The following is a 54,836-nucleotide window of genomic DNA, read 5'->3' as shown; positions in this document are numbered from 1 at the left end:
GACGAGCTGATCGCGGCCGGGCGACTGGCCGAGGGCCGCCACCCCGACACGGTCGTGCGGCTGTGGCTGCTGGACGCGCGGGCCCGGCTGCGCCTCGCCCAGGGCGCGGACGAGGCCGCGCTTGCCGACGCGCTCGCCTGCGGTCACGCCTACGAGCGTTGGGGCACAACGGGTCTGTGGGACGTCCAGTGGCGGTTGACCGCGGCGGCGGCCCACCTGCGCCTCGGTGACCGGGAGAGCGCGGCGGCCTTGGTCGACGACCAGCTGCGGCTCGCCCGCGATCTGGCCGTGCCGCGCCACATCGCCGTCGCGCTGCGGTCCGCGGCCGACCTCGCCGACGGCGACGAGGCCCGGCGGATGCTCGCCGAGGCCGTCGACCTGCTGCGCGGCGGACCGGGCAGGCTGGAACTGGCCCTTGCGCTGGCGGCGTCGGGGGAGCGGGCCCTGCTCGCCGGGGACCGCCGCACCGGGCGGGACCTCCTTCGCGAGGCGGCCGAACTGGCGCTGGAGTGCCACGCCCCGGCGGTGGCCGAACGCGCGGGCGCGCGGCTGTCCGCGGGCGGTGGGCGACCGCCCAAGCTGCGCGTCACGGGCGTGTCCGCGCTGACCCCGGCCGAGCGGCAGGTGGCGCGGCTGGCCGCGACGGCGTTGACGAACCGCGAGATCGCCGAGCAGCTGTTCGTCACCGAGAAGACCGTCGAGGCGCACCTCAGCCGCGTCTACCGCAAGCTCGACGTGCGGTCCCGCACCCAGCTCGCGCTGCACGCGGACTCCCTGTCCCGCTGACCCCCGCACGGGCCTGACCGGCGAAGTCCGGGGTTTCCTGTGGGGTTTCCCCCAACGACCGCGGGGGCCGTTCTCCCTACCGTTGTCCCTACCGGAGTCGCAGGGGAATTCCACCGACTCCGTGTCAGCGAATCGCGCAATTCACCAAGGGGAGAACCATGTCCGCGGAGAAGATCACCTTCCACAACGTCGACCGCCCGACCTTCGAGGCCGTCGAGGAACGGCTCCTGGAGGAGTTGGGCGGCCTCCGGCCCGACGACGCCAAGGGCGAGCTGCACGTCCTCGGCGTGCGGGGCTCGCTCGACCACGACGAGAAGGACTCGTCGGCCACCGTCTCGCTCGCCTTCGTGCCGCCGGTGTTCAGCAAGGGCGCCGTCGTCGGCTGGCTCCAGGACGCGTTCGCCGGTGGCCTGCACTGGGACAAGGTCACGGTCACCCTCGCCAACAACGCCTCGCTCGACCTGTCCGTCGGCAACGTGCCCAACCTGACCCACGGCGAGTGGAGCACGTACCCCGTGTCCGTCCCGGCCGGCAAGGAGATCGAGACGTTCTCGGCCGAGAGCATGCCGGGCGCCTACGTCGCTCCCGTCGGGACCGTGGCCTACGGCCTGCCCGACGGCACCGTGCTGACGGTGAACTTCGACATGCAGTTCGCCGTGGACCAGGTGTCGACGATGACCGCGTCCCTCAGCGGGGCCCGCGCGAGTTCCTACAACCTCGCGATCGACGGCAAGCACAAGTCCTACGGCGGCCAGGGCACCCGGTGGACGGTGACGATCACGCTGAACGAGGGCGCGGGCTCCACGTCCGTCGAGACCTCCTACACCCGCTAGACGGTCGTGATCACCACCCGGAACGGAGCCAGCACGATGATCAGCACGAACAGCCGGGAGACCTGGCCGTCGACCGACTGCAACGGGATCCCCCTGGAGGACCCGGTGACCGTCGCCGTGAGCGGCAGCGTGGTGCTGTTCGCCCGCCGCGCGGACACCGCCGTCACCGACCTCTACTACGACGTCCGCCCCACCGGGGTCGAGATGGGCGCGGCGGGGGAGTGGGCGGGGTGGCGGAAGCTGCCCCTCGCGGAGCCGACCACCGGCGCGGACACCGCGCCGCAGTTGCGCGTGGGAGGCGGGTCGCTGATCACGGTGGGACCGAAGGCGGCCACGCCCTCGCCCGCCGACGCCCCGTTCCGGGTGGTCGCCGACGACACCCACGTGTCGGTGTTCCGGTCCTCCACCACGGGATCGCTCTACGTCGACCGGTTCGTGCTCGTGGAGAACCCGCTCGACGAGCGGGAGGCGCGCACCGGCGGCGCCCCGGCGCAGGTGCTCGAACGGGCCTGGGAGACCCGCTACCGCCGCAGCGGCGTCCGGGACCTGCCGTCCGGGCCGGGGGACGCGCTCGGGTCGACGAACATGATGAACCTGCCGTTCCACGAGCCCACCACGGAACTGCCGGTGCTGTCCGGTGTCGTGCCCGGCGGTTTCGACGTCGCCCTGGTCCCCACCGGCAGCGGCAAGCGGTGGTACGTGGTCGCCACGACCACCGGCTCGGCGGAGGTCACCTGCCTGTCCTACCCGCGGGACGACACCGGCCGGATCGACGTGTCCCCGTGGTCGGCCGAGTCGTTCACGCTCACGCCGCGCGTGGCCGTCCAGGACGGTCCGATCGTCGACCTCGCGCCGTACCTCGGTGTCGCGGTCTCCTGCTACGAGGAGCAGGAGACCGCCACCATGCCCGACGGCACCGGCGGCAGCCTGCGCCGCGGTGTGCGGTTGGCCATCGCGGTCCCCGTCCGGAACGCGGCGGCCGCGCTGCCGGGGGCGCTGGCCGTCTACGACTTCCCCGTCCTGGCGGGCGGCACCGTCCCGGAACTGCCCGCGGGCACGCCGTGCGCGCTGCTCGACGGCGTGCTGAGGAACGGCGCGTTCTCGCCGACCGCCGCCTCTGACGGCTACCCCGTCCCAGCCGAGGCCGTGCACGTGTCCGGCGACGCCGCCGTGACGGCCGTCCTGCTGGGCCAGCCCCAGCCGAGCGGCGTGCCCGTGCTGCTCAACGGCTCGGACGGCCTGCTGCACTGCTACTTCTCCGGCGGCACGCTCGCCGACCGGTCCACCGATCCCGACCGGGCCACGCGGTTCCTGGTGGCGCAGCTCGACCCCACCGTCACCAGGGCCACCGTGCGGCCGACCTGGTCGGCGCCGTCCACCGACGGCGGGACGCTGCCGCTGGTGGCCCGCCGCACCGGCACCACCCTGAACGGGCTGGAGGTGACGATCGCCGACTGCGCGGGCCAGCCCGACCTGTGCACGCTCACGGTCGACTACGGCGACGACGCCGGACTGCCGACGGAGACCTGGAAGGGCGTTCCCCGTGACGTCGAGCTGATGGCGGCCGTCGTGAACGGCTCGTCGTCCGGCGACCCGTCGGACCCCGCCGTCCGCTCGGGGAAGACCCCGTTCTACGACCTGACCGGCACCCTCACCACGGCCCGCCTGCCGCTCGTGGGCGCCGGGCGCCTGACCGTCGCCTCGCACCGGCCCGACGTGCTGCTGACCGAGGTGGTCGTGACCGCCTCGGCCGCCCCGGCGCGGATGGACCTGGCGCTGACCTACACCTTCGCCGACGGCGCGACCGCGACGCAGACGTGGGCGTCGGTCCCCGCCGACCTGGCCGGGCTGGCCCCGGTGCTCGACGGCGTGGCGAGCCCGTCGACCTACCGGTACCTCGCCGGGGCGAACGACACCCGGATCCACGCCCTCGCGACCGACGCGGGCAGCGTCCTGCTGTTCGCCGCGACCGGCGCGGCGATCACGGTGACCGTGTCGCCTCCCGTCGACGGCGACCCGACGCGCTGCGACATCACCGTGGCCCAGGGGACCTCCACCTCGACCACCCTGCCGAACGTCGGCCGCGACCAAGCCAGCGTCGTCGCGGCGCTGAGGGCGAACGCGACCGTCAAAGCCCTGTTCCCGCACGTCTCCCCGGACCCGTGCCCCGGTGCTGTCCTGGACCAGTCCACGTCCCTGCCCGCGGACCTGCGCGCGGGCTCCACGCTCTTCGACGTGGTCCGCCCCGTGCCCGCGGGCCTGGTCATCGCGGGCTCGACCGCCGCCACGACCCTCCAGGGCCGCACCCTGTCCGCGCCCCCTCCCGCAGGATCGGATCCGGGCCGGGGGATGCTCGCGCTGTCCGCCGGTGGGGTCGGCGTCCCGCTGATGGGCGAGCGGGCCCTGCTGGTCAACGGCGTGAGCACGGTGTCCACGCCCGGCTCGAACGGGCGGTGGCTCTCCGCGCACATCCCCAGTGCCTTGACGGTCGGCGCGCAGGGCGGGATGGCGGTCGCCCCCGGCGGTCCACAGCTCGCGCCCACCGCGGGCACGACGATCGAGGCGTGGGTGAACCCGTCGATCGGCGATCCGTCGCCCGCCCTCTGCTACCGCCGCGACGTCGGGACCCTCGGCCTCGGCGAGGTCGACCCGTCCTACTACCTCGGCACGGTCGCCATGGCCGCGCTGCGGTACGGCTCGTTCGTCCCCAAGCGGCCCTACGCGGGCTCGTACGTGAACGTGCCCGCGCAGACCTACCTCGCCCCGGCGGTGACCCCCGCCTTCACCTGGGAATCCTGGGTGCGGCCCGACGCCGTGCCCGCCCCCAAGAGCGCGTCCGGGTGCCTCCTCCAGGTGCAGGACACCACCTACCCCGACCTCGCGCAGTGCGCGCTGTCCCTCAGCGCCGCGCGCGTCCTCTCGTTCGGCTACCGCACGGGTCCGCCGGGCAAGCCCAAGCTCGCGACCCTGTCCGCGCCGACCCCGCTGCCCGCCACGGCGTGGACCCACGTCGCCATCACCGGCGCGGTCGACCCCGCCGTCCCAGGCCGCTACACCCTGACCCTCTACGTCGACGGCGTGCAGGCGGCGACGGTCGTCGACCAGCTCTACACGGCGGCGACCGACGCGCCGTTCCTGTGCATCGGCGCGAACGACATCCGCGACGTCAGCGTGTTCGGCGGCCTCGCCGAGGTGCGCTTCTGGTCGTCCGCCCGCACGTCGGTGGAACTGCTGCGCACCATGGACACCTCGTTGTACGGCACCGAACCCGGCCTGGTCGGGTACTGGCCGCTGACCCCCGAGGCCGTGGACGGGCACTACTCCAACGCCGCCGTGCGCACCGGCCACGTGCTCGACGGCGTCCTGCGCCTCAGCCCCGACCAGAGCGCCAAGCCCACCAAGGACGGCGAGTTCGTCAACATCGTCGCCGCCGTCGCGGGCACCGACCCCGTGGTCGCCAGGGCGTTCATGCGAGCCGGGCGCTGGCACCACCTGGCGGTCGCGCACCAGGTCGCGTCGGGTCTGCTGATGAACCCGAAGGGCATCGGGGGCACCCGGCTCGACTTCGGCACCTGCGTCGACGACGGGATCGACCTCGGCGCGCAGGCGACCGTCGAGGCGTGGGTCCAGATGAACCAGCCGAGCGCCATCGACCGCACGATCGTCGCGCGCTGGGGGGTGAAAGCGTCCGACCAGGCGTTCCGCGTCGCGGTCACCTCGGACGGCACGCCCGTCGCCACGTTCGTCCTGGACGACCCGAACAGCGACTCGACGCCGACCGTGACCGCCGTGCACCCGACGAAGGTCGTCGACGGGCGACCGCACCACCTCGCGGTGACCTACGCCGTGACCGAGGACGGCACGGGGTGCACCTGCTCCGCGACGATCTACGTCGACGGCGTCGCGGGACAGCCGGCGAAGGTCGCCGTCGACGGCACCGCCACCGTGTTCGTCCAGTCCTCCAGCCAGCCGCTGCTGCTGGGCATCAGCGCGTTGGAGAAGGGCGACCCGATCGCGCAGGAGTCGAGGGCCCCGTTCCAGGGGCTCCTCACCGGCGTGCGGTTCTCCTCCTCGGCGTTCACCTCCGCGCAGGTGCGGGCGGCGATGGCGGCGGCGGCCGACTACGACGCCGCCGACGGCGTCATGGCCGCGTGGTGGTTCGCCGACCAGAGCGGCGTGACGGCGACGGACTCGGTGGGCGACAACGACTTCACCCTCAGCGACACGGACGCGTGGTCGACGTTCGCGGCCATCTCCCGCACCGCCTGCTACAGCGACGGCGTGCCGATCGCGCTGCTCGCGCCCGCCGGCGCGGCCAGCGCGCCCGGCTACCGCGGCGCGCCCCAGTGCACCGTGGGCGCGGCGCTGGTCGACGGCGCGTACACCGGGTTCACCGGCCAAGTGGCCGAGGTCCGGCTGTGGCGCACGGCGCGCACCCACGACCAGGTCCTCGACACCGCCCACCGCCCGTTGACCGGGGCCGAGGTGGACCTGAGCGCGTACTGGCCGCTGGACGGCGACGCGCTCGACCTGACCGGCAACGGAGCCGACGGCACGCTGATCGGCTCCCCGCCGCCCGCGTTCGCCGTGTCGCGCGTGCCCGTCGGCAACGAGGGCCCCCAGGTGCGCAACGCCTACGCCGCCACCGGCACCGACTACCAGGAGGAGATCACCGGCAGGCCCGCGGTCGTCGAGTACACCGACAGCGACACGCACTCCGACGGCACCCCGGCCGCCGTGATGCGCCGCGCCTACGCCGCGTGCGGCCCGACGCTGGCGGTGTTCACCGGCTACGGCCTGGGCGAGATGATCCTGACCTACCTCGGCCAGGTGCAGACGTCGCCGAGCCTGATCGGCTACATCGAGGGCGCGCCGCCGGTGCCCAGCGAGAACCTGTCCCGCCCGCTGTACCTCAGCCCGTTCGGCTACAACTCCTACCTCGACGCGACCTCGGTGCAGGTGCAGCAGACCGAGGCGGCGTCGTTCAGCTTCACCAGCTCCGACTACCGCACCAAGGTCAAGATGGACCTGGAGGTCAAGGCGGGGTGGGTCGGCGAACCGGAGTTCTCGTCCGGCACGGGCCTGCTGTCGGTGGTGACCTTCAAGGGCAAGGTCAAGGTCGGCCTCCACCACAAGACCAACCTGTCGCAGGCGGACCAGACCACCGACGCCTACGCGTCGGGGTGGACGAGGCTGGCCACCGACGCGCTGGGGTTGCGCGGCGCGTGGGAGCCGGAGGCCGACCCCCTCAACACCGACGTGGGCAGGCGGTACCAGCCGCACAACACCGGCTACGCCCTGGTCCAGTCGATGACCGCCGACCTGTACGCCATGCGCCTGAAGTCCACCGGGGCCATGGTGGGGAAGATCGTGCTGCCGAACCTGGACATCCCGCCGGACCGCAACGTGCTGATGTTCCGGATCCGGCCCGACTACGTGAAGAACGGGACCCTGGACGGGAAGGTCGGCCTGGTCAACGACCCGGACTACCCGCTGGCGGACCTGGAGCGCGGCAGCTACTTCAAGCCGAAGGAGGCCTACCGGCTGGCCGACCGGATCGAGAAGGCCGACCAGCGGGCCCGCACGTACTACGACCAGTTCGACGCCGTGGGCCTCGGCGAGACCGGACCGGGCGCGCCGTCGCTCGCGGACGCGTCCGACCGGCAGTTCTACGGTGGCGACGGCGTTCCCACGCGGGGCATCGCCAACCGGTACGTGTGGACGGCGGCAGGCGGCCTGCACACCGAGACGGAGAACTTCTCGACCACGCACGAGGTGTCGAGCACCGGCCTCTACAACCTCACGTGGGCGCTCGGCCCCACCGTGGACGCCGAGATGTCGGTGCCGTTCGGCGCGTACGGCAACGTGGACCTGATGTTCGGCCAGGAGATCAAGGTCCAGGTGGCGAAGAAGGAGACCGACAGCTACCTGCTGAACCTGGCCGTCACCAACAACTGCGACCCGATGCTCCAGAGCTACGACGCGCGGGCCAACGGGGGAGCGGGCGCGTACACGGACGAACCGTGCCCCGGCAAGGTCGACGCGTACCGGTTCATGTCGTTCTACCTGCCGCCGTCGGCGGACCACGGCGCCGCGTTCCTCACCGACGTGGTCGACCAGGAGTGGCTGCGGTTCAGCAGCGAGCCCAACGCTGTCGCCCTGCGGAACCTGCGTGGCGGCAGCGTTCCGTGGCGGGTGCTGCACCGGGTCACCTACGTCAGCCGGGTGCCCCCGACGTTCGACACGAACCCCGCCCAGACCGTCGCCCCGACCCCGGAGCTGACCATCGACGTCGAGGACAACGCGCTCCTGGTCGCGCTGGTGGCGCAGGCGCTCGGGTCGGCTCCGGTGACCGGGGCGACGATCGGGGCCGCCGTCGCCGAGGTGCTGGCGCCGACGGACCCGTCGGTCGACCCGGTGCTCGGCCGGTACGTGCCCTGGTGGACGGAGCTGGTGCGCCGCGCCCGCAAGGACCCGCCGGACCCCGATGCCGCGGCCGTCGTGGACGACCTGCTGATCGCCACCGTGCAGTACTTCCAGTCTGGCTACGCGGCGGGCTCACTCCCGGTCGAGGCCTGACGCCGGACGGGTGGCGCGGTTCCCCCGCGCCACCCGTCCGCTCACACCACCGTCTTGCGCGGGATGAACGCGGCCACCGCGGCGGACACGAGAGCAGCGCCCGCACCGATCGCGATGATCACCCGGAAACCGGTCAGCGACGGCACGACGGCGGGCCCGAACGGCACGGTCAACTGCGACAGCACCACCCCCGCGACCGCGCTGGACACCGACGTGCCGATCGACCGCATCAGCGTGTTGAGGCTGTTGGCCGCGGCGGTCTCGGTCACCGGCACGTTGGCCATGATCAGCGACGGCATCGACCCGTACGCGAGCCCGATCCCGGCCCCGATGACGCTGGACACCAGCACCAGTTGCCAGAGCTGGCTCATCAACACCAGGTTCAAGGCGTAGCCGAACGCGACCACCAGCGTGCCGATGATCAGCGTGGTGCGCGGCCCACTGGTCCGGGTGATGCGCGCGGAGATCGGGGCCATCGCCATCATCACCAGCCCGGACGGCGCCAGCACCAGACCGACGACGAACATCTGCTGCCCCAACCCGTACCCCGTGGCAGCGGGGAGCAGCAGCAACTGCGGCAGCACCAACGACATCGCGAACATCGAGAACCCGAAGATCGCCGACGCCAGGTTCGTCAACGCGACGGGCCGCCGCCCGCTCGTGCGCAGGTCGACCAGCGGTTCGCGGTTCCGCAGCTCCCACCGCCCCCACCCGACCAGGACGACCACCGCGACCACGATCAGCGAGAGCGTCAGCGGACTGGTCCAGCCCCACTCGGTCCCCTTGGACACGGCCAGCAGGAAGCACACCAGCACGATCGTCAAGCCAATGGCCCCGACGAAGTCGAAGCGCCCACCAGACCGCACCGCCGACTCCGGCACCAACACCACGACCAGCGCGGTGGCCACGACACCAACAGCGGCAGCACCCCAGAACAGCACGTGCCAGTCGAAGCTGTCAGCGAGCAACGTGGCCGCGGGCAACCCCAACGCCCCGCCAACACCGAGCGACGCGCTCATCAACGCCGTGGCGGACCCGAGCCGCTCCTTGGGCAGCTCGTCCCGCATGATGCTGATCCCCAACGGAATCACGCCGGACGCAAGCCCCTGGAGCGCCCGCGCCACCACCAGCGGCGCCAAGCTCGTGCTCAACGCGGCCAACACCGATCCCGCCACCAGCAGCCCGAGGCTGATCAGCAGCATCCGGCGCTTGCCGAACATGTCACCCAGCCGCCCCACGGTCGGCGTGGCGACAGCGGCGGCCAACAACGTGGCCGTGATCGCCCAAGCGGTGTCGGCAGCGGTTGCGTTCAGCAGACTGGGCAGACGGGGCACCAACGGGATCACGATCGTCTGCATCAACGCCACGGTGACACCCGCGAACGCGAGGACGGCCACGACGACGTTCGGCCGCCGCGTCTCGACAGCAGGCACCTCGGCCGACTCGACGTACGCGGTGGATGGCGTAGATGGCACGTGCGTCCTCCGATGCGGGGTGCGAGCGAGCAGATCATGATTAAAGCAGTCAGTTGACTTAGATGACTCGAACGGCCTCCCTGATCGTCAGGTATGTCACTCCCCGCCGATCACGAAAAGCCGCCGTTCGGTTACGCACCGCAGCAGTGGCAGTCGCCATCGCTCTGGTGTCGCCTGAGGGCTGAGCACGTTTCGGGGTGATCCTTCGGGGATGCCTGTTCCGTCCGATTCCCCATGGATGTGGGCGGAAAGGGAGGCCACCCGTCGCCCGCTCGGGGCAACGGAACGAGCGCCGCCGGGGGCGCGGCCGCAGACTGGCGGCGTGCCGCCGCTGCCCGTTCCTCCCGCCGACCTGCCCGGAGCCGTCGACTGGGTGCGCGAGCACCTGGGTGACCTGACCCGCGAACCGCGGGAAGCCGTTGCCGCGTCGGCGTTCGCCGGAGGACAGCGGGCGGCGGACGCGGCGCTCGCCGGGCTCGACGTGACCGGGTACGCGAGCACCCGGAGCACGGTGCTGCCGCGGTCCGCGCGAGGAGCGAGCCGGGTGTCGCCCTACCTCCGCCACGGTCTGCTCACGCTGTCCGAGGTGTGGTCGGCGGTGGACGGCGCGCCGGAGCGGGACCGGACGAAGTACCGCGACGAGTTGCTGTGGCAGGAGTTCGCCCGCCACCTGTACTCCCGGCTCGGCGGCCGGACCGCTCGACCGTTGCGCCACGAGCAGCCGCGCGCCGCAGCGGAGTGGGTGGGGGAGCCGTGGCGGTCGGACATGGCGTGCATGGCGGCGGTGGTCGGCGAACTGCGCGAGGACGGGTGGCTGGTCAACCAGACGCGGATGTGGTTGGCCTCGCAGTGGGCCGTGCGCGCCGGGCGGGACTGGGCCGCGGGGGAGGACGAGATGTTCGCGCACCTGGTCGACGGGTCCCGCGCGGCGAACCGGCTCGGCTGGCAGTGGACGGTCGGCACGGGCAGCGGCAAGCCCTACGGCTTCAGCCGGTGGCAGGTGACGCGGCGCGCGCCGTCGTTGTGCGAGTCCTGCGCGCTGGCCGACGACTGCCCGGTGGAGTCGTGGCCGGACGCGGAACCCGGCCCGCCGGTGGACGGCCCGGACCTCGGCAAGGCACCCATCCCGGCCGGGCCCGCGGACGTCGAGGGCGGCGGCGGTGACGTCGTGTGGGTGACCGCGGAGTCGTTGGGCGATCGGGATCCGGCACTGGCCGCCGTGTCGGGCCGACCCGCGGTGTTCGTGTTCGACGAACCGCTGCTGGCCCGGCTCCGGTTGTCCGGGACGAGGCTGGTGTTCCTCGCGCAGACCCTGGGTGAGCTGGCGACGACCCGACCCGTGCGGGTGCGCCGGGGCCGACCCGCGGTGGAGTTGGCCGGCCTCCGGTTGGCGGCGACGTGGACCCCGGTCCCCGGCTGGCAGCGCCTCTCCCGCTCGGTGCGGCCGGTCGAGGTGCACCCGTGGCCGTGGCTGGTCCGGCCGGGGTCGTTCGCCCTGCGGTCCTACAGCGCTTGGAGGCGTCACGCCCTGCCGCGGTGAAGCCCGACCCTCACACGCTGCGCAACACCGACACCACAACGCCGAGCACCACGGCCCGTTCCCCGTCGATCACGTCGTAAGCGTCGTTCCGGGGCTCCAGGAAAACCCGCCCGTTCCTCCGCGAGTAGACCTTCACCGTGGCCTCGTCGTCGATGGAAGCGGCCACGATCTGCCCGGAATGCGCTTCACTCTGCTGCCGCACCACCACGATGTCCCCGTCGCAGATCGAGGCGTCCACCATGGAATCGCCTCGAACCCGCAACCCGAACACCGTCCCGCGCCCGGTGAGCCCACGCGGCAACGTCAACACGTCGTCCACGTGCTCCTCGACCGTGATGGGACTGCCGGCCGCGATGTGCCCCACCACCGGCACCGCGACGGAATCCCCATCGCTCACGCCACCCCGAGGAAGGAACACCCGTACGTCCATCGGCCGGGACAACGACTCGCTGCGCCGCAGGAACCCCCGCTCCTCCAGGCTCGCGAGGTGCTTCGACACCGAGGACGAGGACCGCAACCCGACGGCGTCCCCGATCTCCCGAGTGCTGGGCGAGTACCCGTGCTCCCCGATCCACTCCTGGATCGTCAGCAGGATCCGCTGCTGCCGTTCGGGCAGGGTCGAGGCGTCCAGGTCAAGATCGTCGTAGGCGGTCACCCGCCGAATGGTAGATGCCCCCGAACAGCCCCAAACCCCCGGTGCTCAGGCACGACCGCCCCGTCACCCGACCGGGTTACGAAAATCTGCAACACCTCCACCCCACCCGGCACCTGACCGACGTGACCAGTGAAACGGGAGTGCGGGCCACCATGGCGGACGGAACCGACCCACCCGACGCCGTCCTGTGGGCGAAGGGCGACCGCGACGCCTTCGGCCTCCTCTTCGAACGCCACGTCGAGGCCGTCTGGAACCACGCCTACCGCTTGACGGCGTCGTGGGACCAGGCGCACGACGTCACCTCGGCCACGTTCCTCACCGCGTGGCGCACCCGTCGTGACATCACCCTCCTCCGCGACAGCGCCCTCCCGCTGCTCTACACGATGGCCGCCAACATCGCCCGCACCGCGCACCGCGGCTCGTCCCGCCGCACCCGCCTGCTGCGCCGCGTCCCCGACCCGTCCCCGGTGGACGACCACGCCGACGCCGTGATCCACCGCATCGACACCGAGTCCCGCCTCCGCCGCGTGGTCGACGCCGTCCGCCACCTCCCCCCGGCCCAACGCGAGGTGGCCGAACTCTGCCTGCTGGGCGACCTCCCGATCGCCGACGCCGCACGACACCTGGGTCTCGCGGAGGTCTCCGTGCGCTCCCACCTCTCCCGCGCCCGCGCCCGGCTGCGCACCTTGACGGAGGACACGCAGTGACCGACGAACCCCGCGGCATCACCCCCCGCCGCCCCCTTCCGCCGGAGCTGCGCGCCCAGCTCCGCGCCGAGTTCGACGAGGCGACCACCCGGAAGCGCAAGCTCTCCACCCCCGCCTTGGCGGCCGCCGCGGCCGTGGCCCTGTTGGCGGGCACCGTCTTCGTCCTCCGCCAGACCCCGGACCCCAGCACCGCGACCACCGCGGCCTACGACCCCGCGGTCGCCAAGGTCGCCCTCGACCGCTGCTGGTCGGCCGTCCGGACGCGGAACGCGACCGCCAGGTTCCCCGACCGCTCCCTCTGGACCCCCGTGTTCACCGTCGGCGACTCCCAGTTGGGCGTGGTCGCGGCCCGAGCGGACGGCAAGCCCCTCTTCTGCCAGACCACCCCGACCACCGCCACCGTCTCCGACCCGGCCACCGCCGCCCTGTTCAGCCGGGAAGGCGTGGTCGCGGGCGAGGCGGACGACCAAGTGGCCCTCACGGTCGCCACCCCGGTCGGCTCCACCACCGTCCACCCCGAACTCCGCGACCACCTCTTCGTCGCCCTCACGAGCACCAACCTCACCGGAGCCCGGATCACCGCGGGACCACCCGACGGTCCCCAGCGCACCCTGACCCCCGCCTCTCCCGCCATCGCGTTCCGCGACCACCCCGACGGCCCGTTCGCCGACCGCACGTCGCCGGAGGGCATCGCCCTGGGCGACTGCCTGTCCCGGGCCGCGAAACCGGTGGTGGACCCCGACTCCTACGAGCCGGGAGCGTTCGTGACCTACCCCGGCGGCCGGTTCTCGATCGGCCGCGGCCCGTTCACGGTGGTCTTCTGCCGCTGGGGCGAGCAACGCGGCGACGCCTCCGTCGAGACCCTGGTCCTCGGCGGCGTCCCGGCCCTCTTCAACCGCTCCACCGACCTGGGCAACGGTCTCCGCGTCCTCACCGGCCAGCTCACCGAGGCCGTCGCCACCCTCGACGTCGGCTTCGGTGACGGCCCGCTGCTGCCCGCCTCGGTGGCCCGCCGCACGTTCGCGATCCTCGTCCCCGCGGACGTCGACGGATCCACGCTCGTCCGCACGGTCGCCCGCGGCCCCGGCGGCGAGGTGGTCTTCGAGAACGAGTGGCCGTTCGACAGCTGACGCCACGGGGTGGGCCCGCTGCCGGGCGGCCCACCCCGCCGCGACCTCACGTCGTGACGCGCTCGCGGGCCTTGAGCCCCAGTTCGGCGGTGGGCGTCCGGAAGGTTTCCCGACCCGTCGCCACGGCCACCACGTTCACCAGGCACAGCCCCGCGGTGAAGATCGCGACACCGACCCAGTTCGCGCTCTGCGGCCCCGCGATGGCGGCCGAGATCGTGGGCGTGAACCCGGCGACGGCGAAGCCGATCTGCGTCCCGATCGCCATGCCGGACAACCGGACCCTCGCGGTGAACATCTCGCCGTAGAACGACGGCCACACGGCGTTCGTCGCGCTGTAGACGACACCGAACAGCAGGACGCCGACGACGAACACCAGGAGGTAGTTCGCCGTCGAGATCGCCCCGAGGTAGGCGAAGATCAGCACCGCGCAGCCCAGCGACCCGCTGATGAACACCGGTTTGCGCCCGACCCGGTCGGCGAGCGTGGCCCACAACGGGATCGCGCCCAACGCGGTGATGTTCGCCAGCACGCCGACCCACAGCATCGGCGTCCGCGCCAGGCCCGCCGAGTTCACCGCGTAGGACAGCGCGTACACGGTGAAGATCGTGCTGACGGAGGCGATCACGGCCGCGGCCACGACCCGCAGCACGTCCGCCCAGTGGTCGCGGAACAGGATCGCGACGGGGAGCTTCGCTCTTGCGTCGCCCGCGACCTCCTGCTCGAACACCGGCGTCTCGTCGAGCTTGCGGCGGATCACGAACCCGACGACGACCACGATCGCGCTGGCCCAGAAGGGAATGCGCCACCCCCACGCCAGCAGGTCGTCCTGGGGGAGCGCGGCGATCGGCAGGAACACCGCCGTGGCCAGCACCTGGCCCGCCTGGGTGCCGCTGAGGGTGAAGCTCGTGTAGTAGGCGCGGCGGTCGTCGGGGGCGTGTTCGAGGCTCATCGAGTTCGCGCCCGCCTGCTCCCCGGCGGCGGACAGCCCTTGCAGGAGCCGGGTCGCGACCAGCAGCACCGGAGCGGCGACGCCGATGTCGTCGTAGGTGGGCAGACAGCCGATGAGGAACGTGGCGAACCCCATGAGCAGCAACGTGAACACCAGCACCCGCTTGCGGCCGAAGCGGTCGCCGACGTGGCCCAGGATCACCGCGCCGACCGGCCGGGCCAGGTAGCCGACGCCGAAGGTGGCCAACGCGAGCAGCGTGCCGGTGGCGGCGTTCGAGGTGGGGAAGAAGATCTTGCCGAACACGAGGGCGGCTGCCGTGCCGTAGATGAAGAAGTCGTAGTACTCCAGGGCGCTCCCGATCCACGCGGCCAGTGCCGCCTTGCGGGGTTTGCCCTGGGGGAGAGGGGGATCTGCGGTCACGAGGGGCTCCTCTGTCTGCGTCTTTGCAGGGAACAGCGGACTCGGGCTACGTACGTACTAGATAGTTAATAACGGAGATGGTGAGGAGCGGCGGCCCTCCGTGTCAAGGGCTCAGCGGGCGGTCAGGTAGCTCACGAGCAGGTCGCCGACCATGCGCCGGTGGTGGTCGCGGCGCGCGGGGTCCAGCATGTCCCGCTCGAAGATCGCGTGGAACGTGTGCCGGTTGGCGATGCGGAACACGCAGAACGCGCTGATCGCCATGTGCACGTCGAGCGCGTCCACGTCGTCGCGGAAGTAGCCCGCGGCGCGGCCCCGGTCGAGGATGCGGGTGAGCACGTCGAGCGCGGGGTTCGCCAGCCCGGCCAGCTCGGTGGACCGCGCGATGTGCTCGGCGCGGTGGATGTTCTCGATGCTGACCAGTCGGACGAAGTCCGGGTGCGACTCGTGGTGGTCGAACGTCAGCTCGGCGAGCCTGCGCAGGGCGTCGATCGGGTCCAGGTGCTCCACGTCGAGCTCCTGCTCGATCGCCCGGATCACCGTGTACGCGCGTTCGAGGACCTCGACGAACAGCTGCTCCTTGCCGCCGAAGTAGTAGTAGATCATCCGCTTCGTGGTGCGGGTCTTGGCGGCGATCTCGTCGACCCGCGCGCCGTCGTAGCCCTTGTCGGCGAACTCCCGCGCGGACACGGCGAGGATCTCGGCCTTGGTGCGCTCGGCGTCCCTGGAGCGGTCGACGGCGGGCAGTGCGACCACGGACTTCCTTCCTCGCCACGGGTACTGCCGCCACTCTAGGTGACCTCTTCCGCCCGCCGCCCACCGTGGGGTACAACTAACTCACCAGTTCGTACATTACGAGGGAGGTCGGTCGTGCCCCACACCCCGTTCCCCGACGCGGTCCGCGAGCACGCCGACCTGGCGCGGGGCGCGCTCGTGGTCGGGCTCGTGGGCTCGGGCATCGGGCCGTCGCTGAGCCCCGCGCTGCACGAGGAGGAGGCCCGCAGGCTGGGGCTGCGCTACCGGTACCGGCGGATCGACCTCGACGAGTGGGGCCTGCCGCCCGAGGCGGTCGGCGACATCGTGGCGATCACGCGGGACGCGGGGTACCGCGGCCTCAACATCACCCACCCGTGCAAGCAGGCCGTGCTGCCGCACCTGGGCGAGCTGTCGCCCGACGCGCAGGCGCTCGGCGCGGTGAACACGGTCGTGTTCGACGGCGGCCGGGCCGTCGGCCACAACACCGACTGGTCCGGCTTCGTCCGCGGCCTGGAGGTGGGACTGCCCGACGCCGACCTCACGTCCGTCGTCCTGCTCGGCGCGGGCGGGGCCGGGGCCGCGGTCGCGCACGGGCTGCTCACCGCCGGGGCGGGGACCGTGCGGGTGTTCGACCTGGACCCCGCCCGCGCAGAGGCGTTGGCGGTGTCCCTCTCGGCGAGGTTCGGCGCGGGCCGCGCCACCACGGGACACGGCGACCTGGCGGACGCCGTGCGCGCCGCCGACGGGCTCGTGCACGCCACCCCGACCGGGATGGCCGACCACCCCGGCCTCCCGCTGCCCGCCGACCTGCTGCGGCCCGACCTGTGGGTCGCCGAGGTCGTCTACCGACCGCTGGACACCGAACTGGTCACCACCGCGCGCGCCGCGGGCTGCCGGGTCCTCGACGGCGGCCGGATGTTCGCGTTCCAGGCCGCCGAGGGGTTCCGGCTGTTCACCGGCGCCGACCCCGACACCGAGCGGATGCTGCGCCACTTCGACCGGCTCGTCCGCACGCCGGGAGGACGGTCCGATGTCCGCTGACCGCAGACGCGGGATCGCCACCGTGTGCCTGTCCGGCACGCTGGAGGACAAGCTCGCCGCCGCCGCGGCGGCCGGGTTCGACGGCGTGGAGCTGTTCGAGAACGACCTGCTCGCCTCGCCGTGGTCACCCGCGCGGGTGCGGCGGGAGTGCGCCGACCTGGGCCTGTCGATCGACCTCTACCAGCCGTTCCGCGACTTCGAGGCGGTGCCGCCGGACGTGCTGGCCCGCAACCTCCGGCGGGCGGAGCGCAAGTTCGACGTCATGGAGGAGTTGGGCGCGGACACCGTCCTGGTGTGCTCGTCGGTGTCGCCCGACGCGGTCGACGACGACGCCCTCGCCGCCGAGCAGCTGCACGCCCTCGCCACGCGCGCCGCCGAACGGGGCATCCGGGTGGCCTACGAGGCGTTGGCGTGGGGGAGGTTCGTCAGCACGTACGACCACTCGTGGCGGATCGTGCGCGCCGCGGGCCACCCCGCGCTCGGCCTGTGCCTGGACAGCTTCCACGTGCTGTCCAGGGAGGTCGACCCGGTGGCCATCCGGACGATTCCGGGCGAGAAGGTGTTCTTCCTGCAACTGGCCGACGCGCCGAGGCTGCGGATGGACGTGCTCCAGTGGAGCCGCCACCACCGCCTGTTCCCCGGACAGGGCGACTTCGACCTCACCTCGTTCGTCGACCACGTGCTCGCCACCGGTTACCGCGGGCCGCTGTCGCTGGAGGTGTTCAACGACGTGTTCCGGCAGTCCGAGCCCCGTGCCGCGGCCGTGGACGCGATGCGCTCGCTGCTGCTGCTCCAGGAGCCGCCGGACGCCGCGCCGGTGCTGACCGGCCACGCCTTCACCGAGTTCGACGTCGACGACACCGCGGCCGGGCAGGTCGAGGCGGCCCTCACCGGGCTCGGTTTCGCGCTGGCGGGCGAGCACCGCACCAAGCCCGTGCGGCTGTGGCGGCAGGGCGGCGCGCGCGTCGTGCTCAACCACCGTCCTCCCGCGACGGGCGCCCACGCGGCCGTCAGCGCCGTGGCCGTGGAGAGCCCCGACCCGACCAGGTCCGCCGCGCGCGCCGGGGAGTTCCTCGCGCAGCCCAGCGGCGACAACGCGGTCGCCGCCCCGGACGGTACGTCGGTGATCTTCTGCCGCGACGAGTGGCTCGCGGACTTCGCCCCGCTCAGCTCGTCCGACGTGGTCGGCGCGGGCGTCCTCGGCACCGACCACGTCGGCCTGACCGAACCGTTCGACCGCTTCGAGCAGGCGGGCCTGTTCTACCGGGCCGTGCTGGGCCTGGAACTGGAGGACGAGACCGAGTTCGCCGCCCCGTTCGGCCTGGTCCGCAGGCACTCCGTCGTCGACCGCGCCCGCCACGTCCGCATCGCCCTGGACGCCACCCTGGTCCGCCGCGGCGCCTGGGGCCCGGACGTTCGCGAACCGCAGCACGTCGCCTTCACCACCGCCGACGCCCTCGCCGCCGCGACGGCGATGCGCGCCCGCGGCGCACCCCTGCTCGACATCCCGGCCAACTACTACGACGACCTCGACGCCCGCCTCGCCCCGGCCCAGGACTTCCTCGCCGCGCTGCGCGAGAACTCCGTGCTCTACGACCGCGACGCCCACGGCGAGTTCCTGCACTTCTTCACCGAGGTCCTCGGCGACCGCGTGTACTTCGAGGTCGTGCAACGCATCGGCGCGTACGCGGGCTACGGCGCGGTCAACGCCCCGATCGTCATGGCCGCGCACCGCAGACGCCGCCGGGAGACGGCGCGGTAGGCAAACGGGTTTGCGGGGGACCCGGCCGTAGTGGACGATCATCCGTCGGCCCGAAGCGCGCCGATGGAGGAGAACCCCGTGCCCGACGTCGTGCCGCTGCGGCGCAACCACGCGTTCCAGCTGCTCTGGATCGGCAGTGCCGTGTCCCAGTTGGGCACCGAGTTGACGCGGCTCGCGATGCCGTTGCTGGTGCTCGCCCTCACCGGGTCGCCGGGGCTGGCGGGGGTGGTCGCGGGGGCCCGGACGGCGGTGTTCCTCGGCGTCCAACTGCCCGCGGGCATCTGGGTGGACCGGTGGGACCGCCGCGCCGTGCTGCTGACCAGCCAGGGCGTGCAGGCGCTCAACGCCGCCGTGCTGGCCGTCGTGGTGGTCGCGGGCGAGGTGCGGATCTGGCACTTCCTGGTGCTGGGCGCGGTCGACGGGGCGTGCGCCGCGTTCGGGGGACCGGCCCGCACGGTCGCGCTGCGCGGTGTCGTCCCGGCCGAACAGCTCCGCTCCGCGTACGCGCGTGAGGAAGCCCGTTCGCACGCGGCCAGGCTGATCGGCCCGTCGTTGGGCGGTGTGCTGTTCGGACTGGGGCGGGCGTTGCCGTTCGTGGTCGACGCCGTCACGTTCGTGGTCGCGGTGGTCTGCTCGGTGTTCGCCAAGGTGCCCCGCCACCCCGAGACGGGGGAGAAGACCGCGCGGGCGAGCATGTGGCGGGAGGCGGTCGAGGCCGTCGGATGGCTGTGGCGCCAACGGGGTCTGCGCGCGGCGACCGCCGCGGTGATGGCGATGAACCTGCTGGGCGGCGGGATCCTGATCCCGGTGATCGTGCTGGTCGGCGAACGCGGAGGCGGACCGGTCCTCACCGGAGCGGTGTTCGCGGGCATCGGCGTCGGGGGACTGGTCGGCGCGGTGCTGTCCGACCGGATCGGCGGCCTGCTGCCCGCCGGGCAGCTGGTCATCGCGATCCTCGTGGTCTTCGCCGGGTCGAACGCCGTGATGGCGCTCCCGGTCGCCGCGTGGTGGCCGATGGTCCCGCTCCTGGTCACCGCCGTGGTCACGCCCGCGCTCAACGTCGTGCTGAGCGTCGCGGTGTCCCGGCTGGTCCCGCACGACATGCTCGGCCGCCTCGACGCCGTGCTGACGGCGGCGGGCATGGGCCTCTCACCGCTGGCGCCCGTCCTCGGCGGCTTCCTGGCCGCGGCGCTGGGCGGCGCGGGCGCGGTGCTCGTGCTCGGCGCCGGGTTCGCGCTGACCGCCGTGGTGGCGGCGTCGAGCCGGGAGCTGCGCCGGTTCACCGACGACACGCCCGCCGCCCGGAACTGACCTGTGCGTTTCGGCGTGTAACGATCGCCGGTCGCTCTCTTGACACGGACACCCGCCGGGGCGCCAAATGGCCCGGATCTTGCTCGCCCGCGCACGACCCTCGGCATCGAGGAGGACACCGATGAGCGACGACGTAGGCACCCCACTGTCGGCCGACGAGAAGCGGCTCCACGAACTCGGATACGCCCAAGAGCTCTCCCGCACCATGTCCGGGTTCTCGAACTTCGCCGTGTCCTTCACGATCATCTCGATCCTGTCGGGGTGCCTGACCCTCTACGGGTTCGGGATGAACACCGGCGGCCCCGCGCTGATCGTCTGGGGCTGGCCGTTCGTCGGCCTGATGACGCTGCTCGTGGGCCTCGCGATGGCCGAGGTCTGCTCCAGCTTCCCGACCGCGGGCGGCCTGTACTACTGGGCGGCCAAGCTCGCGCCGAGCAACGGCGCGGCGTGGTCGTGGTTCACCGGCTGGTTCAACTTCCTCGGCCAGGTCGCCGTCACGGCGGGCATCGACTTCGGGGCCGCGTTCTTCATCAACGCCTTCCTCGACCTCCAGTTCGGCTTCGCCGCCACGCCCGCGCACACGATCCTGATCTTCGGGCTCGTGCTGGTGCTGCACGGCCTGCTGAACACCTTCGGCGTGAAACTGGTGTCCCTGCTCAACGACATCAGCGTGTGGTGGCACATCGTCGGCGTGCTGGTCATCGTCGGCGCGCTGGTGTTCATCCCGTCGGAGCACCAGTCCGCCTCGTACGTGTTCACCACGTTCGTCAACAACACCGGCTGGACGTCGCCGCTCTACGTCGGACTGCTCGGGTTGTTGTTGGCGCAGTACACGTTCACCGGCTACGACGCCTCGGCGCACATGACCGAGGAGACCCACGACGCGGCCCGCAGCGGCCCGCGCGGCATCGTGATGTCCATCGTGGTCTCGCTCATCGCGGGCTGGGTGCTGCTGGTCGGCATCACCTTCGCCATCCAGGACTACGACGGCGCGATCGGCAGCTCGACCGGCGTGCCGCCCGCGCAGATCTTCATCGACGCCCTCGGCGCGACCGGCGGCAAGCTGCTGCTCCTCGTCGCCATCGGCGCGCAGCTGTTCTGCGGCATGTCCTCGGTGACCGCGAACTCGCGGATGATCTACGCGTTCTCCCGCGACGGCGCGCTGCCCGCGTCGAAGTTCTGGCACAAGATCAACAAGCGCACCCGGACGCCCACGAACGCGATCTGGCTGGCCGCGGGCGGCGCGTTCGTCCTGGGCCTGCCGTACCTGTGGAACGCCACGGCCTACGCGGCGGTCACGTCGATCGCGGTGATCGGCCTCTACATCGCCTACGTCATGCCCACACTGCTGAGGCTGTTGCAGGGCGACAAGTTCCAACGCGGACCGTGGCACCTCGGCAGGTGGAGCAGGCCGATCGGCATCGTCGCGGTCGTGTGGGTCGTCTTCATCACGATCCTGTTCATGCTCCCGCAAGCCAGCCCGGTGACGGCGAAGAACTTCAACTACACGCCGATCGCCGTCCTCGTGGTGCTCGGCTTCGCGGGCATCTGGTGGCTGGCCTCGGCCCGGAAGTGGTTCACCGGCCCGAAGGTCCAGGGCACACCGGAGGAACTGGCGGCGATCGAACGGGACCTGGACTCGATCTGACGGTCCGCTGGTGACGGGCCGAGCCCTCTCGGCCCGTCACCAGCGGGGAACACCGGTCGTCAGCCCTCGACGCGGTGCTGCGCCCAGAAGGACGTCAGGTCCGTCGAGCCCGCCGCGGTCTGGGCGGCGGCCTTGAACTCCGCCGTCGTGGAGACCCCGTACCAGTGGGACTGGGCGTAGGTCTTCAGCAGGTTGGCCATGGCCGTGTCGCCGATGAGGCGGCGCAGGTCGTGCAGCGTGCACTTGCCGTAGTTGTAGACGACGCTGGAGTAGCGCGAGGAGTGCGCGTCCCAGTACGCCATCGAGTTGGTGAGCTTCTCCGCGCTCGACTGCCACGTGATGCCGCAGCCGCTGCCGGTGATGCCCTTGTACAGGTCCGTCGCGTAGTCGGTGAAGCTCTCGTCCAGCCACGGGGAGTTGTACTCGTCGTCGCCGACGATCCCGTAGAACCACTGGTGCGCCAGCTCGTGCGGCAGCGCGGTGGTGGACACCAGGTCCAGGACGAAACCGGGGTACTCCATGCCGCCGAACCAGAAGTTGTTGTCCAGCACGACGTCCATCTCCTGGTACGGGTAGTCGCCGAAGCGTCCCGAGTGGACGTCGAGCGCGTCCTTGGCCAGGGTCAGCATGGAGTTGGCGTCACCGCTGGAGATGCCGCTGACGCCGTACACGTTGACCTTGTAGCCCTTGGCCGACGTGCCGGAGATCTTCGAGAACGGGCCCGCGCCCCAGGCGAAGTCGCGTACCTTGGCGGCCGTCGCGTGGGTCGTGGTGGTCGACCCGCTGGTCGTCTCAGTCGACGTGCCGGTCGCGGGGGTGAGCAGCGACGTCGGGTGCACGAGCGTGACGTCGAAGTCGCTGATCAGCTGGTAGAACGACTCGCCGTTGTTGGTGTACGGGTCGAGGTGCCAGCCCGCGCCGTCGCGGACCGCCAGCACCGGCAGCGCGTTGCCGATCATGTTGTACGCGCCGTCGTGGCCGAACCGGTCGGCGCCGCTGGGGACGACGATCTTCAGGTCGAAGCCGATGGTCGCCGACTGGCCCTGTGCCAGCGGGCTCGGCAGGGTGATCTTCAACGCCGTGCAGTTCACGCTCAGCGCCGACGGCGTGCCGCCGGTGACGGCCGTGACCGTGATCGGTGTCGTCGGGCAGGTGCCGTGGTAGTTGTCCCACAGCCGCAGGTACACCTCGGGCAGCGCGGTCGCGGAGCCGTTGGTGAAGCTGACGGACTGGTGGCCGGTCCACGTGTCGCCCGCGGTGTTGGACGTCAGGCTCACCGTGTACGCGGGGTTGATCGGCGTCCGGGTGGTGTCCGGGGGAGTGGTGCCGCCGATGGTCCAGGTGAACGTGGTGGAGCCGCTGTTGTTCGCCGGGTCCTTGGCGGTGACGGTGACCGTCGAGGTGCCCGCCGCGGTCGGTGTCCCGGAGATCAGGCCGGTGCCCGAGGCGATGGCCAGCCCAGCGGGCAGGCCCGTCGCGCTGTAGGTGAGCGCGTCGCCCTGCGGGTCGGACGCCTGGACCTGCACCGACACCGGCGTGCCGACCTGGCCGCTCTGGTTGCCGGGGTTGGTGACCGACGGGTTCTGCGTGCCGCCGCCACCGCCCGCGGTGCTCAGTGCGACGTCGTCGAGCAGGAAGTTGGTCGCCAGCCCGGAGTCCTCGACGCCGGTGACCTTCAGCGTCACGGTCTGCCCGACGTACGCCGAGACGTCGACCGTCTTCTGGACGTACCCGGTGTTCTTGTCCAGGTTGGAGTAGCTCGCCACCGTGGCCGTGCCGACCTGCACGGTCAGCTTGTCGTACGCGACGGTGGTGGTCGTCTCCTTGGTGTCGACGTGCAGCCAGTAGCTCAACGACGCCGACGTGCACCCCGCTGGCAGGGTGACGGACTGGGACAGCGTGTCGGTGTGCGTCGTGCCGTACCCGTCGAGCCACGCGTCCTTGGTCCCGCCGTGCGCGGGTTCCGCGGTCGTCGCGGAGGAGATCACCCCCGAGGTCTGGGTCCACGGGGTCGTGCCGCTCTCGAAGCCGCCGTTGGCGATCACCTGGTCGCCGCACGCGGAGGCTTGGGCCTCCGTGGCGGTCAGGGTGACGCCCAACAGGCTGACGGCGAGGGCGAGCGCGGCAGGGAGCGCTCTACTTCTCATCGGATTTCCTTTCCCGGCCCACCGGAGGTGGTAGGGACAGGTTCACCGAGGTCAGGCCGCTGTTCAACGGCGGGTTTTTCACTGGGAACGAGTTTGCGGCAATTGTCTCGGTATAGCGGGAATCGTCCATTACCAGGGTTGGTGGAACTTCCCGCCGGAACGTGGAATAGGAGCCGGGGTCGCGCTGTCCACTGTGCGCCGCAACCCCGAACGAGCCTAGGAGCACGACCATGACCCTCCCCGACGAGCAGGTCGCCCTGTCCCGGCGCGGACTGCTGCGCGGCGCCACCCTCGGTGGCGCGGCCGTGGCCGCCGCCACGCTGCTGCCCACCGGGCTCGCCTCCGCGAGCGGGTACGGCGGTGGTGACGTCCGGCAGGTCCCCGGCGTCACCACCGTCATCGACACCTCCCACGCCGAGCACGACGTGTCGGTGTTGTTCAGCGACTACTTCCGCACCAAGAGCGCCAAGAACCCCGAAGGCCTCATGGCGTTCTTCGACCGCAGGTCCACCAACTACATCGACGCCATCCTCGGCTGGCCGTTCTACTCCTGGCAGGAACTGCACGACCTGTTCGCCACCTACATGCCGCAGTGGCCCGCGAACGGCACCTCCTCGCCGGTGCGGATCCTCGGCGACTCCTCCAGCGCCGTGGTGTTCTTCACCAACACCAAGGACCTGTTCGGACCGTCGGAGATGCGCGCGGCGGGCGTGGTGAACTTCAACCGCCAGGGCAAGATCACCCGCTGGGTCGACTACTGGGACGGCCGCCACTTCGGCACCGACAACCTGAACAAGTCCCGCCTGGCCGCCGACCAGTTCCCCAAGGACTTCAAGGAGTCCCTCTCCGGGGAGACCGCCGCCCGCGGCATCCGCGCCGTGTCGAACAGCCTGAACGCGGCGCTGCGCAACGGTGACGGCGCGGCGGCAGCGGGCCTGTTCGCGGGCGACGCCGTGTTCGAGGACATGCCCGCGCACGTGCAGATCCTCGGCCCGCGCAGCATCGGCGCGTACCTCACCAGCGCCGCCGGAGTGCTCCCGTACACCGGCAACGGCCTCGCGGTGCGCCACGTCGTGGGCAGCGGGCAGGGTGGCGGCTACGAGTGGACCGCCACCGGCAGGCCGGTGCCGCGGGGCCTCAACGCCCTGGAGCTGGACGCCCAGAGCAAGATCACCCGGCTCACCGCCGTGTGGGACGGGACCCTGGTCGACGACCAGGCGTTGGTGACCCTCGGCCAGAAGGCGATCGAGCGCTGACCGGCCGCGGCGGACGGGAGGAGCGCTCCCGTCCGCCGCCGGGTCACTCCGCCCCGGACCGGGCGAGCATCGCCTTCCTGAGCGCCTGCCTGCCGCGGTGCAGCCTGCTCATCACCGTGCCCGCCGGGATCCGTTCGGCGGCGGCGATCTCCTGGTAGGAGTACCCCTCGACGTCGGCGAGCACGACCACGCGCAGGTTGATCGCCGACAGGGACGCGAGCGCGTCCTTGAGCGCCTCGTCCGGCAGCGCCGCGAGCACCTCGTCGGCCGGGTCGCCGCCGACCGCCACCCCGGCCGGGTCGTCCGACCGGGAGTCCAGCCCCAGCACCTCGGGCCGTCGCCTGCGCCAGTGGTAGGCGTTGATGAAGGCGTTGGACAGGATCCGGTTCAGCCACGCCCGCAGGTGGTTGCCCTCGAAGCTGTCGCAGCTCTGGTGGGCCCTCAGGTACGTCTCCTGCACCAGGTCCTCGGCGTCCGCCGGGTTTCGCGTCATCCGCAGCGCGCTGGCCAGCAGGACTGGCCGGTAGTCCACCGCTTCCCGCACGTAGGTCGCCGTCGGCTCGTTTCTCACATGCCTCACCTCACCGCTGAGGACACCGCCGCGGTCCTCGCTATTCCATTGGCACACCTGATGGCACGAGTGAGCCACTCGGGTGCGTCACGTGTCCACGCGGTGACTTCCGGGTTACAGTCCGAGGTCGACTTCGGGTCATCGCGACGTCAGGGGTGGGTGCGTGAGGTACGTCGTCATCGGCGCGGGCGCGGTGGGTGGAGCGCTCGGCGGTCGTCTGTTCCAGCACGGCCACGAGGTCGTCCTGGTCGCCAGGGGAGCCCAGTACCGCGAACTGCGGGAGCACGGCCTGTCCCTGGAAACGCCCTCCGGCGTGCACCGGTTGCCGGTGCCGGTCGTGTGGCACCCGTCGAACCTCGACCTCCGCGCCGACGACGTCCTCGTGCTGGCGGTGAAGTCCCAGGACACGGCGGCCGCCGTGGACGCGTGGGAGTCCCAGCCGGTCGAGGGCGGCGGCACGGCGGGCACGCGGCTCCCGCTGGTGTGCGCGCAGAACGGCGTGGCGAACGAGCGGATCGCGCTGCGCGGGTTCCGCCGGGTGTACGCCCTGTGCGTCTCGCTGCCCGCGACGCACGTGCGGCCGGGCGCGGTCACGGCGTGGGGCTCCCCGGTGACCGGCGTGCTGCGCCTCGGCGTCTACCCGAGCGGCGTGGACGCCGTGTCGGAGGCGGTCGCGGCCGACCTGGCGGCATCGGCGTTCACGGCCGAGTCGGTGGCCGACGCGATGCGGTGGAAGCACGGCAAGCTGGTGGCGAACCTGGGCAACGCCGTCGAGGCGCTGTGCGGCGGCCAACCCGGCGTCGAGGACGTGTGGCGCGCGGCCCTGGCCGAGGGCGAGGCGGTGCTGACCGCGGCCGGGATCGCCCACGCCCCGGCGGCCGAGCTGTCCGGTGGGTTCGACGTCCGGCCGGTCGGCGGCGAGACGCGCGAGGGCGGGTCGACGTGGCAGAGCCTGGCCCGCGGGACCGGCTCGATCGAGACCGACTTCCTCAACGGCGAGATCGTGCTACTGGGCCGCGAGCACGGGATCGCGACGCCGGTGAACGAGGCGTTGCAGGTGCTGGCGCGGCGGTTCGCGGTCGAGCACCGGGAAGCCGGGTCGCTGCCCGCGCTCGACCTGCTGGACGCCGTCGGCCTCACGGCGTGAACCGCGCCTCCGGGCACGGCCTCCCGCCGTGCCCGGAGGTTTCCTAGCGCTTGACGGTGGTGGTCCGCGGCGAGGTGAACGCGAGCAGGCCTTCGAGGCCGCTCTCCGCGCCCACGCCCGACTGCTTGCGCCCGGCGAACGGGACCAGCGGCGACAGGTGCATCACCTCGTTGATCCACACCGTGCCCGCGTCGAGCCGGTCGCCGATCGCGCGCGCCGCGACCGGGTCCGCGGACCAGACCGACGCGCCCAACCCGAGGTCACCCGCGTTGGCACGGGCGACGACGTCGTCGACCTCGCGGTAGACCAGCAGCGGCAGCACCGGGCCGAACTGCTCCTCCTGGACGATCCGGGCGTCCTCCGGCGGATCGTCGACGATCGTCGGCTCGACGAAGAACCCCTTGCGCCCCATCGGTGAGCCGCCGGTGAGCACCGTGTGGCCGTGGTCCTCCGAGTCCTTCAGGAGGTCGAGGACGGCCTCGTACTGGCGGCGGTTGGACACCGGGCCGAGCCCGACGCCCTCCTGGGTGGGATCGCCCGTCCGGACCGTCGCCGCGTACGCGACCAGCGCGTCGCGGAACTCCGGGTAGACGTCCGCGTGGACGTAGACCCGCTTGGCCGCCAGGCAGATCTGGCCGGAGTTGGCGAACGCCGCCCAGAACAGCGCCTCGGCGACGGCGGCCACGTCGACGTCCGGCAGGACGATCGCCGGGTCGTTGCCGCCCAGTTCGAGGGTGACCGGCGTCAGCCGCGCGGCCGCGTTGGCCATCACCGCGCGGCCGGTCCGCGTCGACCCGGTGAAGCTGATCTGGTCGACGCCCCGGTGGGCGGTGATCCGCGCGCCGAGGTCGCCGGTGCCCGACACGACGTTCAGGACGCCCGCGGGCAGCACCCCGGCCAGCAGCGTCCCCAGCCGCAGCGCGGACAGCGGCGCGAGGTCGGACGGCTTGAGCACGACGGTGTTGCCCGCGAGCAGCGCCGGGCCGAGCTTGAACGACAGCTGCCCGAGCGGGTAGTTCCACGGGGTGATCGCGGCGACCACGCCCAGCGGGACGCGGCGGGTGGTGGACAGCCGGTCCGCGCCGTCCTCGTTGACGGTCTCCGGCAGCGTCAGCGCGGCCGTGGCGCGGAGCCAGTGGCTCAGCCCCGCCACCTCCGCGGCGGCCATCGCCAGGGGCTTGCCCTGCTCGGCGGTCACCAGCCGGTGCAGCTCGTCGGCGTTGGCGTCGACGACGTCCGCCATCGCGATCAGCGCGGCCTGGCGCTGGGCGAACGGCGTCGCCGCCCACGCGGGGAACGCCCCGTGGGCCGCTGCGACGGCGTCGTCGAGCTGCTCGTCGGTGCACTCCGGGGCACTGGCGAGGACGGTCTCGTCGCTCGGGTCGATCACGTCGAACGTGGTGGGACTGCCGACCGCGACCCCGTCGACGGTCATGGTGAACGTGCGCACTGCGACTCCTCCAGGACTGGTACCAGCCCAGCCTGCGGGGGCCGCCGCCCGCGAGGAAGGACGTGGCTTCCGGGGTGCGGCACACCCCGGTTCAGCCCTGGAGGGCCTTGAGCAGCAGCGTCCGGAGGGCGTCGAGGTCGGGCAGCAGCGCGTCGGCCTCGACGTACGGCCGGAACGGCGGGTTGTGGGTGCCCTCGTCCTCCACCAGGATCGCCGCGCCCGCGCCCGCCCGCCGTGCGCACAGGACGTCCCGGTCGAGGTTGTCGCCGACGTACCAGGCGGTTTCGACGGGGACGTCGAGCGCGGCGGCGGCCGCCTCGATCATGCCGGGGTGCGGCTTGCGGATGCCGATCTCGTCGCTGTAGACCTGCACGGCGAACCGCGCGCCCATCCCGTTGACCCGCAGGTGGTCGCGGTGGACCGCGCCGCACAGCGCGTTGCTGACGATGCCGACCGGCACGCGGTGCGCGTCGGCGACGTCGAGCAGTGCGGCCAGACCGGGCCGGAACGTCCGCTCCCGCGCCAGCTCGCCCATGCGCCTGCACAGCTCCGTCGCCTCCGCGGTGACCAGCGCCAACGCGGGCGCGGGCCAGTCCGCCGCGACGAAGTCCGCCCAGAACTGCCGGTGGGTCAGCTCCTTGGGCTCCCGCGGCCGGGACATCGCGTTCTTCCACCGCTTCTCGGCGTCCCGGCCGTAGCCGAGGTCGCGGCGGATCCGCTCCTCGTCCGGGGCGTCGAACCCGGCGAGGGCGAACCTGGCCCGGATCTCGGCCGCGAACTCCACGTCCCACCCCGGCCGCCGCGTGCCGGTCACCACGACGCCGCCGAAGTCCAGCAGCAGCGCCCGCGGCGCGACCAGTCCGTCGTCGATCATGTCGTCCAACCTCCGGGGGCAGGCGGCGCGATCACCGCGGTGATCACGATCCTGCCCCACGGAGGGAGGCGTCCGGGCGTCGTTGCCCGAACGGCTCAGCGGACGACGACCAGGTAGATGCCGAAGGCGACGATGGCGGCGCAGGCCAGGAAGCACAGGACCGTCGTCGCGGTCGCCGCGCCCGCGGGCCGGTTGTCGGCCAGCGCGGTCTCCCGCCGGTCCAGCGCGACGATGCCGAGCGAGAACAGCCCGACGGTGCCGACGCCCACGGTGAGGGCGACGACCAGGACCACTCCGAGTGCGCTCCAGTTCACGTGCACGGTGTACTCCTCGCTCAGACGGTGGCGGGCGCGGGGACGTCGTTGACGTTGTGGGCGCCGACCGGGTCGCGGCGCGAGGCCACGTAGCAGCCCGCCCCGATGGCGATCGCGACCAGCGCGACCACGATCGTCCCGACCGTGCCCTGCGAGGACAGCTCACCCGCCAGCGCGCCGACGACCGCGGCGGCGGGCAGGGTCAGCAGCCACGCGACGGCCATCCGGCCCGCCACGCTCCACCGCACCTCGGCCAGCCGCTTGCCGACGCCGGAGCCGATCACGCCGCCCGAGCAGACGTGCGTGGTGGACAGGGCGAACCCGAGCTGCGACGACGTGAGGATCACCGCGGCGGCGCTGGTCTCGGCGGCGAACCCCTGCGGGCTCTCGATGTCCGTGATGCCCTTGCCCATCGTGCGGATGATCCGCCAGCCGCCGAGGTACGTGCCGAGCGAGATGGCCGTGCCCGCGGTGATGATCACCCACAGCGGCGGCCGCGACCCGGCGGGCAGCGAGCCCGCGGTGATCAGCGTCAGGGTGATCACGCCCATCGTCTTCTGCGCGTCGTTCGTGCCGTGCGCCAACGACACCAGCGACGCCGAGGCGATCTGGCCGATGCGGAACCCGCGGGTCCGCGTGGACCCGGCCGCGCGGCGGGTGATCGTGTACGCGAGGTAGGTGGCGAGCCCGGCCACCAGCCCGGCGATCAGCGGCGAGGCGATCGCGGGGATGAGGATCTTCTCCACGACCGTGCCGAAGTGGACGGCGTCCGCGCCGGAGGCGACCCAGGTGGCGCCGATCAGGCCGCCGAACAGGGCGTGCGACGAGCTGGACGGCAGGCCCAGCAACCAGGTCGCGAGGTTCCACACGACCGCGCCCACGAGTCCGCCGAAGATGATGGCGGGACTGATCTTGCTCTCGTCGACGATCCCGCTGGAGATCGTCTTGGCCACCTCGATGGACAGGAACGCCCCCGCGAGGTTGAGCACCGCCGACATGCCCACCGCGACCTTGGGGCTCAGCGCCCCGGTCGCGATGGACGTCGCCATCGCGTTGGCGGTGTCGTGGAAGCCGTTGGTGAAGTCGAAAGCCAGGGCCGTGACCACGACCACCAGCACGATCAGCGAGACGTCCATGGTCTCCTCCTCCGTCTGGGCGGGGGTTGCCCCGAAGGTACGAGCCGAATCCGAACAACGGGTGAACAGCGGCTGGTCACTCGATTTCGGCGGGTGTGCGGCTGTTGTTCGGCTGGATGTCGATCGCCGGGAGGGCCGGGTCGACAGGCTGACCAGCGTTGTCGATTCGGGGAGGAACCGTTACATGCCAGACAAAACGCCCTCGGGTGGCGTCGGACGCCGCACCGTTCTCCAGGCCGCGTTCGCCGCTCCCGCCACGGCCGCGCTGCTCGGCGCGACGAGCGCGGAGGCGTCCGCGAGCCCGTCGCCGGGCCACGACGACGCCCGCTTCACGATCGCGGTCCTGCCGGACACCCAGTACCTGCTGGACGAGGGCGGCTCGGACCCGGAACCGGTCCGCCACACCCTGCGCGCGCTGCTGAAGCGACCGGACGTCGTGTTCCTCGCGCACCTCGGCGACGTGACCGAGCACGGCACCGACCGCGAGACGCGCACGGCGGACGCGGTGTTCCGCACGCTCGACGGCCGCCTGCCCTACAGCGTCCTGGCGGGCAACCACGACGTTCCGGGTGGGACGGACGACCAGCGCGGGCCGACGCCGTACTCGCGGACGTTCCCGCCGAGCAGGTTCGCCAGGATGAAGACCTACGGCGGCCACGACCCCAAGGGCTACAACAGCTTCCACGTCATCGAGGCGGGCGGCCGGAAGTGGCTGCTGCTGGCGTTGGACTGGCGCGTCTCGGACCAGGGCCTCGCGTGGGCGCAGCGCGTCATCGACGACCACCGGACGCTGCCCGCCATCCTCACCACCCACGACCTGGTGTCCGCCGACAACGGCCAGGCCGCGCTGTCCGCGCACGGGCAACGCCTGTGGGACGGCCTGATCCGCCGCAACGACCAGGTGTTCCTCACCCTCAACGGGCACTACTGGCCGCCGGGGCGCACCACCCTCGTCAACGACCACGGCAACCCGGTCCACCTGCACATCACCAACTACCAGGACCGCTACTACGGTGGCGCGGGCATGGTGCGCTACTACACCTTCGACCTCGCGCGCGGCGTGATCGACGTCGAGACCTCCTCACCGTGGCTGCTGACCCAGGGCGACACCGTCCCCGAGGTGGAGACGGCCCGGCTCACCGGCGACGCCGACCGGTTCTCCGTGGCCATCGACTTCCGGACCCGCTTCGCCGGATTCGCGCCCCCGGTCCTGCCGAAACCGCGGCCCGCGTCCGCCGTGCTGGTCAAGGACACCGTGGCGTACTGGCGGTTCGACACCGACGGCCTGCCCGTCGCGGGAGCCGACGGCCAGCCCGTGGCGCCCGGCAGCGTCGCCCGCGACCTGACCGGCCACGGCAACGACCTCACCGTCGTCCACCCGAACGCGACCGCGCCCGACCTGCTGACGTGGTCCGCCGAGCACCACGACACCCAGCCCGCCCACGCCAGCCTGCGCTTCGGCGGCGGCCGCGCCCCCGACCGCGCCGCGATCCTCCGCGCCGCGGACAACGCGCCGATCAACCGGCTGCGGTTCGAGTCCGGCTACACGATCGAGACCTACCTCAAACTGCCCGACCCGTTCGAGGGCGACCACGCGTTCATGGGCGTGCTGAGCTGGGAGGGCCGCAGCGGCGACGCGGGCAAGCACAGCGGCTGGTCCCCCGAAGAACCCACGTGCAGCCTGAACGTGTCGGGGGAGCGCTTCCTCCAGTTCGTCGTCTACCCCGTCCCCACCGACGCCGACCCGACCTCGTGGAGCCACGCCATCCCGGTGGGCCGGTGGACGCACGTGGCCGTGGTCAACGACGGGCGGCACACCACGATGTACGTCGACGGCGCGAAGATCTCCCGCAACGCCGCCGAGGAGTCGAAGGGCATCTCGACCCTGGGCAAGCCGTTCGTGATCGGCGCGACTCAGTTCGCCCTCCGCTACGGCCACGGGTTCTACGGCTGGATCGGCGACACCCGAATCGTGGCCCGCGCCCTGCGCCCGGACCAGTTCTTGACCGCGGTCCGCTAGTTCGACGGGTGGTCGGGGATCGAACTCCAAGTGAGTGGATCCCCGACCTTCCTCATGTTCAGCACCGCCCCGACTGCTCGCGATACGGTGCTCCGGACGAACCGCGCCGGCTCAAGAGGGCAGGGAGCTACCAGTGACTCTCCACCAGTTGGCGGACCGGGTGGTTCTCGCCGATCCGGCCGCGGTGCTCGTCGGAAGGGTCTTCGACCCCGACGTGGACGGACCGTGCCTGGTCGTCAGACGTGGCGACGACCTCGTCGACATCACCGCGTACGGCCCGACCTCCGCCGACATCCTGGCCCGGCCGGACGTCCTCGACGTCGCCCACCGTGCGCAGGGGCGGACCTGGAACCTCCGCGACGTCGTCCACACGACCATGTCCGGTGACCGGGGAACTACGCACCTGCTCGCCCCCTGCGACCTCCAGGTGATCAAAGCGGCGGGCGTGACCTTCGCAGGCAGCCTGATCGAGCGCGTCATCGAGGAACAGGCTGCGGGAGACGCCGCACGGGCGGACAGCATCCGAGCGTCCCTGCACGACATCGTGGGCACCGCCCTAGCCGTCACACCCGGCAGCCCCGAAGCCGCGGAGGTCAAACGGGCCTTGGTCGCCCAGGGCCTGTGGTCGCAGTACCTCGAAGTTGGCATCGGACCCGACCCGGAGATCTTCACCAAGGCCCCCGTCCTGTCGGCGGTGGGAGTCGGCGCCGACGTAGGCGTCCTCTCAGGATCCTCCTGGAACAACCCCGAACCCGAACTGGTCCTGGTCGCAGGCCCGGACGGCAACGCCGTCGGCGCCACCCTCGGCAACGACGTGAACCTGCGCGACTACGAAGGACGCAGCGCACTACTGCTGGGCAAGGCGAAGGACAACAACGCCTCCTGCGCGATCGGCCCGTTCATCCGCCTGTTCGACAAGGACTTCGGCCTGACCGACATCGCGAAAACGACCATCACCACACGCGTCACCGGCAACGACGGCTTCCAGACCGACCACGTAGGACACCTCACGACCATCAGCCGCCCACTACCCGACCTACTGGCAGCCACCTGCGGTCCCCACCACCAGTACCCCGACGGGTTCGTGCTGTTCACCGGAACCTCATTCGCCCCGGCGATGGACAGGGGCGAACAGGGCATGGGCTTCACCCACCACGACGGCGACATAGTTACCATCGAATCCCCCCACCTCGGCCTGCTGGCGAACACAGTGGTCAAGAGCGAACACGCCACCCCCTGGACCTCCGGAATCAGGACACTCATGCAAAACCTGGCCGCCCGCGGCCTCCTCGGCGCTCCGGCTGAGATCCGATGAGCCCGTGCGTCGTCCTCGATTCTCGAACCCGTGCGCGTTTAGCTGGGTCGTTGCGTGCTTGTCCCGTGGGTCTGCCCTTCTCGGCAGTGTCGAGCGAGCTCAACCCTGCAGTTGACGTAAACCCTCGTCGTCAAGGCGCAATGACAGGTCGCACATCGCCCAGTCGGTGAAACCGGTGCCCATGTGGGCACCCGACAAGTGCGGTGTCCGTCGCCGATCGACCGGCGACGATCTCCTCCATGCCCTGCCCGGACTCCGGCAGGGCGTGGAGGAGGTGTACCGGTGCAGGACATCCCGTGGCAGATCACCGTCCCCACCCCACCGCCGGGATCGTGGCTACCGCTGGCGACCGGCGCGATAGCGGTGCTGACGACGATCGTGACCGTGTTGCCACGGGTGGGGTGGACGCGGCGCGCGGTGTTCGGCCTGAACGTCGTCGGCACGTTGGCGCACGAGGCCGGGCACGCGGCGGCCGGGATCATCACCGGTGGCGGCGTGATCACCATCCGGGTGCACACCCCGCACTCGGGCGTCACCCATTCCTGGCACTACTCGCGGATCTCCGCCGTGGTGGTGAAGTTCGCCGGGTACGCCACCCCGCCGCTGGCGGGGTACGGAGCGGCGTCCCTGCTGGCACGGGGGCACGCGCCGATGGTGCTGGCCCTCACGGTCGCGGTCCTGGGGCTGGTCCTGATCGTCAGTCGGGGGGTGGTCACCGTGGCGAGCGTGCTCGCGGTCGGGTTGCTCGCATGGGTGGCAGCGGCGTTGTCCCCGCTGTGGGTGCAGCACTGGGTCGCCTACACCGAGACGTGGCTCCTGCTGTGCAGCGAGATCACCGGAGTGTGGTTCCTGGTGCACAACCGGATCCGAGGCGACGTCGGCAGCACGGACGACGCCGCGGGCCTGGCCCGCCTGACCGGTGTTCCCGGCGTGGTGTGGATCGCCGTGTGGACCGCGCTGATCGGGTGGACGCTGTGGCACGCCGTGCCCCTCCTGTGGCCCTGATGTGATTCGGCCGACTGAGTCCCTGAGTTGGCCACTTGAGCGTGAGAGTCGGCCAGCGTGACGCTCGCTGCCGCTGGTGCCGTTTCACCCGATCGAGTGGTCGCGTACGTGTTGCCTGCCATACGCCCTCAGCGCAAGGCAGTGTCGCAACACACCCAACCCTGTGAGGACCGCAATTTTGCGCGCACTGACCGATGACATTCCGTTCGGGCCCTTCGAAGGCGTGCCCATCCGGGCCTACACCACGCGGTCCAAGCAGGCGCGACTACATGTCGGCCCCGAGTGCTCGTCGCTGAAAGCGGGCAACGCCGTCGAAGTCTCGGTGCCCTTGACCGCCTCCACGGTGAAGCGGATGTGCACCGGATGCGCCAGGTCGGCCCTGTGGGCTCGACCCACGACATCGCTTGGAGTGTTCCTCGGAGACCTCATGGGCGTGGGAGTCCTCTACGAGCTGTCGAGTTACCTGCCGGAGGACCTGGCTGACGACCTCGATGGGCGCGACGTAACGCAGGCCGCCGAGCTGCTGCGCTCAGGCGAGTGGCCTCTGGACGAGGAGGACGAGACAGCCTGGAAGGCCCATGAAGAGGCGCGGTTCGTCAGAGACGAGTTGCTGTTGCCCTTCTGGCTGGGTGCCGTGGAAAGCTTGTACGCCGCGCACGAGGTGATCGGCCGATATCCGTGGTTGTCGGAGTGGGCGCGTTCCCACGTGGCACCCAAGGCGGCGTACGCCGAGGAACTCCGAGTCGCATTCGCCAGCACGATCGTCCCGGTGAACCTGGTCTACGCAGCTGCCGTGGCGCAACTCCCACAGCCGGAGTTGCCCGTCGACCGCGCCGAGTTCGCGGTCTTCGGAGATTCCCGTCGTGCACTGACCGACCTGTGGAGACGATGGCAGGGGAGTGTTTCCTCCCGGTGGACGCGCCTGGAAGAACCCACGTCGGCGGAGTGGCACATCTTGGACACCACGATGGGCAACAGGCGCAAGGGGCGCCCCGAGGCGGAACAAGCCCTGCGTGAACTGACCGGTCAGTGGATCGTCGAGGCTCGCACGGTCGGCAACGATCTACCCGATCGCTGGCTGATCGCCACGGTGCCGGTGCCCGAGGAGCGCCGCATCACCACGGCGGACCTGGTCGACCTGCTGCCGCGCTGGTACCTGGGTGTCCTGGCCACGCACACCGTCGCCGTCGACTGGTACTCCCGCACCGTGCTCCTCCGAGTTCCCGACCTCATCGGTCGAGTGCTGCTCGACGACAGCGTCCTGCGATGCGAAGAAATCGAACAGCCTCCTAACGATCCCAATGCCACCCTTCGCGATTGGAACGCTGGTCGCCGAGCTTCCGGTGCGCTGCGGCCGGGGATGCTGGACGACGGCCCCGTCGCCGACCGACGAACGATCAGCTCCGACCAGGCCAAGGTCCTCAGCGCGACCGACGCGGGCCATCAGCTCTACCTGGTCCAGTCATCGGCCGGAGTCGAGGTCGTCCACCTCGACGCGATCGCCGCCCGAGAAGACCCGGCCTGGCGGGGTGTCCTCCTGACCGGAGCGGACGACCTGCCCCGAGCCCTGATCGAGCCGTGGCTGGCGGAGATCACCTCGTGGGACGACGACAGCCGGTTCGACCCGCTGAGCACCCAGGACGGCGAACACCAACTCGCCCGCCTGAGCTACCGAGGCCCGCGGGAGATCGAGGCCAATCTGCGAGCCTTGGCCTTGGCACGCATCGCACCCGACCTGCGCACGATCAACACCCAGTACGGGCAATCCCTGAACTGGTCGGTGTTACGAGCGTTGCTGTCCCCTCACCAACTCGACCTCACCCCGTTCAAGCCACGACTGGAGCAGGAGCCACACCGCGGCTCAGGCCTCGACTTGCCCTTGGCCGTGCTCGCCCACGTGCAGCTGTACACGACCAACTACCGACCCGACTACTACGGCAAAGGGCACTCGCCCTACTGCAGCCACGCTCACCGACAAGACCGCCTCGACACGAGCTACGACCTGCTCTCGGTCGCGGAACTGCTCAGGCTCGAGAAAACGGACTGGTGCGGGAAGTGCGGCGGCTACGCCGTGCGCAGGCTCGACGACGTCCAACTGCGCTACTACCGATCGGCGCACCAACTGTTGTGGATCAGCGAACAACTCGATCGACGCCGCGAGCGCGACGACGTCGACGACCTGCACACCGAGTTGGACGACGTTGCGGACATCCGACTTCGCAGCGTCCGCGACTACGGCGTAGACGTGCAGGAGTGGCAGGAAGTGGTGCGTACGTTGCAACAACGGCTACGCAATCGTTCGCAGCGATGATCATCTTGTGCTCGATTTTCGATGACCTGGGATGGTGGCGATGCGTGCGGCAGATTTCTTCTTCGAGATCGAGCCGAGCTTCGACTTCGAGGGCGAGTTCATCCAGCCGGAGCTGAACGAGGACCTGGTCAAGACCTTGCGTGCAGGTCCGCTCGACGGGGTTGCCGACGAGTCAGCGGCCATCGGGCTGCTCGACATGGTGTACGACCAGTGAGTCCGCTGCGGCTGTGCCACGGCGCGAGGCGAATGCGAGCGGACGCCGCTCGTGGTCGCACTCGAGGTGGTCGGCCTGGACTCCGGACCGAAGCTCGCGTTGGCGTCCAAGGTGAACTCTGCTGTGGCTTTCCGCCTGTGTCGCCGCCAACGAGGTCCGGATCGGTGCCGAGGTCGTCGCGACTCCGGCTCCGAACCGAAGGACCCGGCGCGGACCGGTCGGCGTGAGCGACATCGTTGCCACACCGTGGAAACGCGCGAGCTGCCCCGTTCTGTTCGAGGTGTCGAGGCGGTCACGTGGTTTCGGTGGGCAGCAGGGTGTTCTCCAAGGCGTCCAGCGCCACTCGGATTCCGCCGATCGCGGCCGCCTCGTTCCGCAACGAGGACAGTGCCATCCTGGGGGGCTCCAGCGTGTAGGTGCGCAGTCGTTCCTGGAGCCTGTCCAGGAGCCAGGTGCCGGCCAGGGTGACGCCTCCGCTGAGCACGACGAGGTCGGGGTCGAGTACGAGCAGCAAGGGGGCCAGGCCCGCGGCGAAGCGGGTCACGACGTCTTCGGTGATGGCCATCGCCACGGGGTCGCCCGCTTTGGCGGCGCTGAGGACGGTGGTGGCTTGGACGGCCTGCGGATCTCCTCCGGCGAGGTCGAGGAGGGTGGCGCCGTCGGGGCGCAGCGCGGCCGCTCGTCCCAGCGCGGCGATCGCCGGTGCGCTGGCGTCCCGTTCGAACGCCCCGAGTTCCGTGGTGCGGTTCCTGCTGGTCGCGCTGCCGAAGCCGGTGACGAGGTGGCCGATCTCGCCCGCCGCTCCGGCCGCGCCGCGGTGCAGGCGCCCGCCGACGAGCAGGCCCGCGCCGATCCGGGTTCCCCAGTGGACGTAGGCGACGGTGGACGCCCCCTGTGCCGCGCCCTGCCAGGACTCTCCCAGTACCGCGAGGTTGACGTCGTTCTCGATGTGGACGTCGCAGCGCAGCCGGTCGCTGATGGTGCGGGTGAACAAGGCGAAGTCCTGGGGGACGGAGTGGTTCTGGCGCACGGACCGGCCGTCCGGTTTGACGATGCCGGGCAGGCCGATGACGACGGCCGCGAGCTTGGTGAGCGCGACCCCGCCTTCGCGCAGCAGTTCCTCGACGACCTCCGCGAGCTGGTCCGGTTGCTGCCGGGAGTCCTCGCCGGTGAGCGATCCGAGGTGGCGTCGGGTGATGACCTGGCCGCACAGGTCGGCGAGCACGACCACCGTGCGGCTGGGGCCGAGTTCGACGCCGACGACGACGTTGCGGCGTGCGCGGAAACTGACCGTTTGGGCGGGCCGACCGATAAGACCGTTCCCCCGGTGGGGTGACCCCGTGCCGCCGACGTGGTAGTCGATCAGCTCGGACTCGGCCAGGAACTCCAGCGCGTTGACGACCGTCGGCCGCGAGAGCCCGACGGCGCTCGCCAGTTCGGCGATGGTGAGGGGCCCGCTGGTCCGCAGGGCGCGCAGGATCGCCGTGGCGTTCATCCGCCGGAGCTCCGACGGTGAGTTGCCCCGCCTGTCGAGTGTTGCCATGTGGTGGGACCCCTTGACACTTGATCGGAACGTGGTTAGAAAGGAAACGTTCGTTAATAAGTCTTGCCTGGTGGGGACCTTATCGTAGTGAGTTCGCCGTGGTGAACTCGTCGCAGGTCGAGCAGTTGCGGACGAGTTCGCGAGCCGTGTCATGGGGGAGTGGTCGTAGTGGACGCTGCTCAGCGTCGGGCGGTGCAGCCCATGGCAGGGCCGGTGTTCGCCCGTGACCGGACCACGTGGACGCTGTACGTCCAACTGTCGGTGTTCGGCTACTTCCTCTACGGTTTCGGCCCGTCGGTCTCCCTCCTCGGACACGACAACGCGCTCAGCGACGGGGTCGCGGCCCTGCACGGCACGTCGTTCGCCATCGGCGCCGTCGCCGCAGGGCTCACCAGCGCGGTGGTGATCCGGCGTCTCGGTCGGACCCGCCTGCAAGCCCTGGCCCTGTTGTTGCTGGTGGTGGGCGCCTTCGTCTACTGCCTCGGGGTCTCGCTCGCCGCGACCCTGACCGGGGCGCTGGTGACGGGGTGCGCCGGGAACCTGGTGGTCAACGTCACCGCGGCGGCGTTGGCCGATCACCACGGCGCGCGCGCCACGACGGCGATCAGCGAGGCCAACGGCGTCAGCTCGACCGTCGGCGTGCTGGCCCCCTTCTCGCTCGGCCTCGCGACGCTGCTGGGCCTGGGCTGGCGGGTCGGCCTCCTGCTGGTGGTCCCGCTCGCGCTGATCACGGTGGTCTGGTCGCACAGGGTTCGGTTGGGGCCTGCGGCGCCGGTCGTCGTCGACCCCGACCGCGGCGCCTCGGCGAACGCGCTGCCGTCGGCGTACTGGTCGGCGTGGTGGCTCTTCCTGCTCTGCGCCGTCGTCGAGTTGAGCATGACCTTCTGGGCGTCGGAGCACCTGCGCCTGCACACGGGCATGTCGCAGCCGGTGGCCACCATGACCATCACCCTCATGCTGGTCGGCATCGCGGCCGGCCGCGGCGTCGGCGCGTGGCTGGCCCGCCGGATCACCGAGGACCGGCTCCTCCTCGGGAGCATTTCCCTGAACCTGGCGGGATTCGCCGCCTTCTGGTTCGCGTCTTCTCCTGTGGTGGCGGGTGTCGGGATGGCGTTGTGCGGGCTCGGCATAGCGATGCAGTTCCCGCTCACCGTTTCCCGAGCCATCGCCCGCTCCGGGGGGAAACCCGATCTCGCCCTGTCCCGCATCGCCATCAGCGAAGGTATCGCGGCCGCGTCCGGCCCGTTCCTGCTAGGCCTCCTCGCCGAACACGTGAGCATGCACTACGCCTTCCTCCTCGTGCCCGCGCTGCTCCTCGTGGCGGCGGTCCTCGTAGGACTGCACCACAAGCGCGTTTGAGTCAACGTCGACTCGCCCGTCCACGGTCGTTCGCCACGAATCGATCGTGCGCGTTCGTTGTCCCGGTGTTCCTTTCGACGTGACGTCTGGAGTCGCAGTGAACGTCTTGTCCGATTCTCCGTTGACCTGGGAAGTGTCGGCGAACATGGATGTGCGGTACGAAGTCCGCGAGTCGGTCGACCTGCTCGATCCCGCCAACCCGACGCTCTCCCGGCTGCCCGGCGGCGGAACCTCCCGAGGTCTCCGACTCGTCGTCGTCGACCGCAACGTCCACCACCTCTACGGAAACCGGATCATCGCCTACTTCGCGTCGACGGGGATCCCCATCAGCCTCGTCGTCATCGAGGGCGACGAGTACAACAAGACCATGGGGCAGGTCCTGCGCGTCATGAGCGCGCTCGACGACATCGGCACCAAGCGGATCAGCGACCCCCCGATCGCCATCGGCGGAGGTGTGCTGCTCGACGTCGTCGGGCTCGCCGCCAGCCTCTACCGCCGCGGCATTCCGCACATCCGCGTGCCCACCACCCTGCTCTCGCTCGTCGACACCAGCGTCGCGGCGAAGACCGGGGTCAACTTCCAGGGGTACCGCAACCGCATCGGCTCCTACAGCCCCGCGCCGGTGACCCTCATCGACCCGAGCTTCCTGGCCACGGTCCCGTCCCGGCAGATCTCCAACGGCGCGGGCGAGATCCTCAAGCTCGCGCTCATCAAGGACGCCGAGCTGTTCGAGATCCTCGAGGCCGAGGGCCCTCGGCTCATCGACGACAGCTTCCAAGGTCCGGGAGCGGCCCGCAGCGCCATCCGCCGCGCGATCGCCGGCATGATCGACGAGCTTCGCGGCAACCTGTGGGAGAAGGACCTCGAACGCGTCGTCGACTACGGCCACTCCTTCAGCCCGCTGGTCGAGATGACCTACGTCACCGAACTCCTCCACGGAGAGGCCGTCACGCTCGACTGCCTGTTCAGCGCGGTGCTGGCCGCGGGACGCGGCTACCTCGGCGAGGACGACCTCCTGCGCGCCGTCCTCACGGCGCAACGCCTCAACCTGCCGACCTGGCACCGGGGGTTCGGTGACGTCGCCCTGCTCCAGCGCGCACTGGCCGACACCGTGCTGCACCGCGACGGGCGGCAGAACCTCCCCCTCATGACCGGGATCGGCCGGTCGACCTTCGTCAACGACGTCACCGCGGACGAGATCGCCCTCGCCGCCGCGCACCTGGAACGGCTCTCCGAGCGCACGACCCCGCGGGTCGAGGTCTGACGGCGGTGAACGACCTGCCTCGACCGACCCGCGACCTCCCCACCGACCTGGCGGGCCACACCCTCCTGATCACCGGGGGCAACGCCGGGATCGGGCGGACCACCGCCATCGCGGCCGCGGCGTGCGGCATGAACGTCGTCGTCGCCGCCCGCAGGAAACGCGAGGGCGACGCCGTCGTCGACCACATCCGGGAGGCGGGCGGCCACGCCGTCTTCGTCTCCACCGACGTCTCCTCCTCCGCCGACGTCCAGCGCGCCGTCGACACCGCCGTCAGCACGTACGGCAGGCTCGACTGCGCCTTCAACAACGCCGGGACCTCCGCTCCCGGAACCATCGCCGACCTCGACGAGGACACGTTCGACCACGCCTTCGCCGTCAACGTCCGAGGCACCTGGTTGTCCATGAAGCACGAGATCAGGCACATGCTCGCGGTCGGCCGCGGCGTCATCGTCAACAACACCTCCGTGCACGGGTTCCGCCCGGTCTTCCCCGGCGTGTCCGCCTACGCCGCGGCCAAGCACGCCGCGGTGTCGCTCACGCGCTCCGGCGCGCTGGAGTACGCCGGGGCGGGGATCCGCGTCAACGCGGTCGCGCCGGGGCCCATCGCCACGGACATGTACCTCGACTCGGTCGCCACCGGGTCGGGCGCGGCCCAGTGGCCACGCCTGATCCCCGCGGGCCGCGTCGGAGAGCCCAGCGAGGTCGCCGCGCTCGTGCTCTTCCTGCTCTCCGGTGCCGCGTCCTACCTCAACGGTCAGGTCATCGGCATCGACGGGGGATTCCTCGCCAGCTGAGTCCACTCGATCCCAGGAGTGACCATGCGCCACGGCGCGCACCACGACTACGTCATCATCGGATCCGGCATCGCCGGATGCGTCATGGCCAACCGCCTCTCCCAGGACCCCGACACCTCGGTCCTGCTCCTCGAAGCGGGCCCCGACGTCGGCGCCGACCCTCGGGTCGCGACCCCGGCACGCTGGCCCGAACTGCTGCTCAGCGAGTACGACTGGGCCTACCGCACGGTGCCGCAGACCCACTTGAACGGCAGGCGGATCAACTGGCCGCGCGGGCGCGCCGTCGGCGGGTCCACCGCCCTGCACGCCATGGTCTACATCCGCGGCCACGCCACCGACTTCGACGCCTGGGCCCGGTTCGGCGGCGACGACTGGACCTACGACCGGCTGCTGCCGTGGTTCGAGCGCGCCGAGGACGAGACCGCCGTCCACGGCTCCCTTTCCGTGCGCGAGCAGGACACCCCGCACCCCCTGGCCGAGGCGTTCGTCGAAGCCGGGGAACAACTCGGCTTCCCGCGCAACCGCGACTTCAACGGGACCCGGCAGCACGGCGTCGGGTTCTACCGGGTCATGCAACGCCACGGCCTCCGGTGCAGCGCCGCCGACGCCTACCTCGCCCCGGCCGCGCACCGGCCCAACCTGACGATCCTGCCGGGCACCAAGGTCTCGACCATCCTGCTCGAGTCCGGCCGGGCGACCGGTGTCCGCGTCTGGCACTCCGGAACCACGCTCGACATCCACGCCGCGCGCGAGGTCGTCCTGTGCGCCGGGACCATCGAGTCGCCGCACCTGCTCATGCTCTCCGGCATCGGGCCCGCCGACCACCTGCGCCGGGTCGGCGTCTTCCCGCGGGTCGACCTCCCCGGCGTCGGGGCCAACCTGCACGACCACGTCCAGGTCTCGGTCAGCCTCGCCTGCCGGGACACCTTCCCCATCGCGGCGTCCTCCAACCTCGGGGAGGCCGGCGGGTTCCTCAGCACCGCGGGCGACGACTCGCCGCCGGACGTCCAGCTGTCGTTCGCCCCGATGCGCAACCTCAACGCGGGGACCGACTTCGGCAACGGCCTCACCATCGGACCCGCCGTGACCAGGCCCGTCAGCCGCGGCAGGCTCACCCTCACCTCCGCCGACCCGTGGACGGCTCCGGCGATCGATCCCGGCTACCTGACCCGGCCGGAGGACCTCCGAACCCTCGTCGACGGCGTCACGGTCGCGCTCGCCCTCGCCCGCACACCGGCGCTGAGCGCCCACATCGACGGCGACGGCGGGTGGGACGACCGCACGGACCTGGAGGAGTTCTGCCGGAACAACGCCGAGACCCAGTTCCACCCCGTGGGCACCTGCCGGCTCGGCACCGACGACAACGCCGTGGTGGACCCGTCCCTGCGGGTGCGCGGCGTCGACGGCCTGCGCGTCGTCGACGCCTCGGTCATCCCCGCCGTCACCACGGGCAACATCTCCGCGCCGGTGTTCGCGCTCGCCGAGAAGATCGCCGCGCAGATCACCGGCAGCACCAGGACGACCGCGGCCATCGCTTGACCGCGGGGCACCACCACCGAGGAAGCAGGAGCTACGCGTGCAGGACCTACCAGCACTTCTCGCCACGGTCGACGCCGTCCTCTTCGACTGGGACGGCACCCTGGCCGACACCCACGCCGCCCACTACCACTCCCTGTCGGAAACGCTGGCGCCCCACGGGATAACGGTCGACCAGGACTGGTTCACGACCGCGACCGGGATGTCGACGGTGGATTCCATCGAATGGCTCTCGCACACCCAGGGAATTCCCCTGGACGATCGTCTCGCGGAGCTGGTCGAGGAGTGCGAGACGCGCTACCTCTCCCACCTCGACGTCGTCAGTGAAATCACCTGGGTCGCCGACATCGCCAAGTACTGCCACGGCAGGATCCCGATCGCGGTGGCATCGGGCGGCTGCGCGAACAGCATCCGGCAAACCATGAAGCACCTGCGCCTCGACCCCTACTTCGACACGCTCGTGTCACGCGAGGACGTCGAACGCGGCAAGCCCGCGCCGGACATCTTCGAGCTCGCGGCGGAGCGCCTCGGAGTCACCCCCCAGCGATGCCTCGTCATCGAGGACAGCGACGCCGGGATCGAAGCGGCCCACCGGGTCGGGGCGTCCGTACTGGACGTCCGCGACGGTCGACCGACACCCTGAGAACGGAGAAGAACCATGCCTGGTCCCGGTTACTCATTTCTGGGCGAGGAAGAACGCGTCAACGTGGAGAAGGTGCTGCGCAGCTGGGACCTCACGCGCTACGCCTACGACAAACCGGAGTGGACCTCCTACGTCCACCAGTTCGAACTGGACACCCAGAAGACCTTCGGCGCCGCCCACTCCATCGCGGTCAACAGCGGCACGTCGGCCTTGCTGACCGGCCTCGCGGCGCTCGGCGTCGGCCCCGGCGACGAGGTGATCGTCCCCGGCTACACCTTCGTCGCCTCCATCGGCAGCATCATCTACAGCGGGGCCACCCCCGTGCTGGCCGAGGTCGACGACTCGCTGACCCTCGACCCCGTCGACGTCGAGGCGAAGATCACCCCCAACACGCGGGCGATCATGGCCGTGCACATGCTCGGCGCGCCCTGCGACCTCGCCGCCCTCCGCGACGTCGCCGACCGGCACGGCCTGGCGCTGATCGAGGACGTGGCACAGGCGTGCGGAGCGTCCTATCGGGGACGCAGGCTGGGCACCCACGGTGAGGTGGGCGCCTTCTCCCTCAACCCGTTCAAGGTCATCACCAGTGGCGAGGGCGGCTTCGTCCTCACCGACGACGCACACCTCTACCAGCGGGGGTACTCCTTTCAAGACCAAGGCTGGTTCCCGCTGCGCACCGACACCGGTGAAGGCGACGTGCTGTTCGGCCTGAACCTGCGCATGCCCGAACTCAGCGGCGCGGTCGCCTGCGCCCAACTCGCGAAACTGGACGCCGTCCTCAACGCGGCACGCAGGGTCAAGGCCGAACTGGCCGGAGCGATCCCGCTGCCCGACGGCGTCCACCGGCGAACGCTGCACGACGCCAAGGGCGAGTGCGGCACCTTGCTGGTCTACGTCTTCGACCGCGCGGCCGACGCGGCGGCGGTCGCCGCAGCCCTGGGGACGAAGACGATGCGCGAATCCGGTCGGCACTACTACGCCAACATGCCCCAGTTGGCAGCACTCGCGGCGGGCGAGACGAAGGTCAGCCCGTTTCGCCGCGCGGGCACCGAGCAGAAGCACGACTACCGACCGGGGAGCCTGCCCCGCACCGACGACGTCCTGTCACGAGCGGTCGGGATCTCCGTCGGTGTCTCGGATCGGTACCTGGGAGCCGGGTTCGGGGTGACGGTCCAATCCGACCAGCCTGAGATCGCGCGCGTCGCGGCGCAGGCATCGGCCACGTTCACCGCGATTCTCGGCTGACGATCCGGGTGAGTCGGTGCGCGCCACCGACTCACCCGGACCCGGACCGGCGGATGACGTGACCCTTGAACCCAGGGCAGTGAGCTTCGGCCTTTCGGTGCGGTGTGGACGTTCAGAGGTTCTGGCCGCCCGAGACCTCGATGTCCTGGCCGGTGATCCAGCGGCCTTCCTCCGACACCAGCGTGGCGATCACCATGCCGATGTCGTCGGGCTCGCCGATGCGGCCCAGGGCGAACGCCTTCGCTAGCTCCGGCACGATCTCCGGGTGGCGTTCCACGACGTTGTCGGCGAAGCGCGTGTGGGTCGCCCCCGGCGCGACGGCGTTGACGCGGATGCCGCGAGGGCTGAGTTCCTTGGCCAGGTAGCGGGTCAGCACGGACATCGCGCCCTTCAACGACGCGTAGACCGACCAGCCGGGGCCCGTCACGTGGCCGCGGGTGGCGTTGCTCGTGACGTTCACGATCGTTCCGCCGTCGGCGAGCACGGGCAGCAACTCCTGGGTGAGGAAGAACGGCCCCTTGAAGAGGTCTTCCGTGAGGGAGTCGAAGACCTTCTCCGTCGTCTGGCCAAGGGGCGTGACGATGCCGACGCCCGCGTTGTTGACGAGGTGGTCGAACGAGTCGCGGTGCCACGTGGTGGCGAGCGCCTCTTCAAGTTCTGCGCGGAAGCCGGAGAAATCCGCGGTCCCGCTGAGGCTGAGCCGCAGGGCGACGGCCGTGCCGCCCACGCCGTGGACCTCGGAGACGGTCTCCTCGACGCCCTTCCGGTTCGAGTTGTAGGTCGCGACGACCCCGATGCCGCGCTTGGCGAGCTGGATGGCGGCGCTCCGGCCGATTCCGGAGCTCGCACCCGTGACGACAGCGATGTTCATGGTGGGTCTTCTCCCGGATAGCGGATGATCGAACTCCTCGAGCGTCGTCGTGAGCGGGGACCGCAGCAAGAGCCGTGTCGTTGGTACGCCTGGGAAGGGTGCCACTGGCAAGGGCAGGATCCGCGACGGGCGGTTGGGCATACTGGAGGACATGGGCCGGCAGCGAGCGGAACTCGGCGATTTTCTGCGCACCCGACGTGATCGGATGCGGCCGGAGGACGCCGGGCTGCCCGGGTACAGCGGACGTCGCCGCGTGCCGGGGCTGCGGCGGGAGGAACTCGCGGTGCTCGCGAAGGTGTCCGTCGCGTACTACACGCGGCTGGAGCAGGGCGAGGCGGGCAACGTGTCGGTGGACGTGCTCGAGTCGCTCGCCCGAGCACTACGGCTCACGGACTCGGAACGCGAGCACCTGCTTCGCCTCGCCGGCCCCACCCGAGCACGGCCGACCGCGATCCCGCCGAGCAGCCGCCGGATCGTCCCTTCGCTCCAGCGGTTGCTCGACGGCGTCAACGACATCCCGGCCTACGTGTGCGGAAGGGGTGCCGAGATCCTCGCGTGGAACCCGATGGCCGCCGCGCTGTTCGGCGACTGGGCACGACTGCCGCGGTCGGACCGCAACTGGGCGCGCATGATCTTCCTGCATCCCGGCTACCGCGACCTCTTCGTCGAGTGGGAGCAGAAGCAGCGGGACGCCGTGGCCGCACTCCGGCTGGAGGCGGGCCGCCACCCCGACGACAAGCCGATGTCCGACCTGATCGGCGAGCTCTTGGTGAAGAACGACGTCTTCCGCCGGCTCTGGGCGACCCACGACGTGAAGGAGAAGCGCAACGGGATCCAACTCCTGCGCCATCCGCTCGTCGGCGACCTGGTGCTCAACTACGACGCTTTCAGGGCCGCGGAGAACGAGGAGCAATCACTCGTGACCTACTACGCCGAGCCGGGGGCTCCCTCGGCGGACGCGCTGTCGCTCCTGGCCAGCCTGCACGCCGAGGCGTTGCCCTCAACGGCGAGGCCGATGCCGAAAACGTGACGACAGCAGCGGACCGAGCCGTTCAGGCGGAGGAGCGCTTCGCGCCGGGGCGCGTCGTGTCGCCGAGGTGGGTGCGGAGGGCTTCGCACTGCTCGTCCACCGCCTGTGGTCCGTTGCCGGTCAGCACTCGCGCGTCGGGTTCCCAGACCACCTTGACCGCGCCGGGGTTGGGTACCGCGATCTCGACCTTGAAGCCCGCGTCGACAAGGGCCTCGTCGACGTAGTAGGTGACGCGGGTTCGCAGTCCCGGGAACTTGAGGAACCCGAACCGGGAGAACCCCACCTCCCCGTACTTGGGGACGGTCGTGAGCCGGATGCCTGCGAACGGGTGGTCCGAGGTGGTGCGGACACCGCCGTCGGCGTCGACCCGGTACTTCGCGGAGGCCATTGCGATGGGACCGTGGCAGATCAGGGAGATCAGCACTCCGTGCTCGTGCAGCGTGTTCAGCAGTTCGCCCATCCAGGGGTCGTCCACGAAGTCGACCATCGGGGCGTGCCCGCCGGGGAGGTGGACGAAGTCGAACTCGCCGAGGTCGAACTCGTCGGCCGGGTCGCGGTGCCTGGCCATGATCCGCGGGATCGACTGGTACTCGTGTCGTGGCAGCGCGGCGAACGCCGCCACCACGTCGTCGCGCAGCGCCACCGCCTCCTTGTCGGTGCGGGGGAGCGGGGCGGAGACCGGGATGTTGCCGAGGTACCGGTAGGCCAGATCCAGTTCGGCCGCCCTGCGCGCCACCAGGTCGGGCCTGCGCGCCCGGTAGGTGTCGACGTCGAACCGGAACGCCCCTTCCACGGTGGTCCTGGCCGTGGCCGAGAGCAGTCGGCCGGTGGCGTGCCAGGGCAGCGCCAGACCGTTGACGTCCAACTGCGGCACCTCGCCGTCCGGGGTGACGAAGGTGAAGTCGTGGTCGTCGCCGAACTCCTCGAGCACCTGTCCGAGTTCGCACAGGAAGAAGCCGGTCGGGATTCCGGGGTGCCCGGTGGGTTCGGCCAGGGGAAGGACCTTGGCGGACGACAGGACGATCAGGGCTTTCCGACGTTGTCGGGACATGGGGGAGCGACCTTTGCGGGTGGGGGAGCGGGGTGTCGGGAACGTCAGGCGGCGGGCATCCTCGTCAGGCTCCTGGACAGCGAGTCGAAGGTGCGGGTGGGCAGGACCCGGCTGAGGAAGATCAGCGGTCGCGCGCCGAAGCCGACCTGGTAGCGGGCCTTGGGGCGACGGGCCGTCAGCGCGCGCACGACCGCCTTGGCGATCACCGAGGGTTCGGAGGTCAGGCGGGAGTCGGGCTGGGAACTGCTCTCGAGGCTGGTCGCCACGGCGGCCGCCTGCGGCGCGTAGGCGCCCGATCCCGAGGTCTGGAGCAGCTTGCTCGCCGCGACCGCGCCCCACTCGGTGCGGATGGAGCCGGGCTCGACCAGCACGACCTTGATGCCGCGCGGTTCCACTTCCAGGCGGAGCGCGTCGCTGAGGCCTTCGACGGCGAACTTGCTGGCGTGGTACCAGGATCCCAGCGGCGTGGCGAAGCGGCCGCCCATGGAGCTGATGTTGACGATCGTCCCGTTCCGCTGGGCGCGCATGTGGGGGAGGACGAGCTGGGTGAGCCGGGCCAGGCCGAACAGGTTCACCTCGATCTGGGCGCGTCCCTCGGATAGCGGAACGTCCTCCAGCGCGCCGTAGGAGCCGTAGCCCGCGTTGTTCACCAGGGCGTCGATGCGGCCCTCGCGGCGCACGATGTCGGCGATGCCGGTGGCCATTGACTCGTCGTCGGTCACGTCCATCGCCATGACGTGGATCCCCGCGGCGGCCAGCGACGCCATCTTCTCCGTGCGGCGCGCCGCCGCGTACACGGTCCAGCCCGCCGTGCGCAGCGCCGTAGCCGTGGACTCGCCGATCCCGGACGATCCGCCGGTCACCAGTGCCACCTTCGCGGTCATCATGTCCTCCTATTAAAGACTGTCGGTCTGTTGGGGTCAACCGTAAGAGACTGTCGGTTCTTTGTCAACAGACCCTCGGTCTGTAAACTGGGGGCATGACGAGAATCCGGACCACGGAGGCCACTCGGTTCCAGCGCGCTCGCAGCGAGGAACAACGCGCTGAGCGGCGGCGGAGCATCCTGACCGCGGCCGCGGCGATGCTGGACGAGATGCCGGTGGCGGCCGTGACCCTCAACGAACTGGCCCGTCGGGTCGGCTTGGCCAAGTCCAACGTCATGCGCTACTTCGAGTCCCGCGAGGCCGTGCTGCTCGACCTCCTCGACACCGCCGCGGCCGACTTCCTGGTGGAGTTGACCGAGGCGCTGCCCGCGCACCTCGACCAGGCGGCCACCGCGTCCCGCAGGGCCCACGAGACCGCGGCGGTCCTGGCGACGTCGTTGGCGGCGCGCCCGGTGCTGTGCGAGCTGATCAGCACTCAAGCGGGCGTGCTGGAGCACAACATCTCCACCGACGTGGCGCTGAAGTACAAGCGCGGCGCCCGCGACAGCCTGGTCGGGCTCGCCGCCCTGCTCGGGCGGGTGCTGCCGGAACTCGGGGAAGAAGCCGCCGTCAAGGCCTCGATGACGACGATCGTCCTCGTCGGCGCGCTGTGGGTGCACAGCCGGCCCGCACCGGCGGTCCTGGCCGCCTACGACGAGGACCCGACCCTCGCCTTCATGCACCCGCCCTTCGAGGCGACGCTGGAGAGCCTGATCGAGACGCTGCTCATCGGACTGATGGCCGAGCGCCTCGACGACTGATCGTCCCGGCGGGCCCGAACCGTTGCGGTGGCCGGCGCGGGCTTCGAGGAAGTCCGTCTCGTGTCGCGCGCCCGAGGTGGTTTCGTCGAGGTTTTCGGTGAGCTACCGAAACATCGCGGGTTTTCGGCTGCCTGGACGAACGATTCGTTGACACCACCACGGGAACGTCGGGACTCTGCATCCCGGCGAACAGGGAGGTTCCCGCGGTGAAAAGTCGACGTCTCGCACTCGTTCTCGGCCTCGCCGCGGTGGTCGTATTCGCGCCGCCGTCCGCCGTCGCGGCGACCGGCGGCACCCCGGTGAGCCAGGAGACCGCCCTGTACCCGAAGGCGGTCCGGCTTTCGCACAGCGGCACCGCCAACGGTCGGATCCTGCTCACCGCCACCGGCTTCCCCGCGGGAGGGCCAGCCGGCGCGATCAGCGAGAGCGTCGACGGCGGGACCACCTACCGCCGGGTCGGGGCCGTGGTCGACGAGGCCGCGCGGACCGGGTTGTGCTGCACGACGTTGTTCGAACTGCCGCAACGGATCGGCGCGCTGGAGCCGGGCACGCTGCTGTGGGCGGGCAGCACCGGGCAGGACGGCTCCGACCGGCGGATGGCGTTGCGGGTGTGGCGCAGCACCGACGTGGGGCGCACGTGGAGCCTGCTGTCCACGGCGGTGCGGGCGTCCGGCACCAGTGGGTTGTGGGAGCCCGAGTTCTCCGTGGACGCGGCCGGTCGCCTGGTGCTGCACTACGCCGACGAGGGCCAGCCCGGCCGAAGCCAAGTACTGGCCAGGGTTGTCAGCGCGGACGGCGTCACGTGGACGCAGCGCACCACGACCGTCGCGGGCACCGCTGCCGGACATCGGCCGGGAATGCCGTCGGTGCGCCGCCTGCCGGGCGGCGCTTACCTGATGGCGTACGAGGTGTGCGGGTTCGGTGGCCAGTTCGACTGCGCCGTCCGCCACCGCACCTCGCCCGACGGCTGGTCGTGGGGCGACCCGGCGGACCTCGGTCCGGTGGCGCGCACCGGTGACGGGCGCTACCTCGTCGCCACGCCGACCCTCGCGGTGACCTCGTCGGGTCGCGTTCTGCTTGCCGGGCAACGGGTTCTGCGTGCCGACGGCACGACCGCTCCCACCAACGGACTCGTCCTGTTCACCGCCGGACCCGCGCTGGACGCGTGGGGCACCCTGCCCGCCCCGGTCGGTGTCGCGGGAGCCAGACCGGGCGTGTGCCCCAACTACAGCCCCGCCCTGGTCCCGCTGGACGGCGACCGGATAGCGCAGGTGACCACGGACGCCGGCGCGGACGGGGTGTGCCGCGCCTACGCCGGGGCCGCTGTCCTGCCGCCAGCGGCCGAGCGGACCACCGCCCTGATCGCCGTGGGCGGCACCTGCGTGGACGCCGCGGCGGGCGGCGGGCACAACGGTGACGCGGCCCAGCTCTGGACCTGCAACGGTGCGCCGGTGCAGCGCTGGACCTGGCGGCCGGACGGCTCGCTCGTGGTCAACGGCCGCTGCCTCGACGTGCCCAACGGCGTGACCGCCGCCGGGACCCCGTTGCAGATCTGGGACTGCAACGGCCTGCCGCCGCAGCACTGGCTGCACCGCACGGACGGCACCCTGCTCAACCCGTTGTCCGGCCGCTGCCTGGACTCCCCGAACGGCGCGACCGCCAACGGCACCCGACTGCGGTTGTGGGACTGCAACGGTTCCGCCGCCCAACGCCTGACCCCTGCCTGAACGGAGCACGAAACCCCGTGATCACCTCCCTGCTCGGACGCGTCGCCACCGTCGCGTCCGCCCTGCTGGTCGCCCTGGCCGCGTTCGCCGTGCCCGCGACCGCCGCGCCACGCCCCGCCGTGGCCCTCCGGTTCCTGATGATCGTCAAACCGGTGTCCACCGCACCCGGCTGGGGCGGACAGCTCTCGCAGTCCCAGGTGGACGCCGCGCGCAACGCCTTCCTCACCACGTGGCCGCGCATGGTCGACGACCTCACCGGTGGCTCGGTCTTCCTCCAGACCTCCGTGCAGGTCTCGCCCGACCCGCTGACCAGCACCAGCCCCGAAGGCATCATCCGCCCCGACGACGTGCGCGGCGACGTCTCCCGCTGGCTGCACAACGGCGAGTGGGACGGCGTCCTGATGTACGGCGCCTTCCGCTCGCACGCCTACTGGACGCTCGGCGACACCGGCCCGTTCAACACCGGCTGGAGCAGCGTCAACGCCCGCGACGACCTCGGCTACAACCAGGACGCGCTCGCCGGGTGGACGCACGAGGCGCTGCACGGCCTGTCCCAGCTCTACTTCCGCCAACTCGGCACCGGACGCGCCCCGCAGTGCGCGGACGACCCGAGCCGCACCGACGGCGTGCACTGCGCGGGCGCCTACGGCTACACCGAGAACTCCGGCGGTCTGCCGTACTGGACCGGCTGGTACCGCGACTTCCTCACCGGCCGCGTGGCCAACGGGTCCATCGGCCTTGGCCAACCCGCGTGGTCGCGCGGCAACCGCCGGGAGAACGTCCTCCGCCTCCCCGCGGGCTCCACGATCCCGCGCGCTCTCGGCGGTGTCCGCAACGCCCTGGGCCGCTGCCTCGACGTCGCCGCGGGCGGACAGGTCAACGCCTCGGCCGTGCAGCTGTGGGACTGCAACACCGCCCCCGTGCAGAAGTGGGCGCTGGAGACCGACGGCTCCGTCCGGTCCATGGGTCGCTGCCTCGACGTCCCCGGTGGACAGACCGCCAACGGCACCCAACTCCGCGTGTGGGACTGCAACGGCACGCCGTTCCAGCAGTGGGTCCAGCGCTCCGACGGCACGCTGCTCAACCCGAACTCGGGCCGCTGCCTGGACGTCCCCGGCGGGCAGGGCGGCAACGGGACGCGGTTGCAGGTCTGGGACTGCAACACCGCCCCCAACCAGCGCTGGTCCTTCGGTCTCTGACAGGCAAGGCACTCTCGAACCAACGTGGAAGAGGTCTGACGTGGGCGGATGGAAGAGCATGGCGACGGCGCTGCTGGTCGTCGGCGGTCTGGTGGTGGCCCCGGCACCGGCGGGGGCGGCGACCGAGACCTGCGCGGAGTTCGGCACCGTCAGCCTGGACGGCGGGCGGATCATCGCGCAGAACAACCGGTGGGGCGCGTCGACGGCGCAGTGCATCAGCGCCGACGGCACCGGGTTCCGGATCACCCGGTCCGATCACAACAACCCCACCGACAACGTGCCCGCGGGATACCCGTCGGTGTACAAGGGGTGCCACTACGGCAACTGCACGGCCGGAAGCGGGCTGCCGCAGCAGGTGAGCGCCTTCGGCGACCCGCGCGCCACCTACGACATCAGCACGCCGGACTCGGGGGAGTGGAACGCGTCGCTGGACATCTGGTTCGACGCCTCGCCGAACCCGTCCGGCCAGAACTACGGTGCGGAGCTGATGATCTGGGCCAACCACCGCGGCCGTCCGCAACCCATCGGCGCGAAGACGGGCACCGCGACCATCGAGGGCGCGGTCTGGGACGTGTGGACCGGCAACATCGGCTGGAACGTCATCTCCTACGTGCGCCAGACGCCGACGAACCTGCTGGAGAACTTCAGCGTCAAGGCGTTCACCCAGGACTCGGTCAACCGCGGCAAGATCAACCCCGCCTGGTACCTGACCAGCGTGCAGGCCGGGTTCGAGCCGTGGATCGGCGGGGCGGGGCTCGCGGTCAACCGGTTCGCCTTCACCACCAGCGGTTCGAGCGGCGCCAGGACCATCGTCGGCGCGGGCAGCGGCCGGTGCGTCGACCTGGACGCCTGGGGCACGGCGGACGGCACGACGGCCCTGCTCTGGGACTGCCACGGCGGTGCGAACCAACGGTGGGAGTGGCGCGGTGACGCGCTGGTGAACCCGGTGTCCGGCAAGTGCCTCGACGTGCGCGGCTCCGGCACGGCGAACGGCTCGCAGGTGTGGCTGTGGTCCTGCCTCGGCAACGGCGCGCAGCGCTGGGTCCTGGAGGGCAACGGGAACCTGCGCAACCCGCAGTCCGGGAAGTGCCTGGACGCCGTCGAACGCGGCACGGCCAACGGCACGCGCCTCCAGATCTGGGACTGCGGCGGCGGCGTGCAACCCCAGCAGCAGTGGCGCTTCGCATGAGGGCCGTGCACCTGGTGACCGCGTTGGCGGTCGTGGTGGCGGGCGTGGTCGCGCCCACCGCAGCGGCAGGCGTGCCGGTGATCGTGGTCGACGCCGGGAGGCTCGGCGGTCCGCTGAAGAAGGCGGGTCTCGGGTCGCTGCTCGGCGTCACGAGCGGGATGGCGGAGACACCGGCGAACCTCCTGGCGCAGACCCACCTCACGGTCTCGCAGCACATGACGGCGAGGTGGAACGAGGGGGAGCGCGCGGGCACCGAGGTGGTCGCGCCGAAGCTGCGCGGCACCGACGTGAAGATGATCGCCCGGTTCAACGACCTCATGGGCGGTGACCCGTGGTACCAGTGGCAGGGCAC

Annotated in this window: 43 protein-coding genes; 29 read left to right on the top strand and 14 right to left on the bottom strand. The window is 71.1% G+C overall.

All coding sequences use genetic code 11. The annotated features are described in order from the left end of the window. The 3 genes from ACFWW9_RS24765 to ACFWW9_RS24755 form a co-directional block, all read left to right on the top strand. Positions 1-786 (top strand): LuxR C-terminal-related transcriptional regulator (locus ACFWW9_RS24765; RefSeq protein WP_390382373.1); only part of this gene is annotated, 786 nt, incomplete at its 5' end. Positions 787-944: 158 nt separating this feature from the next. After that, positions 945-1,619: a hypothetical protein gene (locus ACFWW9_RS24760; protein ID WP_390382370.1), complete on the top strand. Its 675-nt coding sequence runs from the start codon at positions 945-947 to the stop codon at positions 1,617-1,619. A 36-nt stretch (positions 1,620-1,655) separates the two neighbouring features. After that, a complete protein-coding gene (locus ACFWW9_RS24755) occupies positions 1,656-8,198 on the top strand; it encodes a LamG-like jellyroll fold domain-containing protein (RefSeq protein WP_390382367.1) in 6,543 nt (2,180 codons plus the stop codon). A gap of 41 nt (positions 8,199-8,239) precedes the next feature. Here the strand turns inward: ACFWW9_RS24755 and ACFWW9_RS24750 are convergent, their stop codons facing one another. Continuing rightward, the gene (locus ACFWW9_RS24750; protein WP_390382382.1) at positions 8,240-9,631 is read right to left on the bottom strand and encodes an MFS transporter; all 1,392 of its coding nucleotides are present in this window, start codon (positions 9,629-9,631) and stop codon (positions 8,240-8,242) included. 364 nt (positions 9,632-9,995) lie between these two features. Here ACFWW9_RS24750 and ACFWW9_RS24745 point away from each other — a divergent pair, with 364 nt between their 5' ends. Next, on the top strand, positions 9,996-11,213 hold the full coding sequence (locus tag ACFWW9_RS24745; RefSeq protein ID WP_390382364.1) for an FAD-binding domain-containing protein: 1,218 nt from the start codon (positions 9,996-9,998) through the stop codon (positions 11,211-11,213). A 10-nt stretch (positions 11,214-11,223) separates the two neighbouring features. Here ACFWW9_RS24745 and lexA read toward each other — a convergent pair whose 3' ends face one another. Beyond that, complete coding sequence (gene lexA, locus ACFWW9_RS24740; RefSeq protein WP_390382361.1) at positions 11,224-11,868, bottom strand: transcriptional repressor LexA; 645 nt, start codon at positions 11,866-11,868, stop codon at positions 11,224-11,226. Positions 11,869-12,020: 152 nt separating this feature from the next. On the opposite strand from lexA, the gene ACFWW9_RS24735 reads away from it, so the two are divergent. Together ACFWW9_RS24735 and ACFWW9_RS24730 are read left to right on the top strand one after the other, a co-directional pair. Next, positions 12,021-12,575: an RNA polymerase sigma factor gene (locus ACFWW9_RS24735; protein WP_390382358.1), complete on the top strand. Its 555-nt coding sequence runs from the start codon at positions 12,021-12,023 to the stop codon at positions 12,573-12,575. Beyond that, entirely contained in the window at positions 12,572-13,705 is a 1,134-nt protein-coding gene (locus tag ACFWW9_RS24730) for a hypothetical protein (RefSeq protein ID WP_390382355.1), read from the top strand. The genes ACFWW9_RS24735 and ACFWW9_RS24730 overlap by 4 nt, the downstream gene beginning before the upstream one ends. Before the next feature lie 46 nt (positions 13,706-13,751). Here ACFWW9_RS24730 and ACFWW9_RS24725 read toward each other — a convergent pair whose 3' ends face one another. Together ACFWW9_RS24725 and ACFWW9_RS24720 are read right to left on the bottom strand one after the other, a co-directional pair. Further along, a complete protein-coding gene (locus ACFWW9_RS24725; protein WP_390382352.1) occupies positions 13,752-15,074 on the bottom strand; it encodes an MFS transporter in 1,323 nt (440 codons plus the stop codon). 111 nt (positions 15,075-15,185) lie between these two features. Further along, the gene (locus ACFWW9_RS24720) at positions 15,186-15,827 is read right to left on the bottom strand and encodes a TetR/AcrR family transcriptional regulator (RefSeq protein ID WP_390382349.1); all 642 of its coding nucleotides are present in this window, start codon (positions 15,825-15,827) and stop codon (positions 15,186-15,188) included. Positions 15,828-15,986: 159 nt separating this feature from the next. Here ACFWW9_RS24720 and ACFWW9_RS24715 point away from each other — a divergent pair, with 159 nt between their 5' ends. The 4 genes from ACFWW9_RS24715 (at position 15,987) to ACFWW9_RS24700 (ending at position 21,589) form a co-directional block, all read left to right on the top strand. Next, positions 15,987-16,868 (top strand): shikimate dehydrogenase, encoded by an 882-nt coding sequence (locus ACFWW9_RS24715; RefSeq protein ID WP_390382379.1) that lies wholly within the window; start codon positions 15,987-15,989, stop codon positions 16,866-16,868. Then, a complete protein-coding gene (locus ACFWW9_RS24710) occupies positions 16,858-18,630 on the top strand; it encodes a TIM barrel protein (RefSeq protein WP_390382346.1) in 1,773 nt (590 codons plus the stop codon). The genes ACFWW9_RS24715 and ACFWW9_RS24710 overlap by 11 nt, the downstream gene beginning before the upstream one ends. 63 nt (positions 18,631-18,693) lie before the next feature. Continuing rightward, complete coding sequence (locus ACFWW9_RS24705) at positions 18,694-19,941, top strand: MFS transporter (protein WP_390382343.1); 1,248 nt, start codon at positions 18,694-18,696, stop codon at positions 19,939-19,941. A gap of 121 nt (positions 19,942-20,062) precedes the next feature. Continuing rightward, complete coding sequence (locus ACFWW9_RS24700) at positions 20,063-21,589, top strand: amino acid permease (protein WP_390382340.1); 1,527 nt, start codon at positions 20,063-20,065, stop codon at positions 21,587-21,589. A gap of 59 nt (positions 21,590-21,648) precedes the next feature. Here ACFWW9_RS24700 and ACFWW9_RS24695 read toward each other — a convergent pair whose 3' ends face one another. Further along, positions 21,649-23,736: a putative Ig domain-containing protein gene (locus tag ACFWW9_RS24695; RefSeq protein WP_390382337.1), complete on the bottom strand. Its 2,088-nt coding sequence runs from the start codon at positions 23,734-23,736 to the stop codon at positions 21,649-21,651. 230 nt (positions 23,737-23,966) lie between these two features. Here ACFWW9_RS24695 and ACFWW9_RS24690 point away from each other — a divergent pair, with 230 nt between their 5' ends. Continuing rightward, positions 23,967-24,992 carry a hypothetical protein gene (locus ACFWW9_RS24690; protein WP_390382334.1) on the top strand — a complete coding sequence of 342 codons (1,026 nt, stop codon included), beginning with the start codon at positions 23,967-23,969 and terminating at the stop codon, positions 24,990-24,992. A gap of 43 nt (positions 24,993-25,035) precedes the next feature. Here ACFWW9_RS24690 and ACFWW9_RS24685 read toward each other — a convergent pair whose 3' ends face one another. After that, positions 25,036-25,563: a sigma-70 family RNA polymerase sigma factor gene (locus ACFWW9_RS24685; protein WP_390382331.1), complete on the bottom strand. Its 528-nt coding sequence runs from the start codon at positions 25,561-25,563 to the stop codon at positions 25,036-25,038. 163 nt (positions 25,564-25,726) lie between these two features. On the opposite strand from ACFWW9_RS24685, the gene ACFWW9_RS24680 reads away from it, so the two are divergent. After that, a complete protein-coding gene (locus ACFWW9_RS24680) occupies positions 25,727-26,710 on the top strand; it encodes a ketopantoate reductase family protein (RefSeq protein WP_390382328.1) in 984 nt (327 codons plus the stop codon). Positions 26,711-26,753: 43 nt separating this feature from the next. On the opposite strand, the gene ACFWW9_RS24675 is transcribed toward ACFWW9_RS24680, so the two are convergent. The 4 genes from ACFWW9_RS24675 to ACFWW9_RS24660 all read right to left on the bottom strand — a co-directional run bounded on the left by ACFWW9_RS24675 (position 26,754) and on the right by ACFWW9_RS24660 (position 30,484). Beyond that, the gene (locus tag ACFWW9_RS24675; protein WP_390382325.1) at positions 26,754-28,160 is read right to left on the bottom strand and encodes an aldehyde dehydrogenase family protein; all 1,407 of its coding nucleotides are present in this window, start codon (positions 28,158-28,160) and stop codon (positions 26,754-26,756) included. Positions 28,161-28,251: 91 nt separating this feature from the next. Then, positions 28,252-29,034: an HAD family hydrolase gene (locus ACFWW9_RS24670; RefSeq protein ID WP_390382322.1), complete on the bottom strand. Its 783-nt coding sequence runs from the start codon at positions 29,032-29,034 to the stop codon at positions 28,252-28,254. Positions 29,035-29,129: 95 nt separating this feature from the next. Beyond that, positions 29,130-29,354, bottom strand: coding sequence for a hypothetical protein (locus ACFWW9_RS24665; RefSeq protein WP_390382319.1), 225 nt, complete (start codon positions 29,352-29,354; stop codon positions 29,130-29,132). A 14-nt stretch (positions 29,355-29,368) separates the two neighbouring features. Next, positions 29,369-30,484: an anion permease gene (locus tag ACFWW9_RS24660; protein ID WP_390382317.1), complete on the bottom strand. Its 1,116-nt coding sequence runs from the start codon at positions 30,482-30,484 to the stop codon at positions 29,369-29,371. 184 nt (positions 30,485-30,668) lie between these two features. Here ACFWW9_RS24660 and ACFWW9_RS24655 point away from each other — a divergent pair, with 184 nt between their 5' ends. The 5 genes from ACFWW9_RS24655 to ACFWW9_RS24635 all read left to right on the top strand — a co-directional run bounded on the left by ACFWW9_RS24655 (position 30,669) and on the right by ACFWW9_RS24635 (position 37,349). Further along, complete coding sequence (locus ACFWW9_RS24655) at positions 30,669-32,504, top strand: LamG-like jellyroll fold domain-containing protein (RefSeq protein WP_390382314.1); 1,836 nt, start codon at positions 30,669-30,671, stop codon at positions 32,502-32,504. A 133-nt stretch (positions 32,505-32,637) separates the two neighbouring features. Next, positions 32,638-33,819 (top strand): fumarylacetoacetate hydrolase family protein, encoded by a 1,182-nt coding sequence (locus ACFWW9_RS24650; protein ID WP_390382311.1) that lies wholly within the window; start codon positions 32,638-32,640, stop codon positions 33,817-33,819. 282 nt (positions 33,820-34,101) lie between these two features. Continuing rightward, positions 34,102-34,824, top strand: a complete 723-nt coding sequence (locus ACFWW9_RS24645) for a M50 family metallopeptidase (protein ID WP_390382308.1) — start codon at positions 34,102-34,104, stop codon at positions 34,822-34,824. Positions 34,825-35,002: 178 nt separating this feature from the next. Next, positions 35,003-37,135 carry a hypothetical protein gene (locus ACFWW9_RS24640; RefSeq protein WP_390382305.1) on the top strand — a complete coding sequence of 711 codons (2,133 nt, stop codon included), beginning with the start codon at positions 35,003-35,005 and terminating at the stop codon, positions 37,133-37,135. Positions 37,136-37,175: 40 nt separating this feature from the next. Beyond that, positions 37,176-37,349: a hypothetical protein gene (locus ACFWW9_RS24635; RefSeq protein WP_390382302.1), complete on the top strand. Its 174-nt coding sequence runs from the start codon at positions 37,176-37,178 to the stop codon at positions 37,347-37,349. A 292-nt stretch (positions 37,350-37,641) separates the two neighbouring features. Here ACFWW9_RS24635 and ACFWW9_RS24630 read toward each other — a convergent pair whose 3' ends face one another. Continuing rightward, positions 37,642-38,892, bottom strand: coding sequence for an ROK family protein (locus ACFWW9_RS24630; protein WP_390382299.1), 1,251 nt, complete (start codon positions 38,890-38,892; stop codon positions 37,642-37,644). Between the two features lie 201 nt (positions 38,893-39,093). Between ACFWW9_RS24630 and ACFWW9_RS24625 the strand changes: the two genes are divergently transcribed. The 6 genes from ACFWW9_RS24625 to ACFWW9_RS24600 all read left to right on the top strand — a co-directional run bounded on the left by ACFWW9_RS24625 (position 39,094) and on the right by ACFWW9_RS24600 (position 45,733). Next, a complete protein-coding gene (locus ACFWW9_RS24625; protein WP_390382376.1) occupies positions 39,094-40,251 on the top strand; it encodes an MFS transporter in 1,158 nt (385 codons plus the stop codon). Positions 40,252-40,372: 121 nt separating this feature from the next. Next, complete coding sequence (locus ACFWW9_RS24620; RefSeq protein ID WP_390382297.1) at positions 40,373-41,515, top strand: sedoheptulose 7-phosphate cyclase; 1,143 nt, start codon at positions 40,373-40,375, stop codon at positions 41,513-41,515. 5 nt (positions 41,516-41,520) lie between these two features. After that, the gene (locus ACFWW9_RS24615) at positions 41,521-42,309 is read left to right on the top strand and encodes an SDR family NAD(P)-dependent oxidoreductase (protein WP_390382294.1); all 789 of its coding nucleotides are present in this window, start codon (positions 41,521-41,523) and stop codon (positions 42,307-42,309) included. Positions 42,310-42,333: 24 nt separating this feature from the next. Further along, positions 42,334-43,848, top strand: coding sequence for a GMC family oxidoreductase (locus ACFWW9_RS24610; protein WP_390382292.1), 1,515 nt, complete (start codon positions 42,334-42,336; stop codon positions 43,846-43,848). Between the two features lie 37 nt (positions 43,849-43,885). Beyond that, positions 43,886-44,488: an HAD family hydrolase gene (locus tag ACFWW9_RS24605; RefSeq protein ID WP_390382290.1), complete on the top strand. Its 603-nt coding sequence runs from the start codon at positions 43,886-43,888 to the stop codon at positions 44,486-44,488. Positions 44,489-44,503: 15 nt separating this feature from the next. Then, positions 44,504-45,733 carry a DegT/DnrJ/EryC1/StrS family aminotransferase gene (locus ACFWW9_RS24600; RefSeq protein WP_390382288.1) on the top strand — a complete coding sequence of 410 codons (1,230 nt, stop codon included), beginning with the start codon at positions 44,504-44,506 and terminating at the stop codon, positions 45,731-45,733. 112 nt (positions 45,734-45,845) lie between these two features. Here the strand turns inward: ACFWW9_RS24600 and ACFWW9_RS24595 are convergent, their stop codons facing one another. Then, positions 45,846-46,604 carry an SDR family NAD(P)-dependent oxidoreductase gene (locus ACFWW9_RS24595; protein ID WP_390382286.1) on the bottom strand — a complete coding sequence of 253 codons (759 nt, stop codon included), beginning with the start codon at positions 46,602-46,604 and terminating at the stop codon, positions 45,846-45,848. A gap of 151 nt (positions 46,605-46,755) precedes the next feature. On the opposite strand from ACFWW9_RS24595, the gene ACFWW9_RS24590 reads away from it, so the two are divergent. Continuing rightward, the gene (locus ACFWW9_RS24590) at positions 46,756-47,634 is read left to right on the top strand and encodes a helix-turn-helix transcriptional regulator (protein WP_390382283.1); all 879 of its coding nucleotides are present in this window, start codon (positions 46,756-46,758) and stop codon (positions 47,632-47,634) included. 22 nt (positions 47,635-47,656) lie between these two features. Here ACFWW9_RS24590 and ACFWW9_RS24585 read toward each other — a convergent pair whose 3' ends face one another. Further along, a complete protein-coding gene (locus ACFWW9_RS24585) occupies positions 47,657-48,685 on the bottom strand; it encodes a DJ-1/PfpI family protein (RefSeq protein WP_390382280.1) in 1,029 nt (342 codons plus the stop codon). Between the two features lie 44 nt (positions 48,686-48,729). Continuing rightward, positions 48,730-49,569, bottom strand: a complete 840-nt coding sequence (locus tag ACFWW9_RS24580; RefSeq protein ID WP_390382277.1) for an oxidoreductase — start codon at positions 49,567-49,569, stop codon at positions 48,730-48,732. 95 nt (positions 49,570-49,664) lie between these two features. On the opposite strand from ACFWW9_RS24580, the gene ACFWW9_RS24575 reads away from it, so the two are divergent. The 5 genes from ACFWW9_RS24575 to ACFWW9_RS24555 form a co-directional block, all read left to right on the top strand. After that, positions 49,665-50,369, top strand: a complete 705-nt coding sequence (locus ACFWW9_RS24575) for a TetR/AcrR family transcriptional regulator (protein ID WP_390382274.1) — start codon at positions 49,665-49,667, stop codon at positions 50,367-50,369. Positions 50,370-50,575: 206 nt separating this feature from the next. Continuing rightward, positions 50,576-52,096 carry a ricin-type beta-trefoil lectin domain protein gene (locus ACFWW9_RS24570; RefSeq protein WP_390382271.1) on the top strand — a complete coding sequence of 507 codons (1,521 nt, stop codon included), beginning with the start codon at positions 50,576-50,578 and terminating at the stop codon, positions 52,094-52,096. Positions 52,097-52,113: 17 nt separating this feature from the next. Continuing rightward, positions 52,114-53,295: a ricin-type beta-trefoil lectin domain protein gene (locus ACFWW9_RS24565; RefSeq protein ID WP_390382268.1), complete on the top strand. Its 1,182-nt coding sequence runs from the start codon at positions 52,114-52,116 to the stop codon at positions 53,293-53,295. Between the two features lie 40 nt (positions 53,296-53,335). Next, entirely contained in the window at positions 53,336-54,484 is a 1,149-nt protein-coding gene (locus ACFWW9_RS24560; RefSeq protein ID WP_390382265.1) for an RICIN domain-containing protein, read from the top strand. Further along, a partial coding sequence (locus ACFWW9_RS24555) for a hypothetical protein (protein ID WP_390382262.1) occupies positions 54,481-54,836 on the top strand: 356 nt, incomplete at its 3' end. The genes ACFWW9_RS24560 and ACFWW9_RS24555, both read left to right, overlap by 4 nt.

This window comes from Umezawaea sp. NPDC059074, assembly GCF_042738955.1.
Taxonomy (GTDB): Bacteria; Actinomycetota; Actinomycetes; order Mycobacteriales; family Pseudonocardiaceae; genus Umezawaea.
The sequence above is the reverse complement of the archived record's forward strand: the minus strand, read 5'-3'. Positions and strand labels throughout refer to the sequence as shown.

What these genes read in the sequence shown, in the direction of transcription:
- ACFWW9_RS24630 (WP_390382299.1), bottom strand. Translation starts at nt 38,892, where the DNA reads ATGGCAACACTCGACAGGCGGGGCAACTCACCGTCGGAGCTCCGGCGG.
- ACFWW9_RS24735 (WP_390382358.1), top strand. Translation starts at nt 12,021, where the DNA reads ATGGCGGACGGAACCGACCCACCCGACGCCGTCCTGTGGGCGAAGGGC.
- ACFWW9_RS24710 (WP_390382346.1), top strand. Translation starts at nt 16,858, where the DNA reads ATGTCCGCTGACCGCAGACGCGGGATCGCCACCGTGTGCCTGTCCGGC.
- ACFWW9_RS24585 (WP_390382280.1), bottom strand. Translation starts at nt 48,685, where the DNA reads ATGTCCCGACAACGTCGGAAAGCCCTGATCGTCCTGTCGTCCGCCAAG.
- ACFWW9_RS24635 (WP_390382302.1), top strand. Translation starts at nt 37,176, where the DNA reads ATGCGTGCGGCAGATTTCTTCTTCGAGATCGAGCCGAGCTTCGACTTC.
- ACFWW9_RS24655 (WP_390382314.1), top strand. Translation starts at nt 30,669, where the DNA reads ATGCCAGACAAAACGCCCTCGGGTGGCGTCGGACGCCGCACCGTTCTC.
- ACFWW9_RS24580 (WP_390382277.1), bottom strand. Translation starts at nt 49,569, where the DNA reads ATGACCGCGAAGGTGGCACTGGTGACCGGCGGATCGTCCGGGATCGGC.
- ACFWW9_RS24595 (WP_390382286.1), bottom strand. Translation starts at nt 46,604, where the DNA reads ATGAACATCGCTGTCGTCACGGGTGCGAGCTCCGGAATCGGCCGGAGC.
- ACFWW9_RS24670 (WP_390382322.1), bottom strand. Translation starts at nt 29,034, where the DNA reads ATGATCGACGACGGACTGGTCGCGCCGCGGGCGCTGCTGCTGGACTTC.
- ACFWW9_RS24660 (WP_390382317.1), bottom strand. Translation starts at nt 30,484, where the DNA reads ATGGACGTCTCGCTGATCGTGCTGGTGGTCGTGGTCACGGCCCTGGCT.
- ACFWW9_RS24760 (WP_390382370.1), top strand. Translation starts at nt 945, where the DNA reads ATGTCCGCGGAGAAGATCACCTTCCACAACGTCGACCGCCCGACCTTC.
- ACFWW9_RS24755 (WP_390382367.1), top strand. Translation starts at nt 1,656, where the DNA reads ATGATCAGCACGAACAGCCGGGAGACCTGGCCGTCGACCGACTGCAAC.
- ACFWW9_RS24575 (WP_390382274.1), top strand. Translation starts at nt 49,665, where the DNA reads ATGACGAGAATCCGGACCACGGAGGCCACTCGGTTCCAGCGCGCTCGC.
- ACFWW9_RS24690 (WP_390382334.1), top strand. Translation starts at nt 23,967, where the DNA reads ATGACCCTCCCCGACGAGCAGGTCGCCCTGTCCCGGCGCGGACTGCTG.
- ACFWW9_RS24700 (WP_390382340.1), top strand. Translation starts at nt 20,063, where the DNA reads ATGAGCGACGACGTAGGCACCCCACTGTCGGCCGACGAGAAGCGGCTC.
- ACFWW9_RS24705 (WP_390382343.1), top strand. Translation starts at nt 18,694, where the DNA reads ATGGAGGAGAACCCCGTGCCCGACGTCGTGCCGCTGCGGCGCAACCAC.
- ACFWW9_RS24590 (WP_390382283.1), top strand. Translation starts at nt 46,756, where the DNA reads ATGGGCCGGCAGCGAGCGGAACTCGGCGATTTTCTGCGCACCCGACGT.
- ACFWW9_RS24695 (WP_390382337.1), bottom strand. Translation starts at nt 23,736, where the DNA reads ATGAGAAGTAGAGCGCTCCCTGCCGCGCTCGCCCTCGCCGTCAGCCTG.
- ACFWW9_RS24610 (WP_390382292.1), top strand. Translation starts at nt 42,334, where the DNA reads ATGCGCCACGGCGCGCACCACGACTACGTCATCATCGGATCCGGCATC.
- ACFWW9_RS24600 (WP_390382288.1), top strand. Translation starts at nt 44,504, where the DNA reads ATGCCTGGTCCCGGTTACTCATTTCTGGGCGAGGAAGAACGCGTCAAC.
- ACFWW9_RS24625 (WP_390382376.1), top strand. Translation starts at nt 39,094, where the DNA reads ATGGCAGGGCCGGTGTTCGCCCGTGACCGGACCACGTGGACGCTGTAC.